The organism is Sphingomonas sp., assembly GCF_017304615.1.
Lineage (GTDB): Bacteria > Pseudomonadota > Alphaproteobacteria > Sphingomonadales > Sphingomonadaceae > Sphingomonas.
This window is the reverse complement of record NZ_JAFKLZ010000002.1, coordinates 560,552-616,132: the sequence shown is the minus strand read 5'-3', so window position 1 is coordinate 616,132 and position 55,581 is coordinate 560,552. Positions and strand designations below refer to the sequence as shown.

At 67.8% G+C, this 55,581-nt stretch carries 58 protein-coding genes (2 of these 58 only partly in view); 34 read left to right on the top strand and 24 right to left on the bottom strand.

Going from position 1 to position 55,581, the window contains the following annotated elements:
- The 3 genes in view from J0J06_RS11215 to J0J06_RS11205 are tightly spaced (at most 23 nt apart) and all read right to left on the bottom strand, a layout consistent with a single transcriptional unit that may run on beyond the window.
- Positions 1–525, bottom strand: the 5' portion of a protein-coding gene (locus J0J06_RS11215) for a TnsA endonuclease N-terminal domain-containing protein (protein ID WP_294041951.1). 138 nt of this gene lie to the left of the window's left edge; 525 of the gene's 663 nt are visible here — the first part of the coding sequence; the start codon lies at positions 523–525; its stop codon lies off the left edge, out of view.
- Between the two features lie 13 nt (positions 526–538).
- The gene (locus J0J06_RS11210) at positions 539–1,297 is read right to left on the bottom strand and encodes a hypothetical protein (protein WP_294041949.1); all 759 of its coding nucleotides are present in this window, start codon (positions 1,295–1,297) and stop codon (positions 539–541) included.
- Positions 1,298–1,320: 23 nt separating this feature from the next.
- Complete coding sequence (locus J0J06_RS11205) at positions 1,321–1,716, bottom strand: hypothetical protein (protein WP_294041947.1); 396 nt, start codon at positions 1,714–1,716, stop codon at positions 1,321–1,323.
- 174 nt (positions 1,717–1,890) lie between these two features.
- Here J0J06_RS11205 and J0J06_RS11200 point away from each other — a divergent pair, with 174 nt between their 5' ends.
- Together J0J06_RS11200 and J0J06_RS11195 are read left to right on the top strand one after the other, a co-directional pair.
- Positions 1,891–2,988, top strand: coding sequence for a hypothetical protein (locus J0J06_RS11200; protein ID WP_294041945.1), 1,098 nt, complete (start codon positions 1,891–1,893; stop codon positions 2,986–2,988).
- Between the two features lie 48 nt (positions 2,989–3,036).
- A complete protein-coding gene (locus J0J06_RS11195; protein WP_294041943.1) occupies positions 3,037–3,879 on the top strand; it encodes a hypothetical protein in 843 nt (280 codons plus the stop codon).
- Between the two features lie 15 nt (positions 3,880–3,894).
- Here the strand turns inward: J0J06_RS11195 and J0J06_RS11190 are convergent, their stop codons facing one another.
- The 3 genes from J0J06_RS11190 to cueR all read right to left on the bottom strand — a co-directional run bounded on the left by J0J06_RS11190 (position 3,895) and on the right by cueR (position 6,027).
- Entirely contained in the window at positions 3,895–4,797 is a 903-nt protein-coding gene (locus J0J06_RS11190; RefSeq protein ID WP_294041941.1) for a 3'-5' exonuclease, read from the bottom strand.
- A gap of 10 nt (positions 4,798–4,807) precedes the next feature.
- Positions 4,808–5,431: a hypothetical protein gene (locus J0J06_RS11185; RefSeq protein WP_294041940.1), complete on the bottom strand. Its 624-nt coding sequence runs from the start codon at positions 5,429–5,431 to the stop codon at positions 4,808–4,810.
- 206 nt (positions 5,432–5,637) lie between these two features.
- Entirely contained in the window at positions 5,638–6,027 is a 390-nt protein-coding gene (gene cueR, locus J0J06_RS11180) for a Cu(I)-responsive transcriptional regulator (RefSeq protein WP_294042492.1), read from the bottom strand.
- Positions 6,028–6,135: 108 nt separating this feature from the next.
- Here cueR and J0J06_RS11175 point away from each other — a divergent pair, with 108 nt between their 5' ends.
- The 4 genes from J0J06_RS11175 to J0J06_RS11160 all read left to right on the top strand — a co-directional run bounded on the left by J0J06_RS11175 (position 6,136) and on the right by J0J06_RS11160 (position 11,172).
- Positions 6,136–7,221 (top strand): hypothetical protein, encoded by a 1,086-nt coding sequence (locus J0J06_RS11175; protein WP_294041938.1) that lies wholly within the window; start codon positions 6,136–6,138, stop codon positions 7,219–7,221.
- Complete coding sequence (locus tag J0J06_RS11170; protein WP_294041937.1) at positions 7,211–9,535, top strand: hypothetical protein; 2,325 nt, start codon at positions 7,211–7,213, stop codon at positions 9,533–9,535. Before J0J06_RS11175 ends, J0J06_RS11170 begins: the two co-directional genes overlap by 11 nt.
- A 193-nt stretch (positions 9,536–9,728) precedes the next feature.
- A complete protein-coding gene (locus tag J0J06_RS11165; RefSeq protein WP_294041935.1) occupies positions 9,729–10,355 on the top strand; it encodes a hypothetical protein in 627 nt (208 codons plus the stop codon).
- A gap of 139 nt (positions 10,356–10,494) precedes the next feature.
- Positions 10,495–11,172: a hypothetical protein gene (locus J0J06_RS11160; protein WP_294041933.1), complete on the top strand. Its 678-nt coding sequence runs from the start codon at positions 10,495–10,497 to the stop codon at positions 11,170–11,172.
- On the opposite strand, the gene J0J06_RS11155 is transcribed toward J0J06_RS11160, so the two are convergent.
- The 5 genes from J0J06_RS11155 to J0J06_RS11135 all read right to left on the bottom strand — a co-directional run bounded on the left by J0J06_RS11155 (position 11,169) and on the right by J0J06_RS11135 (position 17,086).
- A complete protein-coding gene (locus tag J0J06_RS11155) occupies positions 11,169–12,323 on the bottom strand; it encodes a hypothetical protein (protein WP_294041931.1) in 1,155 nt (384 codons plus the stop codon). The genes J0J06_RS11160 and J0J06_RS11155 overlap by 4 nt on opposite strands.
- The gene (locus J0J06_RS11150) at positions 12,320–13,276 is read right to left on the bottom strand and encodes a hypothetical protein (RefSeq protein ID WP_294041929.1); all 957 of its coding nucleotides are present in this window, start codon (positions 13,274–13,276) and stop codon (positions 12,320–12,322) included. The genes J0J06_RS11155 and J0J06_RS11150 overlap by 4 nt, the downstream gene beginning before the upstream one ends.
- Positions 13,273–13,989: a hypothetical protein gene (locus tag J0J06_RS11145; protein WP_294041927.1), complete on the bottom strand. Its 717-nt coding sequence runs from the start codon at positions 13,987–13,989 to the stop codon at positions 13,273–13,275. Before J0J06_RS11145 ends, J0J06_RS11150 begins: the two co-directional genes overlap by 4 nt.
- Positions 13,990–14,240: 251 nt before the next feature.
- Positions 14,241–15,695 carry a hypothetical protein gene (locus J0J06_RS11140; protein ID WP_294041925.1) on the bottom strand — a complete coding sequence of 485 codons (1,455 nt, stop codon included), beginning with the start codon at positions 15,693–15,695 and terminating at the stop codon, positions 14,241–14,243.
- Positions 15,692–17,086, bottom strand: a complete 1,395-nt coding sequence (locus tag J0J06_RS11135) for a DUF4365 domain-containing protein (protein ID WP_294041923.1) — start codon at positions 17,084–17,086, stop codon at positions 15,692–15,694. The genes J0J06_RS11140 and J0J06_RS11135 overlap by 4 nt, the downstream gene beginning before the upstream one ends.
- Positions 17,087–17,420: 334 nt before the next feature.
- Here J0J06_RS11135 and J0J06_RS11130 point away from each other — a divergent pair, with 334 nt between their 5' ends.
- The 3 genes from J0J06_RS11130 to J0J06_RS11120 all read left to right on the top strand — a co-directional run bounded on the left by J0J06_RS11130 (position 17,421) and on the right by J0J06_RS11120 (position 19,901).
- Positions 17,421–18,185, top strand: coding sequence for a hypothetical protein (locus J0J06_RS11130; RefSeq protein WP_294041921.1), 765 nt, complete (start codon positions 17,421–17,423; stop codon positions 18,183–18,185).
- Between the two features lie 65 nt (positions 18,186–18,250).
- Positions 18,251–19,243 (top strand): ImmA/IrrE family metallo-endopeptidase, encoded by a 993-nt coding sequence (locus J0J06_RS11125; RefSeq protein ID WP_294041919.1) that lies wholly within the window; start codon positions 18,251–18,253, stop codon positions 19,241–19,243.
- Entirely contained in the window at positions 19,236–19,901 is a 666-nt protein-coding gene (locus tag J0J06_RS11120) for a hypothetical protein (protein ID WP_294041917.1), read from the top strand. The genes J0J06_RS11125 and J0J06_RS11120 overlap by 8 nt, the downstream gene beginning before the upstream one ends.
- 128 nt (positions 19,902–20,029) lie before the next feature.
- Here J0J06_RS11120 and J0J06_RS11115 read toward each other — a convergent pair whose 3' ends face one another.
- Positions 20,030–20,449, bottom strand: a complete 420-nt coding sequence (locus J0J06_RS11115) for a helix-turn-helix domain-containing protein (protein WP_294041916.1) — start codon at positions 20,447–20,449, stop codon at positions 20,030–20,032.
- A 90-nt stretch (positions 20,450–20,539) separates the two neighbouring features.
- Between J0J06_RS11115 and J0J06_RS11110 the strand changes: the two genes are divergently transcribed.
- Genes J0J06_RS11110 through J0J06_RS11095 form a run of 4 tightly spaced genes read left to right on the top strand, consistent with a single transcriptional unit; the run spans position 20,540 to position 22,875 of the window.
- Complete coding sequence (locus J0J06_RS11110; RefSeq protein ID WP_366931215.1) at positions 20,540–20,920, top strand: mercuric transporter MerT family protein; 381 nt, start codon at positions 20,540–20,542, stop codon at positions 20,918–20,920.
- 10 nt (positions 20,921–20,930) lie between these two features.
- Positions 20,931–21,251: a heavy metal-associated domain-containing protein gene (locus J0J06_RS11105; RefSeq protein WP_294041914.1), complete on the top strand. Its 321-nt coding sequence runs from the start codon at positions 20,931–20,933 to the stop codon at positions 21,249–21,251.
- Between the two features lie 38 nt (positions 21,252–21,289).
- Positions 21,290–21,523 carry a GDCCVxC domain-containing (seleno)protein gene (locus J0J06_RS11100; protein WP_366931214.1) on the top strand — a complete coding sequence of 78 codons (234 nt, stop codon included), beginning with the start codon at positions 21,290–21,292 and terminating at the stop codon, positions 21,521–21,523.
- Entirely contained in the window at positions 21,496–22,875 is a 1,380-nt protein-coding gene (locus J0J06_RS11095) for an NAD(P)/FAD-dependent oxidoreductase (RefSeq protein ID WP_294041912.1), read from the top strand. The genes J0J06_RS11100 and J0J06_RS11095 overlap by 28 nt, the downstream gene beginning before the upstream one ends.
- Before the next feature lie 48 nt (positions 22,876–22,923).
- On the opposite strand, the gene J0J06_RS11090 is transcribed toward J0J06_RS11095, so the two are convergent.
- The 5 genes from J0J06_RS11090 to J0J06_RS11070 form a co-directional block, all read right to left on the bottom strand.
- Positions 22,924–23,505 (bottom strand): hypothetical protein, encoded by a 582-nt coding sequence (locus tag J0J06_RS11090; RefSeq protein WP_294041910.1) that lies wholly within the window; start codon positions 23,503–23,505, stop codon positions 22,924–22,926.
- The gene (locus J0J06_RS11085) at positions 23,498–24,418 is read right to left on the bottom strand and encodes a bis-aminopropyl spermidine synthase family protein (protein ID WP_294041908.1); all 921 of its coding nucleotides are present in this window, start codon (positions 24,416–24,418) and stop codon (positions 23,498–23,500) included. The genes J0J06_RS11090 and J0J06_RS11085 overlap by 8 nt, the downstream gene beginning before the upstream one ends.
- Positions 24,415–24,993 (bottom strand): ATP-binding protein, encoded by a 579-nt coding sequence (locus J0J06_RS11080; RefSeq protein WP_294041906.1) that lies wholly within the window; start codon positions 24,991–24,993, stop codon positions 24,415–24,417. Before J0J06_RS11080 ends, J0J06_RS11085 begins: the two co-directional genes overlap by 4 nt.
- A 96-nt stretch (positions 24,994–25,089) precedes the next feature.
- Positions 25,090–25,701: a hypothetical protein gene (locus J0J06_RS11075; protein WP_294041904.1), complete on the bottom strand. Its 612-nt coding sequence runs from the start codon at positions 25,699–25,701 to the stop codon at positions 25,090–25,092.
- Positions 25,702–25,771: 70 nt separating this feature from the next.
- On the bottom strand, positions 25,772–28,132 hold the full coding sequence (locus J0J06_RS11070) for a heavy metal translocating P-type ATPase (RefSeq protein ID WP_294041902.1): 2,361 nt from the start codon (positions 28,130–28,132) through the stop codon (positions 25,772–25,774).
- 122 nt (positions 28,133–28,254) lie between these two features.
- Between J0J06_RS11070 and J0J06_RS11065 the strand changes: the two genes are divergently transcribed.
- The 3 genes from J0J06_RS11065 (at position 28,255) to J0J06_RS11055 (ending at position 31,085) form a co-directional block, all read left to right on the top strand.
- Positions 28,255–28,929, top strand: a complete 675-nt coding sequence (locus J0J06_RS11065; RefSeq protein WP_294041900.1) for a class I SAM-dependent methyltransferase — start codon at positions 28,255–28,257, stop codon at positions 28,927–28,929.
- Between the two features lie 75 nt (positions 28,930–29,004).
- On the top strand, positions 29,005–30,315 hold the full coding sequence (locus J0J06_RS11060; RefSeq protein WP_294041897.1) for a type II restriction endonuclease: 1,311 nt from the start codon (positions 29,005–29,007) through the stop codon (positions 30,313–30,315).
- Positions 30,312–31,085 carry a DUF2971 domain-containing protein gene (locus J0J06_RS11055; protein ID WP_294041894.1) on the top strand — a complete coding sequence of 258 codons (774 nt, stop codon included), beginning with the start codon at positions 30,312–30,314 and terminating at the stop codon, positions 31,083–31,085. The genes J0J06_RS11060 and J0J06_RS11055 overlap by 4 nt, the downstream gene beginning before the upstream one ends.
- Positions 31,086–31,139: 54 nt before the next feature.
- On the opposite strand, the gene J0J06_RS11050 is transcribed toward J0J06_RS11055, so the two are convergent.
- From J0J06_RS11050 to copC, 3 genes are read right to left on the bottom strand one after another with little or no spacing between them, the layout of a single operon-like run.
- Positions 31,140–31,409, bottom strand: a complete 270-nt coding sequence (locus J0J06_RS11050) for a flagellar biosynthetic protein FliQ (protein ID WP_294041892.1) — start codon at positions 31,407–31,409, stop codon at positions 31,140–31,142.
- Positions 31,410–31,461: 52 nt separating this feature from the next.
- Positions 31,462–32,379, bottom strand: a complete 918-nt coding sequence (gene copD, locus J0J06_RS11045) for a copper homeostasis membrane protein CopD (protein ID WP_294041891.1) — start codon at positions 32,377–32,379, stop codon at positions 31,462–31,464.
- A 2-nt stretch (positions 32,380–32,381) separates the two neighbouring features.
- Entirely contained in the window at positions 32,382–32,753 is a 372-nt protein-coding gene (copC, locus tag J0J06_RS11040) for a copper homeostasis periplasmic binding protein CopC (protein ID WP_294041889.1), read from the bottom strand.
- A 188-nt stretch (positions 32,754–32,941) separates the two neighbouring features.
- Here copC and J0J06_RS11035 point away from each other — a divergent pair, with 188 nt between their 5' ends.
- The 8 genes from J0J06_RS11035 (at position 32,942) to J0J06_RS11000 (ending at position 39,134) form a co-directional block, all read left to right on the top strand.
- Complete coding sequence (locus J0J06_RS11035) at positions 32,942–33,217, top strand: hypothetical protein (protein ID WP_294041887.1); 276 nt, start codon at positions 32,942–32,944, stop codon at positions 33,215–33,217.
- On the top strand, positions 33,214–33,654 hold the full coding sequence (locus J0J06_RS11030; protein ID WP_294041886.1) for a periplasmic heavy metal sensor: 441 nt from the start codon (positions 33,214–33,216) through the stop codon (positions 33,652–33,654). Before J0J06_RS11035 ends, J0J06_RS11030 begins: the two co-directional genes overlap by 4 nt.
- Positions 33,651–34,217 (top strand): RNA polymerase sigma factor, encoded by a 567-nt coding sequence (locus J0J06_RS11025; protein ID WP_294041884.1) that lies wholly within the window; start codon positions 33,651–33,653, stop codon positions 34,215–34,217. The genes J0J06_RS11030 and J0J06_RS11025 overlap by 4 nt, the downstream gene beginning before the upstream one ends.
- A 199-nt stretch (positions 34,218–34,416) precedes the next feature.
- Positions 34,417–36,387, top strand: a complete 1,971-nt coding sequence (locus J0J06_RS11020; RefSeq protein WP_294042489.1) for a copper resistance system multicopper oxidase — start codon at positions 34,417–34,419, stop codon at positions 36,385–36,387.
- Positions 36,384–37,577 (top strand): copper resistance protein B, encoded by a 1,194-nt coding sequence (locus tag J0J06_RS11015; protein WP_294041882.1) that lies wholly within the window; start codon positions 36,384–36,386, stop codon positions 37,575–37,577. The genes J0J06_RS11020 and J0J06_RS11015 overlap by 4 nt, the downstream gene beginning before the upstream one ends.
- 35 nt (positions 37,578–37,612) lie before the next feature.
- On the top strand, positions 37,613–38,188 hold the full coding sequence (locus J0J06_RS11010; RefSeq protein WP_294041880.1) for a cytochrome c: 576 nt from the start codon (positions 37,613–37,615) through the stop codon (positions 38,186–38,188).
- A gap of 39 nt (positions 38,189–38,227) precedes the next feature.
- Entirely contained in the window at positions 38,228–38,677 is a 450-nt protein-coding gene (locus tag J0J06_RS11005) for a DUF305 domain-containing protein (RefSeq protein ID WP_294042488.1), read from the top strand.
- Positions 38,678–38,756: 79 nt separating this feature from the next.
- Positions 38,757–39,134 carry a DUF305 domain-containing protein gene (locus J0J06_RS11000; RefSeq protein WP_294041879.1) on the top strand — a complete coding sequence of 126 codons (378 nt, stop codon included), beginning with the start codon at positions 38,757–38,759 and terminating at the stop codon, positions 39,132–39,134.
- A gap of 137 nt (positions 39,135–39,271) precedes the next feature.
- Here J0J06_RS11000 and J0J06_RS10995 read toward each other — a convergent pair whose 3' ends face one another.
- Positions 39,272–39,961: a PilZ domain-containing protein gene (locus J0J06_RS10995; RefSeq protein WP_294041877.1), complete on the bottom strand. Its 690-nt coding sequence runs from the start codon at positions 39,959–39,961 to the stop codon at positions 39,272–39,274.
- Between the two features lie 140 nt (positions 39,962–40,101).
- Positions 40,102–41,607: an HWE histidine kinase domain-containing protein gene (locus tag J0J06_RS10990; RefSeq protein WP_294041875.1), complete on the bottom strand. Its 1,506-nt coding sequence runs from the start codon at positions 41,605–41,607 to the stop codon at positions 40,102–40,104.
- Between the two features lie 98 nt (positions 41,608–41,705).
- Here J0J06_RS10990 and J0J06_RS10985 point away from each other — a divergent pair, with 98 nt between their 5' ends.
- From J0J06_RS10985 to J0J06_RS10970, 4 genes are all read left to right on the top strand, one after another.
- Positions 41,706–41,972, top strand: a complete 267-nt coding sequence (locus J0J06_RS10985; RefSeq protein ID WP_294041873.1) for a metal-sensing transcriptional repressor — start codon at positions 41,706–41,708, stop codon at positions 41,970–41,972.
- Positions 41,973–41,982: 10 nt separating this feature from the next.
- The gene (locus J0J06_RS10980) at positions 41,983–43,335 is read left to right on the top strand and encodes a cation diffusion facilitator family transporter (protein WP_294041871.1); all 1,353 of its coding nucleotides are present in this window, start codon (positions 41,983–41,985) and stop codon (positions 43,333–43,335) included.
- A 79-nt stretch (positions 43,336–43,414) separates the two neighbouring features.
- Complete coding sequence (locus tag J0J06_RS10975) at positions 43,415–43,855, top strand: helix-turn-helix domain-containing protein (RefSeq protein WP_294041869.1); 441 nt, start codon at positions 43,415–43,417, stop codon at positions 43,853–43,855.
- A 134-nt stretch (positions 43,856–43,989) separates the two neighbouring features.
- On the top strand, positions 43,990–45,891 hold the full coding sequence (locus J0J06_RS10970; RefSeq protein ID WP_294041867.1) for a cytochrome c/FTR1 family iron permease: 1,902 nt from the start codon (positions 43,990–43,992) through the stop codon (positions 45,889–45,891).
- 143 nt (positions 45,892–46,034) lie between these two features.
- Here the strand turns inward: J0J06_RS10970 and J0J06_RS10965 are convergent, their stop codons facing one another.
- Together J0J06_RS10965 and J0J06_RS10960 are read right to left on the bottom strand one after the other, a co-directional pair.
- The gene (locus J0J06_RS10965; RefSeq protein ID WP_294041865.1) at positions 46,035–46,352 is read right to left on the bottom strand and encodes a PepSY domain-containing protein; all 318 of its coding nucleotides are present in this window, start codon (positions 46,350–46,352) and stop codon (positions 46,035–46,037) included.
- Positions 46,353–46,459: 107 nt separating this feature from the next.
- Positions 46,460–47,533, bottom strand: a complete 1,074-nt coding sequence (locus J0J06_RS10960) for an ABC transporter substrate-binding protein (RefSeq protein ID WP_294041863.1) — start codon at positions 47,531–47,533, stop codon at positions 46,460–46,462.
- A 115-nt stretch (positions 47,534–47,648) separates the two neighbouring features.
- Between J0J06_RS10960 and J0J06_RS10955 the strand changes: the two genes are divergently transcribed.
- The 6 genes from J0J06_RS10955 to J0J06_RS10930 all read left to right on the top strand — a co-directional run.
- Complete coding sequence (locus J0J06_RS10955; protein ID WP_294042487.1) at positions 47,649–48,302, top strand: response regulator transcription factor; 654 nt, start codon at positions 47,649–47,651, stop codon at positions 48,300–48,302.
- 50 nt (positions 48,303–48,352) lie between these two features.
- Positions 48,353–49,726, top strand: coding sequence for a sensor histidine kinase (locus J0J06_RS10950; RefSeq protein ID WP_294041861.1), 1,374 nt, complete (start codon positions 48,353–48,355; stop codon positions 49,724–49,726).
- A 67-nt stretch (positions 49,727–49,793) separates the two neighbouring features.
- Entirely contained in the window at positions 49,794–50,822 is a 1,029-nt protein-coding gene (locus J0J06_RS10945) for a YncE family protein (protein ID WP_294041859.1), read from the top strand.
- Positions 50,823–50,826: 4 nt separating this feature from the next.
- On the top strand, positions 50,827–52,176 hold the full coding sequence (locus J0J06_RS10940; protein WP_294041857.1) for a citrate:proton symporter: 1,350 nt from the start codon (positions 50,827–50,829) through the stop codon (positions 52,174–52,176).
- Positions 52,177–52,181: 5 nt separating this feature from the next.
- Positions 52,182–53,228, top strand: a complete 1,047-nt coding sequence (locus J0J06_RS10935) for an AbrB family transcriptional regulator (protein ID WP_294041856.1) — start codon at positions 52,182–52,184, stop codon at positions 53,226–53,228.
- Between the two features lie 87 nt (positions 53,229–53,315).
- On the top strand, positions 53,316–55,581 hold the 5' portion of the coding sequence (locus J0J06_RS10930; RefSeq protein ID WP_294041854.1) for a TonB-dependent receptor. Its footprint extends 839 nt past the window's final position; only the first 2,266 of its 3,105 coding nucleotides appear in the window; its start codon is at positions 53,316–53,318; the stop codon falls past the right edge of the window.

Sequence of the window (55,581 nt, the reverse complement as noted above, 5' to 3'; positions counted from 1 at the left end):
CAAGGCGCCGCGGCGGCTCAGCAGGTCCGCTACGGCGGCGAGGTCATCCGCGCGGGAACGGCGGAACGCGTGGCGCAGGAGGTTGGCGTTCCTGAGACGGACGGGGTCGCTATACCAGCGGTCCGTCACGATCTCGAAGTCCGCACTGCGCTCGGCGCAGGCCCGCCGGATGGGATCGACCCTGCCGTCGAGGTCGGGCTTTTCGATCAGCTTCTCGTCGGGCTTGACCTCGCGGTAGGTGACGCGGCCATCCCTCCACCAGATCTGCACGTCGGGCGTATAGGTCCCGCCGTCGTCGAGATGCATCCGCTCGGGCTGCGTCCTGAAGCCGGCGACGTCGTGGCTCACGTCGAGAATGATGGCCGTCCGCATCTCCCCCAGGCTTTCGAAGACATGGCACACCGAATCCCGGACCGAGATAAGCTCACCGGTGATGGACCTGGCGTTGCGGCGCGTGCGCGGATCGCGGACGGGATCGTAGCGGACGCCGTAGGCCAGCTCGTCCAGACAGCTGTCGTCGGGCATGACGAAGGCGAGTTCAGAAGACATCGTCGGACGCCAGGTGGATCATGCTGTCGTCGCTGAACTCGTGCTCCTCGGGCGACCAGAGCTTGCCTTCGCGGATGAGGTGACGGACCGCCGCCTCGACCGCACACCGCGAGCCGAGCGCGGACACCAGGTATCCGAACGACAGGGCGGGGCCGCGCCTGTTGAAGATTCCCAGCACGGATTGCGCGTCATCCAGTAGCTGCGCGAGCCGGGCCCGCCGGCGGAAGGCAGGGCGGCCCGTTTCGGAACGGGCGGCGACAACCTGCCGCACCGGCGCCGCATCCCTGCCGCGGGCACGGACCCGCTTCGCCTCCGTCGCGCGCCATACGCCCATCGGCGTCGTCGATGCGGCGCACGGGAAGCTGACCTCGGCCCTCGCGTCGAGCCAGCCCTGATCCCCCTCAACCCGAACTGAACCCGAGAGCGTGATCAGCGGCCTGCCGAGCGGCGAGCCGTTCGCGTCCACCACGATCAGGTCGATGGGAACCTGTCGGTTGAACGTCCAGCGCACCTCACGGTGCCGGTCGAACCACCGCTGGATCGCTGCCATTCGCCGGCGCACTGCGTCATAGGACACATACGGCAGTCCTGCTTCGCGGAGCTCCCTGAGCGCCCGGTCATGCGCCCGCTTGGAGCATGCCCGCATCGGGGGGAGGAACTCGGTGCCGATCGCGTGCGCGAGCACCCTCTCGACCCGCTCGCCGAACCGGCCGCCGAGGAAAGTGCACCCGTCGAATCTCAACGCCATCCGTCGTCTCCCAAGCGCCGCGGCTACCGGCGGGCCTCGATGAGCGAAGCGTCGGTCAGGTAGCCGGGCGTCGCGACGCGGACCGCCCCGCGCCCGAGGAGCGCGAGCACCGCGAACCGCGCCGCGACGCGGGAACCGAGCGACGCCACGACCGCACCGAACGTCACCGGCCCCTCGGAACATGAAACGAGCGCGAGGACGACGACGGCGGCGACGGAGTCAACGGCGCTCATTATGGCGTGTGCCGCCAGCGGGTCGAGCACGTCCGATCCCGGCCTGGCCGCCGCCGCCGACATCGCCGTGCGTGCGAGCTCGAACGACAGCGGTCGGCCGATCCTTCTGACTTCGACCGGCCTCGATCCGTCCATCGTCGGTTTCGCGTCCCTCCGCCGGGTCGCCACCCGCTCCCTGACCATCATTCCAATTATACTCCTGGACTCGTTGCAAGCGAACGTGACAGTAACAAGAGAGGAAAAGTCATGCCTTGTCAATCCCATTCCGACCACGTTCCTTCGTGGCAGCGTGCATTGAGGCGCTTCTTGCTGCCACACGAACGATCGCCTATCGTCGCCCGCGATGATGCAGGGGCGTTCATGACGACCGACGGCGAGGACTGGCGGGGCGATCCGCGCTGGCTCGAGCTGACGCTGGAAAAGCGCGCCGCGGCGCTGAAGCGGATGGACGTCATTAAGCGCTACCTCGCGCTCGAGAGCCGTTCCGCGGCAAAGGCCGATGATTGCGCGGCCGAACTGGGCATCGGCCGCTCGCGGTTCTACGGCCTGTGCAAGCTGTGGGAGCGGACGGCATCGCCCGTCCCGCTGGCGCCCTACAGCGAACCGGTCGTGCCGAAGCGGCCCTCGGTCAAGGCCGAACGCGCCGCGGAGATCGAGACCAGGATCGGAAGCGCGCTCGGCTCGACCCGCGACCGGACCCCGAACGTCATCGTCGACGCGGTGGCCCGCGGCTGGGGCGACAAGACCAAGCCGCCGGCGCGCGAAACGCTGCGGCGCTTCGTGCTGCAGGCCATAGCCAAGGAGGAGGCCGGCGACGGCGAGCTGCTCCGCCGCGAGGCGAACGAGGTGGCCCGCGGCTTCGGCGAGGTCATCATCTTCGACCATTGCCTGGTCGATATATTCGCGGAGGACGGGCCCAACCCCACGCGTCCCACCCTTACTCTGGCGATCGACCTGTTCACCGGCGCGCCGATCGGCCACGCCGTCGCACTGGCACCGCCGAATGCGGAAATGATAGTCGCTGCCATCGCCGACGCGACGCTGCGGTCGGCGAACCTCTCCGGTGTGCCGGTCCGGCCGCGGATCGTTTTCGGATCCAGCTATTCGGCCGACTGGACACGGCTATTCAGGCGGTTCAAGTCGTCGGGCATCGTGGTGTCGGGACGCCGGTCGCCCGAGTTGCCCTTCGGCGCCCCCACTGCGCGGCTCGTCGGGCCGCGCCTCGGCAGGCTGCGCCTGCTCGCGCGTGCCGGGCACGAAGAGGATGGCTCCACGGCCGGCTTCGATCCGGCGACACACCCGGTGCTAACCCTCGAGCAGGCGCGGACCGTGATCGTCACCAACATCGCCACGGTGCTGACCGAACGTCTGGGCGATGCCGGCGGCTGCCCCCTACACTTCGACCTCGTCGACGAAGTCGAGGAAATGGCCGAGGGCCAGCACCAGAGCGGCAACTGACCGCGCCGCATTAACGCGATATTCGGCGATCACGACTAGCGTCTACGGATGCCGCAACATCCCGAAGTCGAATGGCTACTCGACCTGCTCCCTCCGCACAGGCGCGGAGAGGTGGCGGCGGCGATCGCCGGCGCCGGCATAACGAGGCTGCCGCCGATGATCTCGGGATGCGCGATCCATCAAGGATACCTGATCGACGTCGACCAGCGGCGTATCATCGTCCCCGATGCCTTCGGGCCCAAGCGTCGCGCCAGGCGCCTGCAGGAATTCGCCGATGCCCTGCGGGTGGGCCGCGGCGCCGAGATCCGTGAATGCCTTATAGCGATCGACGGCCGCGTCCAGTGGGACCCGCCCGCCTGGGCATGGCGCTGCTCGCGGGTGCTCCGCGATGCGCTGGCGATGGCAGGTATGCCGGCGGAGGACATGCTCGACCGCGCGCGCTGGGCACCGACGAACAGTAACGCGCTGCCGATAGACATCCACATCAAGGACCCGCCGACCGGTCGCCCCAAGAGGGTCGCGTCGCTCAGCGTCGAGCGCCCGCCGATCGGCGACCTGCTGCGCGCCACCATCGACCTGGGCGGTGGTGTCATCTACCGCGAGGGCGGCGACGACACGTTCCTGTCGACCCGGCACGAGATCGTGGCGCGCGGCCACCGGATCGCCGCCACGCTTTCGGTCGCGCTGAGCGGAAGGCAGGTTTCGTCGCTCATAGCCCACCCGCTGCTCGCCAGACCCGAATACGCCATACGTAAGGCATGGACGGGGCGGAACTACACGCGGGCCATCATCGACGTGCCCGAGTGCTCGCTGGCCCGCCTGCCGGGCAGGTTCGCGGCGATCCTACCCGAGCACGACCGATCGGATCTCGCCGCATCGCCATGGCGGTGAGGTCAGTCCGCAGCGTCATTGAAGACGGCGGTATCGGCTGCCGGCGTCGATCCGGTCGATGACCGGACCCGGCGCGCGGGGCCGATGGTCCGGCGAATACACCTGCAGCCGCAGCCACTCGCGCTCGTCGTCGAGCAGCTCGTCCACGACCTCGCGCATCCACTCGCCGGAAGCGCCGTTCCAGAAATATCCCCGACTGCGAAGGGCGTCCTTGCGGTCGTAGTGCGCGCCGTGCGCCCGGACGAGCCAGCCGCCACGCTCGGCCCCGGCGATGACGTGCGACAGCACCGTCGCGCCATCGCCCAGCCGGTGACGGAGCAACTCGATCAGCGCATCGACATCGTCACCCGCCCGGTGCGCGTCGTAGAACCAGCCCGCCTGATCCAATAACCAGCGCAACGCGCGACCCTCGTATCCCGCGGCGGCCCAGTCGACTTCCTCCATGCTGCACGACCAGCGCAGGCCGGCCGCGGCAGGCAGACGTTTCTCGACGAACGGCCTGTCGAACCGACTATTGTGCGCCACGACGAGCGAGGCGGACAGCATCAGCTCGACCGCCGCGCCGTCGTCGATGGTGCAACCGGCGAGGTCGGCGTCGGAAAGCCCGGTGAGGCGTGACACGACCGGATCCAGTGGCTGGCCCGGATCCTCCAGCCATGCGAACGGCGCGTCGAGCGCGACGATCTCGCCAGCGGATGTGTATCTGAAGCGCCGCAGCGCGAGCTCGACGATCGTGTCGGCGGACGGATCGAGACCGGTCGTCTCGGTGTCGAGACAGATGCCGATCCGCGATCCCGCCGTCGGGCCGAGCGACACGCGCCGATCGGGCAGCGCGACACGCTCCAGCACCCTGAAGCGGCCATCGGCCAGCAACAGCCGCTTGGCGCGCTCAACGTCGAGCTCGTCGGAACCGTCCACCGCGCTGAACTCAGTGAACCGTGTGGCTGGTCGCGGCGACCTGGTTGAGGAGCAGCAGCAGGACCCGGCGGAACCCGACCTCGCCGTCGTCGACGAGCAGGTCGCGGATCGAGCGTCCGCCGAAGGCCGCACGGGTGTCGTGCACCCAGGCCGCCGCGAGCGCGTCCTCAACCCCCACGATCAGGCGCAGCTGCTCCACGACGATGAGGCGGCGCGCGCGCTGCGCCACGACGGGCGGGATGGCGTCGCCGCCGTTCTCGGCCGCGTGGGCGATCCACCGGTCGAGGATCTGCTCGCCGACGCCGACCACCCTGGCCGCCTCGGCGCTGTCCCAGCGCCAGTGCCACATCAGGTAGACGAGGTCGGCGAGCAGCAGCGCCCGGCGGTCGGCGACGTCATTGGCGCGGATGTAGCCGGGCGTCGTCGGTCGGTGGTCGGCGTGGGTCGAGATCCACATGTCGCCGCGCTCGAGCGACAGCTCCCCCATCGGCCGGCCGTCGCGGCAGCCCGCGACGTAGAGGAAGACGTCGGAGTAGGAATCCGCCCCGACGGCGTCCAGCGTCACGACCACGTTGGTCAGCATGTCCATGAGCTGCGGCAGGCCTTGGGCCTCCCCGGTGGCATTCTCTTGCATCGTCTTCCCTTTCGTCAGGTCCCTTCGATCGCCGGCGCGCAACAGCGCCGCCGCACAGGATCGTCCTGCGCAAGCTAAACCCTGACATGATGTCAAGGTTATGTCAAGAACGGATCGAGAACGGCGGGACTTCAGGGTCCGGACCAGCAGTTTCGAGAAGGAAGTCGGGGGCAGATAGCGACTTCACGCCGGTCCGCGTTTGCGGGCTATTCCTCCGCCAACTCATCGATGATCGGGCAATCGGGCCGCCCGTCGCCGTGACATCTGCCGGCCAGGTCGACGAGCGCGGCGCGCATGCGCTCCAAGGCCACCGCCTTGCGCCCGAGATCCGCCGCCCGGGCGAGCGCGATCGCCTTCACGTCGGCGCTCGCCCGGTCGCGGTCGTGCCACAGCGACAGCAGGTCGGCGATCTCGGTGATCGGGAAACCAAGATCGCGCGCGTTGGCGATGAAGCGCAGCCGGTGCACATCCGAATCCGAATAGTCGCGGTAGCCGCTGTCGCGACGCGGCGGTGCCGGAATCAGGGCCAGCTTCTCGTAGTGGCGGATCATCCGCTGCGAGACCCCGCTCGCCTTCGATGCCTGGCCGATGTTCATCACCTCCACTTGTATGATGGCGCCGTTCGAACGAGAAGCAGAAAACCCGGGATGGCGCGGCATGGCCCGCGACGATGCAACCGGGACGAATTGGGGGCGTGCCTTAGGATGGGGATCGGCTGGGGCCCGGGCGGCCCGACCGACAGCGTGAACAGGTTCGTGGCGCACGAGGTCCGCCGGCAGCTCGCCGGCAACCCTGTCGCGCGCCGCGCGCGCTATGCCGCCGGCCACCGCCTGCTGCGCAGCCTCATGGGCGCGCCGTTCAGCATCTTCCTCGCCCGCTACCTGATCGTCGACCTCGCCGTGCTGAATGTCGAGGCGTGGTCGCGGATCGTCGCCCCCGGCACCGCGGCGATGTCGGCGGCACGGGCGGCCCAGGTCGTCGACGTGCTCAAGACCGTGCCGAGCTACCTGCTCGGCGCGCAGATCGGCCTGCTTGGCGTGATCTCGCTGGCGTTGGCGCTCGTCACGCTGATCGCCCAGCGCGACGACGCGACCACCGACGTGAAGGTGTATTATCACGAATCGATGTTCTTCGGGATCACGGCAAGCGGGATCGCGCTGGCGGCCGTCCTGTCCATCCAGTTCCTCTGGCCGCTGCAGACCGCCCTCCACCGGCTGGGCGGCGGTTCGGCCTCGCCGGTCTTCAAGCTCGCGCTGGTGTCGGCGCACACCGCATGGTTCGTCGTCAACCTGTGGGCCGTCGCTCACTTCGTCTCGGTGACGTTCCGGTTCGTGCAGCGTTCGGCCCGTGAACGCCTGCGGGAGCGATACACCGCGAACGTGGTCGTGCCGCGGCAGCTCACCGACCGCCTCCGCCAGCAGGTCTACGGCGCGGCGGGCGGCCGGGTCGAGCCGGGAACGCCGGGCGCCTTCTTCGGCTACTCCTTCGGCACCGGCAGCGAGATAGAGATCGAGCGCGAGTTCGCGCCCAACACGATGCTTGTCGACGTGCACATGGGCGTCGTGCGGTGGGTGCTGGCCAGATGGGCGAAGCGCTGCTCGGCCGAACCGGCACCGGCTGCGGGCGCAGCGCGCTCCGGTCCGCGGATCTGGTTCACCCCCGCGCTCGACCGCTCCATGCGGGGACGGGTCGCGTGGTGCCGGCGTAACGGCGGCGTGCCGCTGACCGCGTTCGAGCGATGGGCGCTCAGCCGCGCGTTCCGTTTCGAGGAGCGCCGCGATGAGGGATGACCTGCCGACCCCCGAGCAGATCATGGAGGAGCTGGCGGACCGCGCCATCGCCCAGATCGATCGCCGCGCGCCTGTCGCCTTCGAGGGCGCGCTCGACGAGCTCGTCCGCTACCACCGCTTCCTCCTCGGTCTGCACGCGACCGAGACGGAGGAGGGGCGACCCTTCAGCTACGCCGAGGTGAGCGGGGCGGCGTGGCACGCCCCCCACATCGACTGGATCCGCCAATACCGCCGTCTGTTCGACCGCGCGGCCGAAAGGATCCCGGACGAGCAGCGATTCCTCGATGCGCTCGCCTACGTGCCCTATCGCCTGCTCGATGCCGAACCGGGCGTCCGCCTGTCCAGATCGGTCGCCGAGGGCATCCTGGACCTGCAGCCGATACTGATGCACGCGATCGAGGCGTGGGTGACCCGCCGGTCGATCCTAGAGGGCGACGCCAACGCCGTGGGCGAACGCGTCGGCCTCAGCGGTTCGGACGCGCGCGCCCTCGCCAAGGTGATGCCGGGTATGATCGGAGGGTGGGAGGCGAACCTCAACACCGCTTCGCCCGTCTACGGGTGGCAGGTCGAGGCCGACACGCCGGACGAGGAGGTGTGGTCGCGCTACGTCTCGGCCTGGCCCTTCCTGCGCCAGCACCTCGCCAACACGGCTTACTGCCTCGCGGTCGCCGTGTGGAACGGGGACAAGACCGGCGCCCGCCTGTTCCGCGAGGCGCTCGTCCGCTGGCCGGGATCGGCGCTGCTCGACGTGCAGCGCGACGGCCTCGACCGCTTCCCCTGGCTTCTGATGCCCGAACTGCTCGACGGCGGCTGGGCCGCGGCGGCCGGCCGATCGGCGAGGATGGACCACCCGTTCCTGCCGCAACCCGCGCCCGGCGGCATCTTCGCCGAGATCGTCGACGGGGCGCGGCAGGACGTGCTGCTCGTCACCGCCTCGCTGATGCTGGTCTGGTCGATCGGCGGCGGCGCCGTCGGCGACCTGGCCGCCGTCACGGCGCGCGAGCTGGTCGGCGGCGCGGGCTCGGATCCAACAGAGCCGAACGCTGGCGGCCTCGACTTCAAGACGGTCGTGGAGGGGTTGATCCGTCTCCAGCTCGTCGGCGAACGCTATCAGGACGGCACCCACGGACACTGGCTAGACAGGCTGGTCTCAAGCATGGACAACATGCGCGAGGGCGCCGTCGTGCCGGGCCGCGTCTACACGCCGACCACGATGCACGACCGCGAGCAGTTGGTCATGGGCGACATGGCGCTGATCGCCGCGCTCGCGCCCGCCGAGGGCTCGGGGGGTGTCGCCGACGACCTGGACGCAATCGCGGCGGACGAGGCCCTGCCACCGCTCGGCGACCGGTCGCTGCGCGACATGTTGATGGAGTTCGACCGCTACCGGCACATCCTCACCACCCAACCGCCGGGTCTGTCGCGCGCCGTCCTGGCGTTGGCGCCGGACGCCGACCCGGCCGCCGCCACCGCGAACCTCGTGCGCGTGATGGACGACGCCACCACGGCGATCGCCCGCCGCCGCCGCGAACGGCTGCTGGCCAAGGAGATCGACGCGCCCGCGATGGAGGAGCTGCGGACGGCCATCGAGGCCGACGTGCTCGCAGAACCCGCGATGGTGCCGGTGTTCGACGAGGTGGGCGTTTTCCTCGCCGACGAGGGGCAGGGCGACGAGCGGCGAACGCTGTTCAACGGGATCGGGAAGGGTAGGCTGGTCCGTCCGGAGATGGAGCAGGCGAGCTCCAACTGGACCGAATTCATCGCCAAGCACGCGCGCGAGGCCGCGGGCGGCTACGCGTTCGCCGTGTTCGCAAGGATGCCGAAGGAATTGGTCGAGGCGGACGGCGAACTCGACGATCCGGCGTTCTGGCGCGCGATGACTGACCTCGTGCGCCGCGTCGGCGGCAGGCCGGTCCTCATCGTCGCGCACCAGGACTCGATCGACCGGCTCGGACGGCTGCGCTTCGGGCGCGACGACCCGCTCGCGGGGTTCTCGGTCTCCTACCAGCGGACGCCTCGCGAGCGCGGGCGCCATGTCGTGACGATCGAGGGTGTCGAGGTGTTCGCGGCGGACATCCCGCGCGGCACCGCGTGGCTGACCTCGGCGCGGCACCTGCGGCGCATCGGCTACGCACCCGTCACCGGCGGTCGTGTCAGCTTGGCCTACCAACCGGACGATGGTGACGAGCCGACCGTCGGCAGTCTCGTCGTCGGCTTCCGCCAGGTGCTGGAATGGGGCGACGGACCAGTGCTTGAACTACGCCTCGGGCCGATCGAGCGCGAAGCCGACACGGCGGCGCCAGAAGAGGCATGATGGAGCGGTCGCGCGGGGATCTCACCCCCAGCGCGGCCTCGCCGGCGGCATTGCTTCGCGCGCACCATCGCGCGACCAACCGACGGGCGCGCCGGTTCCAGGGATATTGGATTGCAGTGGTTGCCAGCGGCAACAGGAGGAAAAAAGGCTTCTGAACGTCGATGGCCAGACATGACCATCGAGGAACAGGAAAATGCTTCAGGACCGCATCGACAACGACGAACAGTATCGCATCTTGATCGACCACCGGAACCCGCTGCGCATCGTGCTCGCCAGTCAGGCGATGCTCGAGACCGACGGACCCGTGGAACCGCTCTGGCACCGCGAGGCCGGCGACGCGCGCTCGATGGACGCGCTGCTGCGCTGGGTGGCGATCCGCCGCGACCGCTGGCGGGAATGGGGGCAGCTAGCCGAGAGCCTGGGCCGACCCGCATTCTACGCGCACATGCGCGAGCGCATGGAGATTGAGCCCCCGGCCGAGTGCATCGGCACGATGGTGACCCGCATGGACGATGAACACGAGATCGCGATCTCGGAATCCATGCATGGTCCGCAGGGACTGTTCTATCAGCCCCTATACGTGCACCGCTTCAAATCGGCGGACGCGCGCGACCGCTTCTACGAATGGCTCTATTCCGACGACAACATCCATGCCGTCGATGCGCTCGCCCGGCTCGGCTACGCCGACGGCGCGATAGCGCTCGGCAAGGCGCTCGACCGTCTCGCGGAACCCCGCCCCGCCGGAAACCGCGCCGAGCGGCGGCGTCGCGCCAAGGCAGAGGCGAAGGCCGGACGCCGGCAGCCATCCACCGTGGCGTGAGGCAAAAGGCGCGGTCGCTCGACGGTGACCGCGCCGCCACCTGCACATCCTAAGGCCAGCGCATATCCCCCTTTCTGGGAATAGCGGGGCCGAAAGGGATGTGCCTCTTCTCGCCGCGGCAAGCGTGAAAGGACCAATCATGAAGCATGCTCCAACGACCCGGTCGGTCGCTTCACACAACCACGCGCCGACCTGCGACACGGAACATCCCACCGACCCGTGCGGTCGTCCGACCGCGCTGACCCGCAGGTCGATATTGGTCGGCTTGGCATCGGCGCCTGCCGTGGCGGCGATCGCGGCTCCCGCCGCTGGCAGCCTTGTCGGCCAAGCAACGGCCAATGGCGATGGTATCCCCAGGTTGGCGCGAAACCGAGAACAGCGCGCGCTCAGCCGGTTCCGCTACCACAACGCCGAAGGCTTCTTCCTCGGCCTGGACCCGGCGGTCAGCATGCGACCGAGCGACCGGCTGTATCGCGCCGGGATCGTGTTCCAGCTCGCGCTCAGCTCGCATCTGCTCGATGTGGGTTTCGATGACGAGTGGTGCCGCGGGAACATCGGGCTCGACGTCGGCAAGGCGCTTCGCCTGGCGAATGCCACGGGACTTGGAGCAACGGACGAGCAGATCGACCGCCTGGCGACCGCGATGTCGCCATACTCTAAGTGGCGCGACCCGGCTTCAACGAATCCGAACGCTGACGAGACCACGATGGCGGCGATCGCGCGCATGACGTCGCGACGGTTGCTTGACCACGTAAGAGAGGCGACCGGCCATCCTCGTCGCGCCCTTCGCGGGCGTCGCTCGGCGTCGAGCGGCTAGGCGACGCGAAAAGGGTCCTCAAGAGGCGGCCGTCCAGCCACCAGGTCGTCGTAACGGCTTGCCTTGGCGACCCGGCCGAACAGCCGGGCGAGCTCGGGCTCCTTCTGGATCACGCGACGAAAGTCCTCATGGGTTCGCTTATCGACATAGAGTTCGTCCGTGTAGGCGGCGAGCACCGCCAGGTGCTCGTCGTGCATGTCGCTGCCAAGGCGCAGCGCCCGCTTCTGGCCGTGCCTGCGCAGCGCCTGCCCGATCCGCCAGCTCGGCAGCGCCTCCATGCGCACCCGCTTCAACCGCTCGAACGGGAGATTGGTCTTCTCGGCGACGACGCGCAGGTGAGACCGGAACGTGCCGAGTCGGGAAAGCTCGGCGATCGTGCATTCGTCGCGCACCTCGTCGGCATCGACGCCCTGTCCGGCGTAGGTCGCGACGATCATGTCGCGCACCGGCATGTCGTCGGCCGGCGCCAGTTCGAGCACCCGCGCCATGAAGTCGTCGGCCATCGCCCGCGCCTCCTCGACGCTGCGCCTGGGATCGGCCTCCACCGCCTCGCGCACCGCCTTCGCGTGGATCCCGGCCATCGCGGCCCGCCACTCCTCCGGCGGCCGGCGGCTCTTCCTGGCGAGTTCGCCGACGGTCTGGCTCTCGTCCATCGTGCGCATGCCACTCAACGCCGTCACCATGCCCAGGTGCGGCCGCCGCTGCAGCATCACCGGCCGCGCCACGCCCCATACCCAGCCTTCGCTGCCCACCGCCTCGACCGCGGGGCCGGTGCGCATCATCATCGACCGCACATGGTCGCGGACCGCCACGACATCGGCGCATCCGGCATCGGACGCGATCGCCTCGGCCGCGATTATGTCGGTGATCGCGCCGATCCCGTCACGCTCATCCGGTAAGCGCATCCATGCGATCATCGGAACGGCCTGGAGGTATGTCACGCGTGCTCGCGCATTCGCCGTGCTGTCGACGCACAGCAGTTCCTCGAGATGGTGCCACGACAGGAAGGGCACCTTCCCCGCGTCCAGCAGCCGCTCATGGAAGTGTCGCGCCGCGTATCGCTTCGCCGGATCGGAACCCAATGCGGCGTCGATCCAGTTCGCCCAGTGCGACGTGTCGGGTGCGACGACGCGGGGGCGGATCAGGCTCATCGCTCGTTGTTGTCCTCCTCGTAACCGTCCCACTCGTCCTGCGACTGGGTGTAATATTCCGCGGCGTCATACACCTGGGTGCTGGTGTAACGGTCCGCCAGGCCGACCACGGCGAGCCGCGACAAGCCACCGATCTTCAAGCCGCAAGCGATGCACTCGAAATGGCCCGGCAGGTATTCCTGCCTCTCGACGATCTCGTCGTCGTTGAGCTTGCGCACCGGTGCCGACACCGGGGCGCCGACCACCAACGCCGGCGATCCGCAGGCCGGACACTGGACCCGATGGCCCGACTGGCGGGTGGCCCACAGCTCGGCCTGCGCGAGCAGCAGGGCGCGTTCGTCGGCCCCCTTGGCCTGCCAGACCTTGCTGTGCGCCTCGACGTCGCCCTTCACCGCTTTGGCGCTCTCGTCCGCGGCGGCAGCCATCAACGACTCCGCCACCTTCGCCTCGTCGGCGCCGACGAACTCCTCGAGCGTAAGGCCCATCGACGAGAGCAGCGCAGCACACGTCTGATAGAACCGCGGCTGCCAGGACGAGCCCTTCCAGCCGTCGAACGCCGTCTCGCCGGAGTGCAGCTCGGCGTTCCGGCGACCGGTGAACTGGAGTCCAAATCCCTCGTGCTCCGCGGAGAAGTCGGGCAGCATGGCCGCCAGGCGCCGGAAGACCTCGGCAACGGCGATGGACCGGGGCGAGAACTTCTTCTCGATCGGTTCGAAGCCCAATGCGCTGACGAGATTCGACCCGGCCTTGTCCGGCTCGGCGAGCAATGCGGGGTGGATGTTTGCGAGCGCCGCGCGCGCCAGCAGCTCAAGCGCCAAGCTCGACCATAGCGCATGATCCCATTCGTCGCTGTCGAGGCCATGCACCTGCTGAATGTAGCGCTCGGCCTTGTCGTAGAGCGCCTGGGGGTCCCACGTGGCCGCAAGGGCGCTCGGCTCAACCGTCTGCTTCAATGCAACCTCCCAAGGTAGACCCGATCCAGGCACCGGTCCTCGCGACCCGCGGCCACCGGGGGACGCGAATGCAGCATCCGCCAGTTGTCGATGACCAGCGTGTCGCCGGCGTCGACCATCGCCACTTCCATCGGCATCGCCGATTCCAGCTCCTCGCCAACCTTCCCGAACGCGAAAGCGCCGATCCGGCTCGCCGGCTTCAGGAACACCTCGTCCCAGCGAAGGAGGTCGCAATCGCCGGTCACAGGCTGCCATAACCGCAGCAAGCGCATCTCCCCCGAACGGGGCCGGCGCGGCCGGACGACAGAGCGGCGTAGGATGTCGAGGGACACCGCGTCGATGATAGAGCGCCCGTCAAGCAGCAGGGTCGGGACATCGGCGTAACCCTTCACGCAGCGGAGCACGAGATATCGCGGTGGAAGTCGCCAATGCGCGAGATCGGTGTGGAAGGGGAAGCGGCCCAGACCAAACAGGCCACTATAGGTGTTGGGCGTCGACGCCTCGCGCGGCACAAGCCGCTGCACGACCGTCCCGCCCCAAGGTGCGATCGGCTCGCCAAGGGCGGCGGCCACCGACGTGACGTCGTCATCCCCTGCGTGTCGCGGCAGGAACACGTAGCCATTCGCCTCGAGTGTCGAGATCAATGCCACCCGCGCCGGTCTAGCGTCGGCGCTGCGCCATCCAGTCAGCCCCTCGGCCTCACCAGTCATCATGTTCGGTCGGGTCGAATCGGGGCGCAGATGACCTCGGTCACGAACGCCTTCGGGATGAAGCGCGCATCGATAGTCCTAGACGCTCCGCAGCTAGGGCATGACATGATGGCGACGATAGACTCAGGCGATGTCACGGCAAGGCCCACGGCGCGCGTATTAAGTGCCAGATCGGATGTATCGCAGCCCGCCGCCGGGCTGCGATACGGCCGGACGCTCACTGTCGATGTATATCGGGCACGATCCCGCGGCCATCACATGTAATAGCGATAATCGGACTGATCGCGATCACCATAACTCACATGCCTGAGCACCTTCCCGACCTCGCGCGCCGCCCGGATCGGGATCGGCAGCCCCTGGTCGAACTGGGTGCTGTTCCAGTTCATCTTGGTGAGGGCGAGGAACTCGGCAGCGAGGCTAGCCAGCGGCGTCTCGCACTCGTGCGGCCTCAGGTGCAGCGGCCGTGGAACGCGGGCACCGGGATAGGTGCCGTAATACGGGACGCTGCCGCGGGTGTAGAGCACCCCCGTCCTGCCAAGCTCGACGAAGCTGCCGCGCAGCGGCGGATAATCGCCCTCGCGCAGCAGCATCGTGTGACCGCCTTCCGACACCCATACCATGTCGGTCATCGCGACCCTCATCTCCTCGATCGCTGCCGCGAACCCCTCGGCCTCGCCCTTATCGAAGCGGCTCGTCTTCATGATGACCAGCCGGGCTGGCATCTGCAGATGCGTGCGGTGGTATTGCTCGAGCGAGCGCTTCACCAGCTCGAACGCGTCCTCGCGCGCGAGATAAGGGTGCTTGCCAGGTCGATCGGTGCGGGCTCGGGCGCCCCGCAGGATCAGACCCTTGCCACGTTCGTCGAACATCTGCGCCGTGCTCGTCCACAGGCGATGCCCGTCGAGATCGCGATAGAAGCCGATCCCGAGATAGCTGGTGGCGTATCCGTCGTCAGGCTTCGGCAGACGCCACGGCGCCTTACCCGCCTTGTAGAAGATCGCGTTCAGGATGTTCCAGGCACGGGTCGCGGGGTCCTGCACCCGCCGGTCGGTGTTCTTCATCTTGTGCGACAGCTTGAAGGTGTCGTCCCACACCGACGGCCAGGCGATCTGCGTCGGGACGTTGAGGGCGAGCGCACGGGCCTTGAACAGGTCGCGGAAATTGAGCTCGACCGGTCCGGCCTCGTCGTCATCCGCGTCGTCCGCGTCGTCCGCGGCGAACGACGTCGCGTTGACCACCTTCTCGATCAGCGGCTTGGGCAAGGCGACCACGATGACCTCGGGACGGGACGAACCCTCTAGCAGCGACCGCGCCTGGTCGATCAGCAGGTCGACCGCGGCGCGCACCGCCTCGTCATGCTTCCGGATACCGACGATCTCCTTCACGTCGCGGGCGAGGATCGGCTTGCAGGCATCCTGCGGGACGTCGAACCTGCATCGGAACGGGTTGCTGTTCCCCATCCCCGGAAAGCCGGGATGGAGGTTGCCGAGGTGCTGGTTGTCGCCCTCGATGCCGGTCATCGCCCGATCCATGTAGCCAGCGAACCCGTCGACGGTCTCGGTCGTGCCGATCACGCCGATGCGGATCTGGTCGCCGGGCTTCGGCTGCAGCGGCCCGTGCGCCATCAACCCGTAGCGGGGGTCGAGGTGGCGTCCGCCGTCGCCGAATTCGAGATCCGGTTCGGCGAGGCAGTGCGTGTCGAACCTCATGCAGTCATCCTCAGGCTGTGCTGTGCGGGCGGCTCGGTCGGTTCCGGCTCGGCCTTCATGCGGGCGGCGTTGGGGTCGACCTTCACCCAGGCGTCCTCGGGCACCGAGACCTCCATGGACACAGGCTCGAGCGACTCGAAGCGGAGGACCGGCTGCGGCCCCTCCCCGACGTCTACATCGGGCACCTCCGCGGGCGTGAAGAACATGTCGACAGGCGCGTCGTCGGGAATGCTCTCGCGAGACAGCAGGAAGCGATACATGAAGAACTGGCCGCGAACGGTGCCGTTGCGGTCGAACCGCTTCTTGCCGGCGACGAGATCGGGCGCGAAGCGGTGCGGCCTGAAGCCGTCCTCAGTGAAGAAATAGGTCGGCGAGATCGACAGGAACCAGTCGTCGCCGATCCGCTCGAAGCGCGGCGAGAAGGCCTGGTGCCGCACGCTGTGAACCTGTTCGGGCCGCTTCTTGTTCATGTAGACCTGGACGACCATCGCCGCAGTCATCTCGCGGAGCGAACGGTAGCGGTATTGGCGCGTCTGATACCGGTCGGCCACCCGGAAGTAGAACACGCGGCCCGCCTTGTCGTAGGCGAGGTCGGCCGAGAACTCCTCCTGCATTGTCCGACGCAGCAACTCGATCATGACCAGCTCGTCGTCGGGGTCGTCGCTCATCGCGACGAGTTCAGTGTCGATCGCCTCGACCGTGTCGGGATCGACGATGGCCTCGAGCGGCCCACCGCGCGGATCGCGGAACGACACGAACCTGCGGCCCCGGATCACCCAGTCGAAGTGCTGCCCTTCGGCCTGGATCAGCGTGGGCACCGCGTCCCGACCGCTGGCGAACGGCGAGTCGGCGACGAACAGCTCGTCGGGAAGAACCACCCGCATCAGGTTGAGGTGCGCCGGCTCGCCCGTGCGCATCGGGGGCACGAAGGAGCCGAGCCGGCCGCGCTCGACCGCTAGCATCGCGATGCGGTCCATCGCCGCCTCGTCCAGCCGGTCCGTCGCCTTGTCGAAGACGAGACGCCGCTCGTCACCCGCGATCCCGTCCGTGACGCTCTTCCAGAAGAAGGTGTTGTCGGAAAGCCGGTGCAGCACGATCACCACGGGAAGGTTGGTGTTCCGCCAATACGAAAGGTCCGCGGGCTTCAGCAGATACTCGAATCCGGCCGGAGTCTCGGTGGCATAGACGCCTTCGGCGGTGGTCTTCACCTGGACGGCGACCATCTTACCCGTCATCGTCCTGTTCACGGGGTTGCGGAACTCGATTGTGCCGTCGACGCCGGTCTCGAGCCGCCCACGACCCTCGAACACATGCCCGAGCTGGTGCACACGTGCCTTGACGTTGGTCTCGCCAAGCTCGCCATTCAGCTGATTATCCGTGACCTTCTTCATCACGCCTCCTCGAACAGATGACGATCATAGCGGAAACACCTGTTCCTGGGAATGAGGGGCGGGGTCCATCTCCACAAGATTCTGCTTTCGTGGCCAAGACCAACGCGATCCTTGTGCAAGCCCGTCGCGCATCGTAGGAACATAGCGAGAACGATTGATGGAATCGCGTCGAGATGAATCGATTGCCAGTCGAAAGGTGCAACCGGGAAAGCTGCCCGAAGGTTCGTCCACAACGTGGTCCACAGCTCCTTCCACCGCTAATTTCCCGGAGGGCATCACGGTCGTTGAGCAGCGCGCGCCGGAATGCGACAGGGACCATCATGAGGATTGGACGATGACCCTGACGATGGAAGCCGCACCGAGCGCTGCGGTCCGGCCCCAAGCCGAGACGCCCCATCGTGAGGAATACGTCTGCTGGTCGCGGATGCAGGCCGAGGCCGGCCAGGGGCTCGATGCGATCGTGGAACGCAAGGAGCGCGAGCGCCAGGCGGGCGGCGGCTCGTTCCTCTGGGGCGTGGGCAATGCGCCCGCCCAAGTGACGAACGTGCTGGCGCGGGCGGGCATACCGGTCCGCGCGGTTTTCTCGGTGATGAAGACGCGGCCGAAGGCCATCGACGTCTCGCCGTCGCGCACCGTCATCTGGCGCCGCTACGTAGACGCGCAGGGTGTCGAGCGGTCGCTGCCGCCACATGCTCTGGTCACGAGCCGCGGCGACAGCGCGGGTGGCGCCAAGCGCATCCACCACGCGCTCATGTGCAGGTCGGACAAACCCCTCACCATCAGGCGCGGCGACGCGTTCGACCCGGCGGCGTTCCGGAACGCTGGCGGCACTGGGGCGCCTGTCGGCTTCTCGCAGGTGACCGCACTCCTGCGACGCGTGCAGTTCGACCACGACCGTTCGGACTACGAGGCGAACCTCACCGCTTGGCTAGCCGACAGCTACTGGGTCCGCCTGTCCGATCCCGTCGAACTAGATGCCGGCCGGCTGGCCATCCTCGCCGACATTTCGCGCCAGCCCCTCGACAGCTGGTGCGACCTCGTCTCCCAGATCCGCGGGGCGCCTGCGACAGAGACCGCCGCGCCGGGCAGGCTGATCTGAGACGCGTCCTTCGCGATGGACTCGCGGTGTGCTAGCCGGAACGCGTAAACGCTGCAGGGGGGACGGTGGCGGGCGACGATGAAAACCTGATCGAACGGCTGAGGAAGGCCGGATTCAGCCGCGCCGCGATCCGCGCGGCGTGGCCTTCGTGGTGGAGCGAGGAGGCTGGCGAGACTCCATCGGGCCGCGCCGAACTGCGGTTCGCGCTCGCGCGCCGGCTCGGCCTCGAGCCCAAGCCACTCCTTGGCGAACGCGTCGAGTTCGTCTGGAACGACGAGGCGCGCTTCAAGCACCTGTCCACTCACGACGACGCCCAGAAGGCCGCGCTGACGTCGTTCGGGATGTCGGTCGGTCGGCTGCTGCTGCGCGCCACGCCATCCGGGCCGATCGACCCGATCGCGGCGGAAGCGCTTCGCGACGCCATCATGGCCGGGTCGCCGTTCGTCGATCTCGGGTCGCTGCTCGGCACCTGCTGGGCCCTGCGCATCCCGGTCATCCACCTGCGCGTCTTCCCACTCGAGGCGAAGTCGATGCACGCCATGGTCGTGGGCATCGACGGGCGGTTCGCGATCCTGCTCGGACGCGACGCCGCCTACCCGGCACCGGTGGCGTTCACGCTGGCGCACGAACTGGGCCACGTCATGCTCAACCATCTCGCCGACGCGCCGGCACTGATCGACCTGGAGGACCCAGCCCTCGCGCGCGACGGCGACGAGCAGGAGGACGAGGCGGACAGGTTCGCGCTGACGTTGCTGACCGGCTCGCCCGAACCCGACATCCAGACCAACATCGACCACTTCAACGCCCCCACGCTCGCCGCGGCGGTGCTGCGAGCGACGGGCGAATACGGGGTCGAGCCGGGCACGCTGGCACTGTGCCTTGCGCATGGCCGCAGCCTGTGGCCGGTCGCGATGTCCGCGCTCGGTTTCATCTACGGCGAGCGCAAACCAGCCTGGCGGGAGGTGAACGGGATCGCCGACGGTGAACTGGATTGGGACCTGCTGGGGGACGAAGCCGCCCACTATCTCCGAAACGTCATGATCGGCGACAATGTCTGAGCGCGTCCTGCTGGACAACGACGTCATTCTGAAGACCGCGTCCTATGCGCTTGCCGACGAGACGCTAGCGGTGACGACCGTCGACGAGATCCCGCCAGCGATGCTAGGCGTCGGGCGCTTCGTCGTCCGCAGCAGGCTCGCCCGTGCTTCGAACATCGCCGATCCCGCACGCGCGACCGCAGCGTTCGAGCGCATGCTGACGGCGATGACGCTGGTCGAGCCCGACGATGCCGAGATGGCCGCCGCCGCCGACCTGGAGGCCGAGGCCATCCGCCGCGACCTCGAGCTTGACGGGGGCGAGAGCCAACTGCTGGCGATGCTCGCGAACCGCGCGTGCAGCCTGCTTGTCACCGGTGACAAGCGCGCCATCGCGGCAATGGCCATCGTCGCCGCGGCTCAGGCAGGCTCGCGTGTCGCCTGCCTTGAGCAGCTGATCGCGCATGTCGTCGCGGTAAACGGAACGGCCGCCGTCCAACCGCGCATCTGCGCCGAGCCGAACGTGGACCGCGCGATTACCAGCTGCTTCGCCTGCTCCTCACCCAACCCGCCAGGGGATGCCGACGTGCTGGCCGGACTGGCCAGCTACACTAGCCACCTCAACCGATCGGCACCCGGCGTGCTGTTGGCGGGCGACGACCTGCGATCGGCGCACGCCTAATCGACGTGGCCGATCGGACCCGAATTGCGTCAACGGAGCGGCTCGGTCGCCAGTCAATCCCGAAGGCCCGCCGCTTCGACTGATCCAGAACCGACGCGCCGGAACGGAGCGGCAGGCGCGAGCGTCCGTCACACGGCCGCGACGAGCGCATCCATGATCGGGCATTCCGGCACGTCGCCGCCGGCGCACCGGGCCGACATGTCGGCGAGCGTGCGCTGAAGCCGCCGCAGATCCGATATCTTCCTGCCTATGTCGTCGAGATGGCGCTCGGTGACGGCCAGCACCTCGCCGCACGTGTATACGCGCGAATCGGACAGACTGAGCAGGCTGCGGAGCTCGTCGACGGAGAAGCCCAGTTCCCGCGCCCGCAGGATGAACCCCAGACGCGCCTGGTCCCCTTGCGAATAGACCCGGTGCCCGCCCGAGGTGCGTTCCGGCGCAGCCAGCAACGCGATGTTCTCATAGTATCGGATCGTCTCGATGTTGCACCCGAATCGCCGAGCCAGGGCGCCCCGCTTGAGGGGGTGATCGGCTGCGGCGAATGACATCGCAAATAACCCCTTGAACCTGTAGCCACTACAGACCTTACATGGAGCACAGGCCGGAATCGAGAGCAAGGCGTGATGACAGGAGCAGAAGTGGAAAACGGGCGTTCGAAGGCGCCGCGCGACGTAAAGAACCGCAGCCACTGGTTCGCCGCGGGCGGCGTCATCGGTGCCGTGCTGGCGTCCTCATGCTGCATCGTCCCGCTCATTCTCGTCACGCTCGGCATGTCCGGCGCGTGGATCGGCAGCCTAACCGCGCTTGAACCCTACAAGCCCTATTTCGTCGTCGTGACGCTGGCCTTCCTCGCAGGCGGATTCTGGCACGTCTATCTTCGCCGGAAGCCCGACTGTGTCGATGGCAGCTACTGCGCCCGCCCCGAATCCTCGCTCATCACCAAGACGGCATTGTGGGTGGCGACAATCATCGTCGTGCTCGCCATGACGCTGCAGTGGTGGGCACCACTGTTCTACTAGGAGAGACAACATGAAACGCCACCTGACCATCGCCCTTGCCGGATTCGCCGGCGCTGCCGGATTCGCCGCCATCGCCGCCCCGGCCAGAGTCGCGGTCGCCGCACCGGCGAGCGAGCAAACGAGGACGTTCGCGATCAAGAACATGACCTGCCCGACCTGCCCCATCACCGTGAAGACCGCGATGAGCCGCGTCGCGGGCGTCAAGCTGGTCAAGATCGACTTCGATGCGAAGACTGCGACGGTCACCTACGACGCCTCGGTTGCGACGCCCGCGAAGATCGCCGCCGCTTCGACCGACGTCGGCTATCCGGCTCAGCTGCGCGGCGGTTGACCACCCGACCACCTTGGCAGGGAGACGAAGGGACGATCATGGAACTGCAATCCACTCTAACGTGCCCGAATTGCGGGCACGTCGAGACCGAAACGATGCCGACCAACGCCTGCCAGTTCTTCTACGACTGCAGGGGCTGCGCGGTGGTGCTCCGTCCGAACACGGGCGACTGCTGCGTGTTCTGCTCGTTCGGAACGGTTCCCTGCCCCCCCATTCAAGAGTCCCGTGCCACGGGGACGGCCGCGTGCTGTCAGGTCGATGCTTCACCGTGATCCGGTCGTTCGACCTCGTCGTGCTCGGCGTCGGCATGGCGGCGGTGAGCGCGGCCGAGAAATGCGCGGCGGCGGGCTGGTCGGTCGCGGTCGTCGACGAACTCCCCTACGGCGGGACGTGCGCGCTACGGGGCTGCGACCCCAAGAAGCTGCTCCGCCGCGGCGCCGAGATCATCAACGACGCGCAGCTGATGCGCGGCAAGGGCATCGAGGACGGCGGCCTCAGGATCAACTGGCCCGAACTGGTCGCGTTCAAGCGCAGCTTCACCGACCGGATGCCGGACCGAATCGAGGACGGCCTCGAGAGCAAGGGCGTCGCGACCTTCCACGGCCAGGCACGCTTCCTGAACGAGAACACGGTCGAGATCGGCGGTCACACGCGGCTTCAGGGCCGCAACGTGCTGATCGCGACCGGCGCGGAGCCACGTCCCCTTGCGATGCTGGGCGCCGAGCACGTAATCGACAACGCGGCGTTCATGGAACTCGACGACCTTCCACCCCGCATCCTGTTCGTCGGCGGCGGCTACATCTCGTTCGAATTCGCCCACATCGCGGCCAGGGCGGGCAGCCGCGTCTGCGTCGTCGAACACGGTGGCCGGCCACTGAAGGGGTTCGACCCCGACCTCGTCGACCGTCTCGTCGCGCACGGCCGCCGTCTGGGCGTCGAGGTCCGCCTCTACACCGCGCTCGAGTCGATCGAGCGCCTGGAGGGCGGGCTCCGGGTTCGCGCGAAGTCGAACGGGCTGATCGAGGAGCTCACCGTCGACCTCGTCGTGCATGGTGCCGGCCGGATTCCAGCGATCGACCGCCTCGATCTCGCCGCCGCCGCTATCGAGCGGACGGATGAGGGAATCCTCGTGGATGCGCATCTCCGAAGCGTCTCGAACCCGGCCGTCTACGCCGCGGGCGACGCGGCAGACACGCCTGGTGCGGCCCTCACTCCCGTCGCGGTGTTCGAAGGCAAGGTCGCGGCATCGAACATGTTAAAAGGCGATCACGCCGAGCCCGACTACCGAGGCGTCCCGAGCGTCGTTTTCACGATCCCCGAGCTGGCGCGGGTCGGCATGATGGAAGCGGAAGCGCGCGCCGCCGGCCACGAGGTCCGCGTCATCTCCAACGACACGAGCGAGTGGTTCTCCAACTTCCGTGTCGGTGAGACGTGCGGCCACACGAAGATTATCGTGGATGCGCGAACGGACGAGATCCTCGGTGCGCACCTTCTCGGGCCGGGCTACGCCGAGATCGTCAACCACTTCGGCCTCGCCATCCGGCTCGGGCTGATGGCCGGCGACCTCAAGAAGATGGTGTCGGCATATCCCACGATCGGATCGGATCTCGGCTCGATGCTGTGAAGCCGTCGGGGCCGGCTTGCCGCCGACGCGGGAACGCGGTCGGACCGATCAGCGCTGGCCGCGAAGAAACACCGCGTAGGGCGCCTGGAGCGTGGCGACCAGGTTGATCTCGATCTCGCGCGGATCCGCGTCATTGGTCAGCTCGGGAGCGTCGAGCACCTCGAGGCAAGCCTTGTCGACCCGGCCCTTGATGTAACGGCTGCCCAGCCGGCCGGTGCTCGGCCCGACCGGCACCCGTGTCTGATCGAGCGGCAGCATGAAGCGCTCCTCGTGCAACCGGTCTATGACCAGCGCGTAGCGCGAGCCCCTGACCTGGATTGTCTCCGGTATTTCCTTCCATGTCACGCCGTCGGGCGAATATTCGGCCGCGCACAGTGGCTCGGCGAAATGGTTCGACTCCATCTGCTCCATGCACAGATGGATGGTGCGGTCGCGCGAGGCGAAGGACTTGGCAAAGGGCTGGACCATCGAGGAGGGATGGCACGTGTTGCCGCCATAGCCCCACATGCCGAACCCGGTCTGCCGGATCTCCTCGGTCTTGCGCGCGATGATCGCGGCGAGATCCTCTCGCGCGTGCGTCCCGATCTTCATGAAGAGCAGCCCCGCACCAGGCACAACGATGTCATTCACGGTCGCTCTCCAACAGTTCCAGCTCGTATTCGTCCTCGTGCGCCACCCCGTAGTCGAGACGACGGCGAGCCCGAACGTAGCGGACGCGCGGCTCCTGCGACAGCCCGTAGAAGTTCTCGAGTCGGCGCGGATCGCTGATCGCCTCGCTCGTCGGCCGCGTCAGGTTGCCGGGAACCGCGGCGAGATAGAGATTGCAGGACTTGAGCTCCGGCGCGTCGTCCAGATGGTATTCGTGCAGCTTGCGCTGCATCTTCGACACGTAGAAGCCCTCCAGGGCGGCGAACCGCTGGACGCTGGCCAGCACGTGCTTCGGCCAAGGAAGCTCGTCGTCGTCGGCGATCACGACGACGCCCTCGCCGACGTGACCGGTCGCCTCCATCCCGCGCTCGACGAACACGTTCACGCTCTCACCGTTGTTCGAGGCACCCCAAGGGGGATTGGTGTAGAAGCAGTCGAACAGCTCGCCCGGCTCCATAGCGTCGAGCACGTTGTAGAGCCGGGCGTCGAGGTTCGCGATGCGCTCACGGTCGGCGAAGTTCATCACCGCCTCGACAGTCCGCTCGTCGAAGTCGAACACGGTAATGTGCGACGGTCCGAAGTTCAGCACGTCGCGCGCGCGCAGGTAGGCGACGCACACGCTGATCGCGTCGCCGTCGCCGATGAAGGCCAGGCGCTTCCCGTCGGCCCAGTCGGCGATCATCTCGCTCTGCAGCACCATGTCGCCGGTCTTCATGTGGATCTGGTCGAACACGCGCAGCGGCCGGGGCCGGTTCTGCACGACGTCCGACACCGCGTTGATGGCCTTGCGCAGATCGACGCGCCTCCGCTCCTGCGGCGCGGGGCGCGCCACCTGCTCCGGCGGCTGGGCACCACCGCGGACGATCCCGCCGATCCATCCCAGCACCCCGGTCATGCGAACCTCGCCGCCAGGCGATCGACCAGCGCGCCACGTTCCGCCGCCGTGTCGAAGAGATAGACGGGCCGGCCTAGGGACATGCCGTAGGTCGCGGCCACCGACGACTGGAGCAAGGTGTGCGTCCTGGCCTCCTCCACCGTCACCATCGGTCGCCCGCCTCCGTCGGCCTCGATGCGCCGCCGCGTTTCCTCCGGGCTGGCGTAGAGAACCCAGATCTCATCGGGCGCGAGCTGGGCGAAGCGCGCCAGCGAGAAGGGCGTGATCCGGTATCCGTATTCCTCCTTGGTGACCGCATGGCTGTCGATCAGGACGTTGCTGCGCTCCCGATGCTCACCGACGAATGCGATCAGGGCGTCGTCGACCTCGTCCACGTCCGCTGGCGTGACGATGCCTGACGAACGCGTCCGCAACTCGTCCTGGCTGGCGACCCCATCGACCCGCGTCCGCACGTGCTCGGTCAGACGCGCGCCATATTCCCAGACCTGCAGCCCGGGCACGCGCTCGGCCAGCATCCTCGTGGTCGAACTCTTCCCCGACGCCGGCGCGCCGGTCAGGTATATGACCTTAGTCATGAAAATCCCCCCGATGCTCGGATCGTCGCGGATCGCCGCCGCGAGTCAAGGGGGCCGGTCCAGGATGGTTCGATCTGGTCGAGCCGCCGCCCAAGGCTAGGCTTGGAAAATCACGTCATCCCGCGGCAGCGCGAGCACGCCCTCGACAGCGGTCGACAGCGCCAGGCACGCCGCGTCGAACGCCGCCCACGCCTGCGCGTCGTCGCGGCCATATCCCAGCGCGTTGGTGTGCATCTCGAAGCACCCCGCATGCCCGAACAAGGCGCGCAGCGGCGTGATCGTGATCTCGAAGGTGTAGTGGTGCGCTTCGCTGCCGGCGGTCCGGCCCAACACGGCGCGCGCGAGCTCGTAGATGCGCGCGGCGGTGTTCATTCCGGCCACGCGGAAGGCGATCGCGACATAGGATCCGATGTAGCGGTCCGGCGCTTGTTCGGACTCGGGTTCCCGCAGAAAGACCCCACACTCGCAGCCGAGCGTCATCAGCGGCGACCCGACCCCGTTCACCGTCTCCAGAAGCGTGCGCAGCCCCGCCGAACGTCCCGCCTCGGGAATGTCCGCCGCTAGCTCGGGCCGGTCGGCGAGATCGACGAAGCCGTGGTTGCGGTCGCCGTTCTCCCGGTCGACGGCGGCATAGGGTATCGAGGAGTGCGCCTCGTCGTCCTGCGCAACCGTGTAGCCCGGCCCCTGCGCCAGGATCGTGTAGGCCATGACTTCCTCCAATGCCGCCGGATATGGACGCGGCGGGCGCCATGGCCAAGGCCGCAGGCTGGACCGCCCTTCAGAGCCTCGCCGCGTTCAGCCGCAGCGCGTTCGTCACCACGGTGAAGCTCGACAGCGCCATCGCGGCGCCGGCGATCATCGGCGACAACAGGATGCCGGCGACCGGATACAGGACGCCCGCGGCGACCGGCACGCCGATCCCGTTGAACAGGAACGAGAAGAACAGGTTCTGGCGGATGTTGCGCATCGTCGCCTTGGCCAGACGCCGCGCGCGCACCATCGCCGCGAGATCGCCCTTGGTGAGCGTCACGCCCGCGCTCTCGATCGCGACGTCGGTCCCGGTGCCCATCGCGACGCCGACATCGGCGGCGGCGAGCGCGGGGGCGTCGTTGATGCCGTCACCCGCCATGGCGACCACGGCACCCTTCGCGCGCAGCTCGGCGACGATGCGCGCCTTGTCCTCGGGTCGGAGTCCCGCGTGGACCTCGTCGATGCCCCCGATCGTGCTGGCGACCGCCCTCGCGGTGGCCTCGGCATCGCCCGTCAGCATCACGATCCGCAGACCCTCCTCTCGAAGCGCCGCTATCGCGGGGCCGGCGGACTCCTTGACCGGATCGGTCACGACCAGCAGACCCGCCAGCCTACCACCGATCGCCACGAACATGACGCCCGCGCCGGTGCCACGATGGCGCTCGGCCGCGAAGGCGAGCGGGGCGGCGTCCGCGCCGACGCGCTCCATCTGTTCGGCATTGCCGACCGCCACCGTCCGGCCGCCCACCACGCCACTGACGCCAAGTCCGGTCTGGGATTCGAAGTCGATGGCCTCGGCCGTCTCGATGCCCTGGTCGCGCGCCGCGTCGACGATGGCGCGCGCGAGCGGATGCTCCGACCGCGCCTCGACGGCGGCCGCCGCCGAAAGGACGTCCGCCGGGAAGAAGCCCGATGTGACCTCAACGTCGACGAGCCTCGGACGGCCCTCGGTCAGTGTGCCCGTCTTGTCGATGACCAGCGTGTCGACGCGCTCGAGCAGCTGCAGCGCCTCGGCGTCCTTCACGAGCACGCCGGCGTGCGCGCCGCGTCCCGTGCCGACCATGATCGACATCGGCGTCGCGAGACCGAGCGCGCACGGACAGGCGATGATCAGCACGGCGATCGCGTTCAGCAGGGCGTGGCCGAAGCGCGGTTCCGGACCGACGAGGTTCCAGACTATGAACGTCACGACGGCGATCAGGACGACGAGCGGCACGAACCAGCCGGACACGCGGTCCGCCACCGCCTGGATCGGCGCGCGGCTGCGCTGCGCCTGCGCGACCATCTTGACGATGCGCGCCAGAACGGTGTCCGCGCCAACCGCCCGTGCCTCGATCGTCAGCGATCCCGTGCCGTTGACGGTGCCGCCGGTGACCTCGGCGCCGGCGGCCTTCAGGACCGGCGCGGGCTCGCCGGTCAACATCGCCTCGTCGACCGACGAGCGCCCCTCGACGACGATCCCGTCCACCGGCACCGCCTCGCCCGGACGGACCCTCAGCCGATCGCCCGCCGCGACGTCCCCTAGCGATACCTCCTGCTCGGTGCCGTCCGCGTCGATCCTGATCGCCGTCTTGGGCGCAAGGTCGAGCAGCGCCCGGATGGCGCGGCCCGTCGCGGCGCGGGCGCGCAGCTCGAGCACCTGGCCGAGCAGCACCAGCGTCACCACCACGGCGGCGGCCTCGTAGTAGACCGGCACCATGCCGTGCATGCGGAAGGTGTCGGGGAAAACTCGCGGCGCAACCGTGGCGACGACGCTGTAGGCGAACGCCGCGCCGACGCCGATCGACACCAGCGTGAACATGTTGAGACGCCACGTGACGATCGACGTCCAGCCGCGCTGGAAGAAGGGAAGGCCCGCCCACAGCACGACCGGTGCAGCGAGCAGCAGCTGGACCCAGGGGTTCCACGCGGCCGGCACCAGCGCCAAGCCAAGCGCCTCCGCGACCATCGACACCGCCAGCAGCGGCAGGGTCAGCGCGCCCGCCACCCAGACGCGGCGGGTGAAGTCGACCAGCTCGGGGTTGGGCGCGTCGTCGAGCGACGGCTCCTCCGGCTCGAGCGCCATGCCGCAGATCGGGCAGGTGCCCGGGCCGTTCCGGCGGATCTCGGGGTGCATCGGGCACGTCCACATAGCGCCGGGCGACGCCTGTGGCGCGACACGCGGCGCATCGTCGAGATACCGCGCGGGGTCGGCGACGAACTTCGCGCGGCAGCCGGCGGAGCAGAAGTGGTGCTCGACGCCGGCGTGCTCGGCGTGATGCGCCGTCGCCGCCGGATCGACGTCCATGCCGCAGACCGGATCCTTGACCGTTTTTCCGCCATCGGTCAGATGATGCCCACCGCAGCAGCCTTGCCCCATGTCCTTTGAGGCGTGTCCGTGATCGTGCATGTCGGTCCTCCGGCACCCTAGATGGTGTTTGACATCATGTCAGGGTCAAGAGCTTTTTCCGCGCTGCCGCCCATGAGGGTTTACGCATCGCGGCGCGTATCCCCTCCCGACAGGAGGGGCCGGTGCCGAAAACAGATCAGACGACGCGTGGATTCACTCCCGCGCTAGGGCGGGGGCCGACCGTTCTCTATGACGCCGCACTGCGCGTATTCACCCGCGAACAGCGATGGCGCCGGGCAGTCGTCGATGCGGTCGCCGACGCGGAACCGACAACCGTGCTGGACGTGGGTTGCGGCACCGGGACGCTCGCCGTCGCCTTGGCCTGGCGGCTGCCAGGGGCGGTCATCACTGGCCTCGATCCCGACCCGGATGCGCTCGAGATAGCACAACGCAAGGCGAAGGATGGCCACCATTCGATCGCATGGCGGAGTGGCTTCGCCTCTGACGCCGCGCGCGATGGACGTGCGGGCACGCTGGACCTCGTCACTTGCACGCTGGTCCTCCACCAAGTTGGACTCGAGGGCAAGGCGAGTGGTCTTGCGGCCATGCTCGCGGTTCTACGCCCCGGCGGGCAGCTAGTGCTCGCCGACTATTCCGAGCAGCGCTCGCCGCTGATGCGCGCGCTGTTCCGAATGACCGTCCAGCGGATCGACGGCCGGCGCGACACGCAGCCGAACGCCGACGGCGCGCTGCCCGGCCTGATCGCCGGGGCGGGCTTCACCGACGTTACCGAATCGATGGTCATCACCACGCCGTCGGGATCGATTAGCGTCTTCACCGCCAACAAGGCCGGCTGAAGCCGGTCCGCCGGCGCGATCGCGCTCGAAACGGCGCGCCGGACACGCTAGTTCCGACCACCAGACGGAGGAAAGATGGCCACTACCGCCCTGCAGATCGCCGGAAACGGCCGGGTTCCCCGCATTCGGGAAATGATCCAGCGCTGGCGCGACGACCCCGGCGCCACATACCGCTCCTGGTTCCTTTGGGATGAGCGCCTGAAGAACTTCCGCTCGATCCGGCGCGGCCTGCAGCAGGTCGTGGGCGAGATCGGCGGCGGCACGTTCGGCGTCACGTATCGCGGGTCGTCGCTGGAGACAGTCGTCCACTCGGTCGCCGAGCAGCGCCAGATCTTCAAGGGCGCGGACCACGCCTTTCTGTGGAAGCCGAAGCTGCGCATCCCGGACATCTACGAGAGTCCCGAGAACCAGCGCGCGTTCGGTCGCCTGCTCGACAACTGCTCGTGCTGCGACACCGCCGAGGAGATCATCGACCACATCCACGCGATCGACCGACTGAAGATCAAGGGGCTCGGTCCGGCGGTCGCCAACCTGCTCTACTTCCTGCACCCGACGCTGGTGCCGCCGTTCAACACCGCGATCGTCAACGGCTACAACGCGCTGACCGGCGCCAAGGTGAAGCTCGGCAGCTGGGACCAGTTCCTCGCGATGCGCACCGGCGTCCTCGATCTCAACGACCAGTGTCGCGACCTTCTGTCCAACGACCTCGGCGCTATCGGCGGCCTGCTGTTCGACATCGGCTCCGGCCGCTATCCGGCACCGCCGCTCGACGACGATCTGGAGTCGGCGGCAGACTGGACGTCGCGGCTCGAGCGCGCACGCGCCGAGGCCCAGACGCTCGGCAAGGCCGCCGCGGCGCAGCAGGAGGGCGATCGCACCCACGCCGAGGTGCAGGCATGGCTGCGCGACCTCGGCATCGCGCTCGGACATGACGTCTGGATCGCCGCGAACGATCGGGGGCGGCTGCATGCCGGGATGCCACTCGGCGAGGGCTGCCTCGATCGCCTGCCTGACGCAATCGCGACCGCCAGCGGCGCGGACTCGATCCGCCTCATCGACGTGCTCTGGCTCGAGAAGGGAGCCGGCCACGTCACCGCCGCGTTCGAGGTCGAGCACTCCACCTCGATATACTCGGGGATCGTTCGCATGCTCGACCTCGCTCTGTCCGGCGGCGACCTGCACAAGGCCGCGGGGCTGTTCCTGGTCGCGCCGGACGCGCGCGAGGCGGACGTCCGCGCGCAACTGCGCCGTCCCGCGTTCAGCCGGATCGCCGACCTCGACTTCTCCTACCTTCCCTACGGCGAGCTCGAGCGTCACCGCGAGGCGATCGCGCGCTTCGGCAGCGGGCTGAAGGCAATCAAGTCCATATCGAGGAGCCTCGCATGACATCCCAGGCAACCACCACGCCGAGCGGCGCGACGCTGATCAACCTCGAGCCCGGCGACCTGGACATCCTCGTCCATCGCACGTTCTCGTTCGACCGCTTCGTCGATCTGCTCCGCAGCCGCGAGAACGGGCTGGTCAGCCCGGGCCTGTGGGACGATCCGTTCGAGAATTTCCTGCTCGCCCACACGCTCGTTCGCACGCCCGACGGCGAGCTCGGCACGCTAGAGCCGCTCGCGGCCGACTGGTATGGGCAATGCTGGACCGGGACCGCCGACAGCGACGCCATGTGGCGAATTTACAGTGCGACGCACACGGGCATCAAGGCGACCGCGCGGCTCGGCGATCTTCTCGACGGCCTTGCCGTCTCGGCCCGCCTGGCTCCGAGCTTGCAGGCATTCGCCGGCAGGGTGGAGTATCACGACCAGCAGGCCATCGCCGCCCACATGTCCTCGCTCACCTTCACCGATCTCGCGCTTGGCGGCACGAACGACCGCTTCGCCGAACTGCTCTGCGTTAAGCGCGAGGCGTTCGCGCACGAGGACGAGATCCGCCTGCTCTATTGCGACGTCGAGCCGAAGCAGGCCGACGGCACGGTATTCCGATACGGCTTCGACCCGAATTCGGTGCTCAAATCGATCGAGGTCGATCCTCGCATGTCGCACCAGGAAGCGGCCACCGTCATCGGCAAGTTGCGGGCGGAGGGCCTGACCGTGCCTGCGGCCAGATCGACGCTATACGATGCGCCGTCGTTCACGATCCCACTGGAATAGATCGCCGGGGCCACGGCTCGCCTCGACCGCACCCTTGGCCGAGGTGCCGCGCCGCTACCGCCCGATGCGTCCGATGACGCCGAACAGCTCGGCGGTGAACGAGGTGAGCAGTTCGACCACCGCCGCCCCGAACACCACGAGGCACAGCACCAGGGCGAGCAGCTTCGGGACGAAGCTCAGCGACTGCTCGCTTACCGATGTCGCGGCCTGGATCATGCCGACGATGAGGCCGACGATCATCATCGGAACGAGCAGGACCGCGCAGATCAGCCCCGCGACCACGAGCATCCTGCCCGTCTCGTCGAGGAGCAGCGACCCGTCCATCAGGGTGTCACGCAGCGACGGGCCGTGAATACGCTCGCTCCCCCCACGCGCGTCACATCGCAGACACGGTCGGCTGAAGCGTCCCCAGCCACGCGACCAGCGCGAGCACGAGCGCCGCGCATCCGGTCTCCAACGCGACGCTGACCCTGAGCGCGACGACGGCACCACGATGGTCCCGCGCATCGATCCGCGCGGCGAAGGCTGGGGTCAGGCGGTAGCGGTTGACCGCCGCGAAGCCGAGCATCACCGCGAAGAGCAGCAGCTTGGCGATGAGGAGCTGGCCGTAGAGCGTGCCCGGCAGCGAGAAAATGTTGGCTGCGCCGACGAGCAGCCACGCGTTCACCACGCCGGTGACCACGATGACGGCCACCACCACCGTCCCGACGAGCGAGAACCCGTCGAGCGCGCGGTGGGTCGCCCACAAATGCGCCGGATCGGTGCGGGCCGACGGCCGGGCGACGAGCAGCAGGAGGAATGCGAGGGCGCCGACCCAGATCCCGGCCGCCAGAAGGTGCGCGATGTCGGCGGCGAGGTGCAGCCAGCCAATCGCGCCTTTGCCCATCGCGCCGTGACCCGCCCAGGGGAGACCACCGACCGCGACCGCGCCGCCGAAGCTGGCGGCCCACAGCGCGGTAGTTGGTCGTCGCGGGACCAGGCGGGCCGCGGCGACGACTAGCGCCAGGCCCCCGATCCGGACCATCCAGGCCGTGCCGAGCGACATGCCGGTCAGGACCATGGATACGCTCTCCGCATCGACTTGGGCGAGGGGGACGCCCGCCATCGATGCGGAGAGGACCGCCAGACCCAGGATCGAAAGAACTATCCCGGTGAGTCCGGCGGATGCGAGCAGGCGCGGAAGCGGGAGCGAGTCGCGAACCTGCGGCGCGCAGAGCGCGAAGAAGGCCATGCCGAACGCCAGCGCCAGATCCAGATAGAGCGCGAACCGGACGACGACGTCGAGCGTGGCCAAGCTCACTTCACCTTGAAGGCGTAGCTGCCCTGCACGCGGTGCGTGTCGGTGGACACGACGTGCCAGTCGAGCTTGTATCCGCCGCGTGCCAACGCTTTCGCCAGGGTCACGACCACGGACTTGCCGTCGGGAGCGAGGGCGGTCGACACGGTCATCCGCATCGGCGACGACATCTTCATGCCCGGCATGTCGGTCATCACCAGCTCCACTCCGGAGAAGTTGGAGACGAGGGTTTCGGAAAAGGTCAGCTGCAGCCGGACCGGCGAAGCGACGACCGAGTTCGGAGCCGGGGTGGCGGAAAGCAGCTTGGGGTGGGCGACGGCAGGCGCCGCCGCGAAAAGGGCGGCGGTCGCCGCAACAAGGCCGAAACGCATCGATCCATTCTCCGTGAACCGGCCAATCGCCGGCACGATGGATACGCGGCCCGAGGCATCTCCCCTCGATCCATGTTAGTCCGGCCTGAGGCTGGAACCGGCCTCGGCATGGAAGTGCAGGAAGTAGGATAATCCGAGGGTGTGCGCGCTCAGGTGCGTATCGCCATTCGAAGGAACTGGAGCACACGATGATGCAGACCGACATCGACATGGCGTTGCGCCGGCTATCGGCGACCGACCACCCCGGGCTGGAAGGCATCGAGGATGCAGTGATGGCCGGGGTGCGCTCGCGACGCGAGACACGCACGGGGATCAGGATGGCGGCGTTCGCAGGCGTCGGCGCGGTAGCGCTGGGTGCGATGGCGGCCGGCCCCGGCGCGCCGCCCGCGTCCGCCGCCCCGCTCGCCCCCTTCGGCCTGTCCGCGCCACTCGCCCCCTCAACCCTGCTCGCAGCCGACCGGTGAGGACGGCCAAGCTCGCCGCGTTGGTCGCGGTCATAGCCTTCATCGCGGCCGTCGCCGGCGTGTGGGTCGGCCGCACGTTGATCGCCACGGACCACCGGCAGGGGTCGGAACTGCACGACGTCCTGCACCACCAGCTCAACCTGGACGATCGCCAGAAGGCGCAGATCGAGGCATTGGAACAGCGGTTCGCCCTGCGGCGCCGCGCGCTGGAGCTCGAGCTCAGGTCCGACAACGCCCGACTGGCCGACGCCATCGAGGCCGAGCACGGCATCGGCCCGCGCGTGACGGCCGCGGTCGACGCATCGCACGGAGCGATGGGCGAGCTGCAGAAGGAGACGCTCGCCCACATCTTCGCGATGCGCGGCATCCTGCGGCCGGACCAAGCGGCCGCGTTCGACCGCGCAGTGGTCAAGTCGCTCACCGCCGACGCTCAGTGAGGCCCGACTACGGCTCGCTCCCCGACGGGGAGCTCGCCACGCTCGCCGTGGCGGGAGGCGATGCCGCCTTTTCCGAGATCCTGCGCCGCCACCGCAGCCACGTCTACCGCCTGATCGTCGGGAACGTGGCCGACGCCGACGAGGCGCTCGACCTCACGCAGGAGACCTTCGTGTCCGCGCACCAGGCGCTGCGCCGCTACGACGCCGGACGGCCGATGCGCGCCTGGCTGGCAACAATCGCGATCAACAAGTGCCGCGACTGGGGGCGGCGGCGGGCGGTCAGGCGCTTCCTCACCTTCGCCCGCCCGATCGACGAGGCCGCCGAGGCGGTGCCCGCTGCCGGCCCGGGACACGACGTCGTCGCCGCCGACCGGCAGGAGCTGGAACGCCTGCGGCGGGAGATCGCCGAGCTTCCCGCTTCGCTGCGCGAGCCGCTGGTGCTGCACACGGTCGAGGGCATGAGCCAGGCCGAGACCGCCGCGGTGCTCTCCATCACCGAGAAGGCGGTCGAGACGCGCCTGCGGCGCGCCCGCATCAAGCTCGCCGAGCGGATCGGGCGCTAGCTCCGCGCGATGCTACCGCGATCACTCGGTCGCTCCGATCATCGCGGCGATATCCCCGCGCCCCAGGGCAGCATCCCGCCGACTTGACCCTGCCATTGTGTCAAGGCGCAGACCCAATCCGAGCAAGAGATTTCTTGAGGGGTCGCCCTGGGCGCCGCGTAGTCGATTGAAAGGAAGCTGTTCCATGCCAGGGGCCAAGATGAACGAGATGATCGACCGACGCGCGTTGCTACGGGGCGCAGGATACGGCGTGGGCAGCCTCGCGCTCGCCGCCTGGATGCCCGCCTGGGCGCAGAGCGTCTCGGCCGGAGTCCCGTCCGACCTGCCGACCGTATCGGGCGACGACATCACGCTCAGGATCGCGCGGCAGACGATGATGATCGATGGCCGGCCGTCGAACGCTGTCGGCATCAACGGCACCGTGCCCGCGCCGCTAATCCGGCTCCGCGAGGGGCAGAACGTGCGACTGAAGGTGATCAACGACCTGGACGAGGACAGCTCGATCCACTGGCATGGGCTTCTCGTGCCGACCCAGTTCGACGGTGTGCCGGGAGTCTCGTTCCCCGGCATCAAGCCGCGCTCGACGTTCACCTACGAGTTCCCGATCCGGCAGAATGGCACCTATTGGTATCATAGCCATTCCGGAGGGCAGGAGCAGCTCGGCCTCTACGGACCGATCGTCATCGATCCCGCTGCCGCCGATCCGGTCAAGTTCGACCGCGAGCACGTGATCGTGCTGTCGGACCACAGCCAGCTGTCGCCCGAGTCGATCTTCCGGCGGATGAAGGTCGATCCCGGCCACTTCAACCGCCAGCGCCAGACGCTCGCAGGACTGCTCGCGGGTCGTGACCAGCCGCTCAAGGATCGCATCGACTGGGGCAAGATGCGGATGGACCCGACCGACATCTCCGATGCGACCGGGGCCGCCTACACCTACCTCGTCAACGGTCACGGACCGTTCGACAACTGGACGGCCCTGTTCACCCCCGGCGATCGGGTGCGCCTGCGCTTCATCAACGCGTCGTCGATGACCACCTTCAACGTGCGCATCCCCGGACTGCGCCTGACCATCGTCCAGGCCGACGGGCAGAACGTGATGCCGGTCGAGGTCGACGAGTTCCAGATCGGAGTCGCCGAGACCTACGACGCGATCGTCACGCCGGCCGAGGACAAGGCGTTTACCCTGGTCGGTGAAGCCGTGGACCGCTCGGGCATGGCGCGCGCCACGCTCGCGCCTCGCGCCGGAATGGCGGCCGCGGTGCCGCCGCTGCGCCCGCGCCCGATCGCCACGATGAAGGACATGGGCATGGACATGTCGAACATGTCCGGCACCGGCGGCGACAAGCCGAGCGGCATGGCGGGCATGGACATGTCGAAGGGCGCCATGCCCGGCATGGACATGTCCGGCGGCCAAATGGACGGCGCAATGGCGATGGAGCCAGGCATGGCGATGCCGCAGGCGCGCGGCGTCGATCCGACCGCCGAGCAGAACCGCTCGGGCAAGCTCGGCGGCGCGCTTTCGACCATGCCAGCGATGCCCGGCATGTCGAAAGACGGGGCGATGACGGGCATGGCAGGCGGATCGGGCGGCATGGCCGAAATGGACATGGGCGCAATGAAGATGCGCGACTTCTCCTATGCGCCAGATGTCAGGAAGGGACCGGGCGTGCAGACCATCTCGCCAATGCCGAAGGATCGCACGGGCGAGCCTGGCCAAGGCCTGGAGGACGTCGGCCACCGCGTGCTCGTCTACAAAGATCTGATGGCGCTGGAGCGAAACCCCGACGTGCGGGCACCGTCGCGCAGCCTAGACATCCATCTCACCGGCAACATGGAGCGCTTCATGTGGGCGTTCGACGGCGTGAAGATGTCGGACACGATGGAGCCGTTTCCATTCACGCTAGGCGAGCGCGTCCGCATCAATCTCATCAACGACACGATGATGGGGCACCCGATCCACATCCATGGCCACTTCTTCGAACTGGTCACAGGCCACGGCGACCACGCTCCGCGCAAGCACACCGTGGTCGTCCAGCCGGGCGGCAAGGTGACCTGGGACTTTACCGCCGATGCGGTCGGCGACTGGGCGTTCCACTGCCATCTGCTCTACCACATGATGGCAGGGATGATGCGGACGATCAGCGTGCGGCCGAAGGGAGAGGCGGCATGAGCCGGCTTCTGGTGGCGCTGGCGACCGGCGCCGCGCTCGGTCTGGCGGCGCCCGCTCTCGCGCAGAGCATGGGCGGCATGAGCATGCCCGGCATGAAGATGCCGAAGCCCGCGACGAAGCCAGCGACCAAGAAGCCCGCCGCGCGCAAGCAGCAAGCCCGCAAGCCGGCTGCGAAGGCGCAGCCGAGAAGGCCGGCGAAGAAGCCGGCCGGCAAGCCCGCGCATCCCAAGGCCGACGCGATGCAAGGCATGGACATGGCGCCACCCGCCAAGGGGGAGAAGCCTTCCGGCGCGATGCCCGGGATGGACATGGGCGCCGGCAAGGCGGGCGGAACGAACGCGATGCCGGGCATGGACATGTCTGGCAACGGGTCGTCGCCTGGACCGATGCCCGGCATGAAGATGCCCGGCGCAATGGCTGGGATGGAGATGACCGGCACGGCCCTTCCTGCCGGCGACGCGCCACCGCCGTCACCGCCGGGCGACCACTATGCCGACCGCTTCTTCCCGGCGACCGACATATCGCGAGCGCGGGCCAACATGATGCGCGAATCGGGTGGACAGTCATTTGGCCAGATCATGTTCAACCTCGCCGAATACCAGGTCCGCAACGGTCGTGACGGATACCGCTGGGATGGCGAGGGCTGGTTCGGCGGCGACATCAACCGCCTGACCATCAAGACCGAGGGCGAGGGCAACTTCCGCGAGGGCGTCGACGGCGCGGAGGTGCAGGCGCTCTACAGCCGCGCGATCGGACCCTACTTCAACCTGCAGGCGGGCGTCCGACACGACTTCCAGCCCACTCCGAACCGCACCTACGCGACCATCGGATTCGAGGGCCTCGCACCCTACATGTTCGAGGTATCGGGCGCGGCCTTCATCTCGCCGCAAGGCGAGGTGCTGGGCAGGCTCGAGGGATATTACGACCAACGCCTCACGCAGCGCCTCGTCCTCCAACCGCGCGTCGAACTCAACCTGTCGGCGCAGGACATGCCGGCCCAGCGCCTCGGCGCGGGACTGACCGACGCCGAGTTGGGTCTGCGGCTGCGCTACGAGGTCACGCGCCAGTTCGCGCCCTATGTCGGCGTCTCCTATCAGGCGAAGACGGGCCGCACGGCCGACTATGCCCGCGCGGACGGGATGAAGCCGACGTCGACGAGCCTCGTCGCCGGCGTGCGGCTCTGGTTCTGAAGAACAGCGGCTGACAAGAGAAGGGGAGAACGAAAATGACGCGGATCAACTGGAGGCACCATCTGCCGAGCCTCAGGTTCCTCGGCGCGAGCGTCGTCATGCTGGTCATCGCGACGGCGGCGTTCCTCTATTTCGGCTTCTACAACATCGCCGCCGACGATCCCCATACGCGACCGGTCTATGCGCTGCTGGAAAGTTTGCGCGATCGGTCGATCGCCGTGCGCGCACGGGGCATCCAGCCCCCCGCCGACCTGACCTCTCCTCAGCGGGTGGCGGTCGGGGCGGGCCTCTACAACGAGATGTGCTCCGGCTGCCACCTCGGCCCGGGCGTCGAGGCCTCCGAGATGAGCAAGGGCCTCTACCCGCAGGCGCCCCTCCTGTCCGAAATCCAGGACCTGACCGCCGGCCAGCAGTTCTGGGTGATCAAGCACGGCGTCAAGCTGAGCGCCATGCCGGCCTGGGGGAAGACGCATCCGGACCCGCTGATCTGGGACATGGTCGCGTTCGTCCGCAAGCTGCCCGGCATGACGCCCGAGGAATACAAGCGGCTCGTCGCGACCGCGCCGGCCGACCACGACGAGATGATGAAGGATATGCCGAACATGAAGTGAGGCGCGGGGGCGGCCAACGGGAGAAGCAACATGGAAGACATGAAGGGCATGAAGAACGGCTACGTCAGCCTGGCGGTGCAGACCGCGGCCAGCGGCGTGATAATGTATCTGGTTATGTTCGTCATGATCGATGGGCTCGGCAGCTTCTACAACAACCTCAACATGGTCTACATGACGCTGATGATGGCAGCGCCTATGACCATGATGGTCATCGCGATGAAGAGCATGTTTCCGTCCAAGCGGGCGAGCGCAGCGATCGTCGCGGTTTCGGTGGTTGTGTTCTTCGGAGCGTTCGCACTCATTCGCACCCAGACCACGATCGGCGACACGGCCTTCCTGCGCTCGATGATCCCGCACCATTCCGGCGCCATCCTGATGTGCCAGCAGGCGAAGCTCCACGACCCCGAGGTCAAACGTCTGTGCGACGGGATCATCAAGTCGCAGCGAGGCGAGATCGATGAGATGAAGGCGATCCTCCGGCGCTTGTGACTCGGGCATCGAGAAACATGCGAGGGGTGAGCACCCTGGCTGCGTTGCCCAGTTGGGCGGGTGTAACAGGAGATCACATGTGAAGACTTTCAAGATCGCCAGCCTAGCCGTGGCCGCCCTACTCGCCACCCCGGCGCTCGCCCAGTCGAGCGGCATGCAGAGCATGGGCGGTATAGACACGTCCATGATGAAGCCGACGCCGGCGAATCCCTATCCGCCAGCCGAGATGGACATGCACAAGAAGATGATGTCGGCGATCGGCGCCGATGCCACCGAGACCTGGGTCCGCAAAATGGTCGAGCACCACCGGGGCGCCATCGCAATGTCCCGTATCGTGCTCAGGGACACAAAGGATGCCAAGATCCGGGCGATGGCGACCAAAGTGATCGCCGAGCAGACCCGCGAGGTCGGCGAGTTGGACGCCTGGCTTCGCTCGCACAGCAAGCGCCCGCAATAGCCCGGATCCATCGCGGCCGGGTGCGTCGGGATGACAGCGGAGCTCAACGAAACCGCTCGAAAGCTCAGTGCGGGCCTGTTCTGAATCGGATCCTTACCGGTTGTGGTCGATGTGACCGCTCACCGGCCTGCTAGACATCAGAAGATCGATTTCCGAAGCAACCGAGTCCGCAGCTCCTCCATCGTCACGGCCTCGACTGCTGCCGACCGGTCGGCGGCGGCGAGGATCGCGCCGACATGAGCGAGGATCTGGCAGGCGATGTCTAGATTCTGAAGGGCCTGCGCGTGGCGCTGGAGGACGATCGCGTCATCGGAGAGCTCGTCGCCGACGTGGTCCAGGATACGTCGAGCGTAGGCGATTTCCTCAGCGAGACGGGTTTCGAGTTCGGCGGCCGCTAGCGCGGTTTGGGTTTCCGGCGTGTCGTCGGACACGGGAGGGTCGCCGCGGCGAACGGCGGCCTGGATCGCATCGACGCGGGCTTGGCTCCGCTCCTGGCCGTGTTCAGGAAGTCGCCCGCCCGCGACCCAATCCTCGACCGAAGCGGCGCCTTCGAACTTCACCCCACAACGCCCAGCCCTGCGCCAGACGACGGTGGCGGCGATCTCCATCTGCAACCGTCGCAGGACGAACGAGTCGCCGACATTAGGGAGGACCGCAGCATCGAGCATGGCGCCGCCTTCCGACAGATTTCGGATTCGAGCGGGGGTCGAAAGACCCTGTCTTTCAATGCTGGCGGAAAGCAGCAGGTTCTTGCGGATCCCGCGGGCGCGCTCGCTCGGGGTCGAGGTGCAGTCTGGTGGCGGGTCGTCCTCGTCGGCGTTGGTCACTGCGATCTCGGTCGGTAATCGTCACTGGCGCTGATGGCGCGGCACATGTTAGCACGCGATTGGGAAGTGGTGAACGTGCAATGCCATACGGCGCGATTGCCCACCGGAGCATTCAGCCGGCCAGCTGGGCCCGCACCTGGTCAGTTCGTTGCTTGACCGCTGGTCGTGAAGCGACAGACAAGCCCTTCCGGCGCGTAGTCTATCTCCGCCCTGCCGCCGAGTTCCCGGGCGATCCCGCGCTGGATCAGGCTGGAGCCGAACCCCTTGCGGGTAGGCGGCAACACCGGTGGTCCGCCGCTCTCGCGCCATTCGAAGAAGAACGCGCCATCCTTGTGTTCGTCCTCGCGACCCCAGGTGATCCGCACGTGGCCACCGTCGACGGAAAGGGCACCGTATTTGAACGCGTTCGTGCAGAGTTCATGGACCGCCAGGGAAATCGAGACGGCGCTCGACGCCGGCACCTCGATGTCGGGTCCGGACACCGTGACCCGTCGGTCGTCGGAGCCGCATCCGGTCATCGCCATGTCCACGATCTCCCGCAGCGACGCCCCCGACCAATCCTGCGCGACGAGCAGGTCCTGCGCGCCCGACAGTGCCATCAACCGGCTCATGAACGCTTCATACCCCTGTTGCGGATCGGCCGCCCCCGCCAGGGACCGGTGCGCGACCGCCTGCACCACCGCCAGGATGTTCTTCACGCGGTGGTTCAGCTCGTTCATCAGAAGCTGCTGCCGGTCCTGCGTTCGCTTGCGCTCGAAGACCCGGCCGACCTGCTCGCCCAGCGTCCTCACGGTCAGGAGCAGGGCGGAGTCGGGGGAAATCGGCGATTCGGTGAAGAATTCCAGGACCGCGATCACGGTCCCCTCGTTCTTGAGAGGGAAACCAAACGCTCCGCGGAAGCCCGTGCCCTTGCGCGGCAAGTCGGATGCGTGGTCCATGTCCGATACCCACAAGGGCTCGCCATCTGCGAGTATCTTTCCCGGCAGCCCGACCCCGGAGAAGAACTGGGTTTCCGCGGTCGCCCGCTTGAGGTCAGACGCGGCCCCCTCTCTAGTCTCCACCCATATCGGGGTTGATACGAGAAGGCGGCTGTCGCCCGCCGAGACAACCAGAGCATGGCCTACAGGCCAGCCGGTGATCTCGCAGATCGCGGACAGGGCGCTTTCCAAGGCAACCTCGAACGAGTCGGACTCGGCGGCCATCTGCGTGATCTCGAAGGTGAGGCGTGCCTCCAACGCCTGATTGCGGAGCCGCTCCTCGGTTTCACGTCGCTCGGTGATGTCGCGCAGGAAGCCAACGAAGCATCGTCCATGGTCGCCGGCCGTGGTCGTGATCGAGAGCTCGATGGGGACTTCCCTCCCATCCTTGCATAGCGCGAAGATCTCAATCCGGCGGTTCAGCACGCGGGCCTCTCCACCTGCGACCAGGCGACGCAGCCCTTCGTCATGGGCTTCGCGATAACGTTCCGGGATCAGGCTTTCCGCCAAGGGTCTGCCCACGGTGTCTTCCGCGGTCCACCCGAACGTCGCCTCGGCGACGGCATTCCAGGCCAGGACAAGGCCAGCCTCGCTCATCACCACCACCGCGTCGAGAACGGTCTCCAGGATGGGTGTCAGGTCCGGAGAGAGGAGGCGTGGGATTTCCATGATTAGGCGCTGACTACGTCGAAAGTGAAGTGTTCGTCCATGACTGCTCGTCCTCACCGACCGGTTGACCCCCTCCCCCCTAGGGGGTAGGGGGCAGCATGTCACATGCTTCCGATCCCGAGGTCCGGCGCGGACTGACCCAAGCGCAAGGGCACCTCGCATCCATTCTAACCATGCTTACCGACGGCCGATCCTGCCTCGACCTCGCGCAGCAACTTCAGGCGGTCGAGAGCACCGTGCGCACCGTCAAGCGCGCGCTCATCCACGACCACATGGAGCACTGCATCGCCGACGCGGTCGCCGACGGCGGCATCAGCCCGGAACAGGCGCTGCGCGAGTTCAAATCGCTCACTAAGTATCTTTGAGGAACACCGCATGACGAGCATCCGCGAATGGCTGGGCTTCGGGGGCCAGGCGTCGATCGGCCATGCCGGGCACGGCCATGATCATGGCAGCGGTGGCGGGCATGGCCACACTCACGGCGTCATCGATCCGTCGCTCACCACCACCGACCGCGGCATCTGGTCGATCAAGTGGTCATTCTTCATCCTCGCCATCACCGCGGCGCTGCAGTTCGTCGTGGTGATCCTGTCGGGTTCGGTCGCGCTGCTGGCGGATATGATCCACAACGTCGGGGACGCGACCACGGCAATTCCGCTGTGGTTCGCGTTCGTCCTCGCCCGCCGCAAGCCGTCCAAGACGTTCACATACGGCCTCGGCCGGGTGGAGGATCTCGCCGGCATCCTCATCGTTTTGATCATCCTCTTCAGCGCGGTAGTCGCGGGCTATCAGGCGATCAGCCGCCTGATCCATCCGCAGGCCGTCACGCATCTCGGATGGCTGGCCGCCGCCGGCGTGATCGGCTTCGCCGGCAACGAGATCGTCGCGGTGTTCCGCATCCGCGTCGGGCGGCAGATGAACAGTGCGGCGCTGATCGCCGACGGATACCACGCCCGCACCGATGGGCTGACTTCCCTCGCGGTCGTGCTGGGCGCGGTCGGCGTCTGGTTCGGCTATCCGCTCGCCGATCCGATCATCGGGCTGCTCATCACCATCGCGATCCTGGGCATCGTCTGGCAGTCGGCACGCGCGGTCATCACCCGCACGCTCGATGGCGTGGAACCGGGCGTCACCGAGGAGATCCGCCATGCCGCCGAGCACGTGCCGGGCATCGTCAGGGTGCTTGACGCGCGCGCTCGCTGGATGGGGCACCGGCTCCATGCGGACGTCGCCATCGTGGTCGACGAGGCGGCGCCGATGGCGGAAGGCGTCGCGATCTCGCGCAGGCTGAAGGCCGAACTGCTCGGGCACATCCCAGCGCTCCGCAGCGCGAACGTCACGTTCGACCCCTCGGACCTGCCCGTGCCCACGGCGCAACCGGCTGGCGACTCGGGCCACCACCACGCGCCCGACCCGTTCCGGTTCAGTGGAGATCTGGCCCAGGGGGTTCTGGAAATCGTGGACACGCCGGACGGTGAGCGGATGCGGGCGACGTTCACCCGGGCGCAGGGCGACATGGTCGCAGAGGTCGTCATCGACCGCCTTGGTGGCGAATGCGAGACGCTCCATCTCGTCCCAACCGACCAGCGAAACGTGTTCGAGAGCACGGTCGCTCCGCAGGAGCCGCACGAGTTCAAGGCAGTGCTGGAACTGGCTGAGGGCGGCCGAGCGGAGGCGCTGCCCTTCGCGATGACCGAGCCCGCCGGCCACGACGGGCATCCGCATTGAATTGGGCGATCGGGCACGGGAACTCGTGCCGCGTGGCACGCCGTGACCCGCCCGACACTTCTCACGATCGGACGAAAGAATGGCCTCCGCATCACTGAGCATCGGCAAGCTCGCAGCAGCCACTGGCACCAGGGTCGAGACGATCCGCTACTACGAGTCGATCGGCCTGCTGGCCGCGCCCGGGCGGACGGCGGCGAACTACCGGACCTATTTGCCCGACCACCTCGCCCGGCTCGCCTTCATACGCCGCGCGCGTTCGCTCGGCTTCTCCCTCGACCTGGTAAAGGCGCTGGTCGGGCTGTCCGACCAGCGGGACGAGCCTTGCGAGGCCGTCGACCTGATCGCGCGCGAGCATCTCGCGGACATCGACCGCAAGCTCGCCGATCTGACCACGCTGCGCGCGGAGCTGGATAGGCTCATCGTGCAATGCGTCCACGGGACGATATCCGAGTGCCGCATCATCGGCTCGCTCGGCCCGGATCCTGACCCGTGCGGCGGAATGAGGGGCGTGGATCGCTAATGCAAATAACTCGCAAAACTGCTTGACCCTCTAGCGGCTAGAGCCTTTATCAGACGCGGATGCCGACATCCGACCATCCCCGACCCCGTTTCCCGACGATGCCTGGGCAGCACGCGTTGCGGCGCCTTGTGGCCATGCTGGCCGCCATGCTCTGCGTTCTCGGCTGTGGCGCCGCGATCGCGCAGGCTGCTGACGTGCCGACGGCCTGGCGCCTGCTCGACTACGTGGCGGTCGACTATGCAGGCGCGGTCGACCGGGGCCAGGTCAAGAGTCCGACCGAATATGCCGAGATGACCGAATTCGCCGCCTCCATCACTGAACGGTTGACCAGGCTGCCGGCCTCGCCGGCCAAGGCGGCGCTCGTTGCCGGTGCGGCGCGGCTCCGATCGCTCATCGCCGCGAAGGGGGCGCCCGATGAGGTCGCACGGCTCGCCCACGGTCTGGCGGCCGACCTGCTGAAGGCCTATCCGATCCCGCTCGCGCCAGGCCGCGCGCCCAACCTGGCGCGGGGCGCGGCCCTGTTCGCTCAGAACTGCACGAGCTGCCACGGCATGAACGGCGATGGACGCGGTCCCGACGCCGCCAAGCTCGCAACGCCCCCCATCGCGTTCGCCGACATCGCACGGGCGCGGCAGCGCAGCGCCTTCGCGCTCTATCAGGTGATCGACCAGGGCATCGACGGCACGGCCATGCAGAGCTTCGAGTCGCTGCCGTCGGACGACCGCTGGGCGCTGGCCTTCTACGCCGGACGCTTCGCCTTCACGGACGCCATGGCCGCCGAGGGCGAGCGGTTCTGGAAGAACGACGCTTCCCTCCGCCGACGTATCCCCGACCTCGCCACGCTTGCGGGACTGACGCCGCAGGCGCTCGCCGTCGAGATCGGGCAGGCCAAGGCCGACGCGGTGATGGCCTATCTCCGCCGGCATCCGGGCGCCGTAATGCAGTCCGCGGCCGGTTCACTCACCGTCGCCCGAACCAAGCTCGCGCAGAGCCTTGCGGCCTACCGAGCCGGCGACCGGCGGACGGCGCGCGAACTCGCGCTGTCCGCCTATCTCGACGGGTTCGAGCCGGTCGAGCCGACGCTCACCGCGCGAGACGCGACGCTGATGGGTCATATCGAGGGGGCGATGGAGGAGTTCCGCGCGGCGCTCCAGGACGGCCGGCCTGTCGACGAGATCGCGACGCGCGTGCAGGTCCTGGACGGGCTTTTCGACGATGCCGAAACCGCGCTGTCGCCCGATGCCGCGAGCAGCGCCTCCACGTTCATCGGCGCGTTCACGATCCTGCTGCGCGAGGGCCTCGAGGCGCTGCTGATCGTCGTCGCGATGATCGCGTTCCTGCGCAAGGCGGACCGCGCCGAGGTCCTGCCATACGTCCACGGCGGCTGGATCGGCGCCCTGCTGGCCGGCGCCCTCACCTGGGCCGCCGCGACCTACGCCATCGGGATCAGCGGCGCGAGCCGCGAGCTGACCGAGGGATTCGGATCGCTGTTCGCGGCCGTGGTCCTGCTCTCCGTCGGCATCTGGATGCACGGCAAGGCGCAGGCAGACCAGTGGCAGCGCTACATCCGCGAGCGGATGTCGCGCGCCCTGTCGCGGCAGTCCGCCTGGTTCCTGTTCGGGCTGGCGTTCGTCGTCGTCTACCGCGAGGTCTTCGAGACGATCCTGTTCTACGCTGCGCTCTGGACGCAGGGGAATGGCGGGATGCTGCTGGCCGGTGCCGGGTCGGCCGTCGCTCTGCTGGGCCTGATCGCGTGGGCGATGCTGAGCTACAGCCGCGATCTGCCGATCGCCAAGTTCTTCTCCTACAGCGCCTGGCTAATGGCCGCGCTGACCGTCGTGCTGGCGGGGAAGGGCGTGGCCGCGCTCCAGGAAGCGGGGATCATCGACATCGCACCGCTCGCCGGCGCACCGCGCGTCACCATGCTCGGCCTGTTCCCCACCTGGCAGTCGGTCTCCGCCCAGCTGGCCATGATCCTGGCGGTGGCGGCTGGATTTCTACTCAACCGGCGCCGCGCGTCGGGACCGTTCCGTTGAACGCCATGCAGCGAGGTTCGCGCTACCGCACGGCCTCCACTCGACTTCTCGTGGCATCTGCGCAGGTTCCGGCAGAGCCTCCATACATTTCAGCGTCCACGAAAATGCACGGCGCGGGCCTCCCCTGACCCGCGCCGCGACGATCAGTCGGGGTTCTTGCCTTCAGCGGCATTCTCCAGCACCGCCCCGGTCTTCGCGTCGACGCCGACCTCGTAGGTCCTGCCGGCCGACTTGACGTCGAACGAGTAGCGCAGTCCGCTTCCGCCCTTCTCCCTTTCGAGCTCCTGATCGGTGATGGTGCCGCCGCGTGCCTTGAGCGCGGTCGCCCGCGCCTGGGCCAACGTGACCTTCGCCTGGCCCATATACTGGCCGCCCTTCAGCTTGCCCGCCGGCATGGCAAGTGCGCCGGTGGCGAGGCCGGACGTCAGCAATGCAAGGGCGGCGATCTTCAACGTGTTCATGTGTCATCTCCTGAGCGGGGGTGCTCATTGAGAACCCTACGACAGCGCGGGTTGGGTAGAGGTGGCCGCGACGTTGAAAAGTCCCAACCCGCCCGGCGCCGCCCATTCTACTGCGGCGCGATCGCCTTGGCCCACAGCGCCAGGAAGTGCTGGCGGGTGAGCTGGTCGTTCGACACCAGCAAGGCGGGCCCGACGCGGATCGCGCGCAGCGGCGTGGTGTAGGTGCCAAGTGGTGGCGGAAGGTCGATGTCGCCGCGCGCAGGCGTGATGCGTCGCTCGGCCAACCGCCTCTGTCCCTGACGCGACAGCAGGAAGTCGAGGAACAGCTTCGCCGCGGCGGGGTGGCGCGCACGGCTTGGGATCATCGCGATCCGCGACATGACGAGCGTGTAATCCTGCGGCAGGACGACGCCTATGTTGGGGTTCTTGGACATCTCGTCGAGGGCATAGGATCCGACGATGTTGTAGCCGATCGCCACCCTTCCGGCCGACACATCGCGCAGGACCTCCTCCGCCGACGTGTATAGCCGGACGTTGTTGCGCGCCATCGCCCGCACCAGGCGCCAGATGTCGTTCGACGCCTGCTCGTCCTGGGACAGATAGAGATAGCCCACCGCGGAGCGCACGGGATCATACGTCGCGACCTCGCGGCGATCATTCGGACCCGTCGCCTCGAGCCACTTGCGCAGCGCGACATGGCTGCGCGGAACCTGGTCCTCGGCCACCAGCTTCTTGTTGTAGACGATGACGATCGGCTCAGCGGTGATCCCCCAGGCCTGGTCCTTCCACTTCGCCCAGTCGGGCAGGTTGGGCGCCTCGGGTGAGCGGTAGGTCATCGCATAGCCATCGTTGAGCAGCTTGACCTGCAGGTCCATGGCCGAGCTCCACAACAGATCGGCGGTGCCGTTCTTCTCCTTGGCCGCACGCAGGAAGGCGGACTGCATGTCGCTCCCGTGCAGGTCCGAATAGACGACCTCGATGCCAGGATGGAGCCTGCGGAAGTCGGCGAGCAGTTCCCTGACCCGGTCGCTGTCGGTCGTCGACCAGATTTCGAGGACGCCCTCGCGTTTGGCCGCAGTGGGGAGATCCTCGCGCGTCGCCAGCGTCACGATCCACCAGACGAGCGCACCGAGCACGGCCAAGCCGGTGATCGCGAACAGCAACAGGACCGGTCTCGGCATCCTCCCCGTCACCTTGCTGTTCCCTCCCCGGGCCATCGAGCTTCCGTTTAGCCAGGAAAGTCGCTTTATAGCCGACACGAGTCAACGACTGGGGGTGACGGTGGCGAGGATCCTACTGGTGGAGGACGACCCCTCGCTCGCACGTGGGCTCTCGGCGACGCTGCGCGCCTCGGGCTACGCCACGGATATCGCAAGCGACGGCGAGGCCGCCTGGCAGATGGCGTCGGACGAGCCCTATGCGCTCATCACGCTCGACCTGGGCCTGCCCGAGATGTCGGGGCTCGAGGTCCTCCGAAAGATCCGCGCTGCTGGCAACAAGGTGCCGGTGCTGATCCTCACCGCGCGCGACGCCCTGGAGGATCGATTGGCCGGGCTCGACTCGGGCGCCGACGACTACATGCTCAAGCCGTTCGAGCCGAGCGAGCTGGAGGCGCGGATCCGCGCCTTGTTGCGCCGGGCGAGCGGGGAGGCCGACCCGGTGCAGACGATCGGGCGGCTGACAATCGACACGGCGCGCGCCACGGTGGCGATCGACGGCCGCGCGATCGACCTGCGACGCCGCGAGTGGGCCGTGCTCGAACGGCTCGCGGCGCGCGTCGGCAAGGTCGTCGACAAGGATCGCCTGTCGGCGGAAGTGTTCGGCTACGACGAGGCGGTCGCGCCCAACGCGATCGAGGTCTACGTGGCCCGGCTCCGGCGCAAGCTCGAGCCCGACGGGCCACGAATCCGCACGATCCGCGGGCTGGGCTACGTGCTGGATGCCCAATGACGTCGGACGTGGCGCCAGGAAGCGGTCAAGCGCACTCGCTCGCTTCGCGCATGCTGCGCGGCATGGTGATCCCGGTGATGCTGCTGGCGCTGATCCTCGGGTTCGGCGGCGCATGGGTGATCAACCAGTCTGTCCAGGCGGTCAACGACCGCATCCTGAGCGCCGCGTCGCGGGCGATCGTCGACTCGCTGACGGTGGAGGACGGCAATGTCGGGCTCAACCTGTCACCAGCGGTGTTCGGCATGCTCGAGGACGCCGCACGCGACAATGTCTACTACAGCGTGCGGCACCGGGGCCGTAACCTGACGGGCTATGCGGACCTACCCAACATCGCGCCAACCGATCTGGGCGACACGAACGTGGCGTTCGGCGACGCCGTCTACGCGGGTCGCCCGGTGCGCGTCGTGGCGGAGGCTCGCCGGCTTCCGCAGGTCGATGGGCTGGTGATCGTCGAGGTCGCCGAGACACTCGACGCGCGCCAGCGGATCGCAAACCGTCTCCTTGCCGGGCTCGTCCTTCTCGAGCTCGTGCTGATCGGCGCCACGCTCGCCCTGCTGCCGCTGGCGATCCGCTGGGGCCTGCGTCCCTTGCACCGGGTTCGCGCGGAGATGGATCGCCGCTCGGCGGCCGACCTCACCCCGTTGGCGCTCCATCAGGTGCCGGGCGAGCTGCGGGAACTTGTCGGAGCGTTCAACGCGATGCTCGCGCGGCTCGAGGCTGCGGTAGCGGGCATACGCCGCTTCACCGCCGACGCTTCGCACCAGATGCGCACGCCGCTGACGATCCTTCGCACGCACATCGCTTTACTCCGAGGGGCAAAGCCGGGAAGCGACGTCGCGCGCGAGTCGATAGAGGACATCGACCTGGCGACCGACCGTTTGCAGCATCTGATCGTCCAGCTGCTCGCATTGGCGCGCGCGGACGGGGCGGACCAGTCCCGAGTCGAACTGCTGGCGGTCGACGCGAACGAGATCGCCACTGCAGCCGCGTCCGAATACGCCTTGTCCGCTGTCCGCGCCGGCATCGACTTCGCGGTGGAGCGCATGCCCGGCGCGCCGGCCGTCGTGACCAACGACATGTTTGCGGTCGAACTGGTAGGCAACCTCATCGACAACGCGATCAAGCACAACGTGCGGGGCGGGAGCGTTCGCGTCGCGATTGAGCGCGAAGGCGACCGACTTAGCGTGGTTGTGGAGGACGACGGTCCCGGCATCCCGCCCGAGCAGCGCGGCACGGTCTTCCACCGGTTCGCGCGCGGGCACCGGGACCCTGCGCGCGGCACCGGCCTGGGCCTCTCAATCGCGGAGGCGCTGGCGCGCGCGATCGGCGCCGACATAGCGCTCGAGACGGCGCTGTCTGGCAGAGGCCTGCGCGCCGTCGTGACCTTCGACATCGCCACCGGGTCGCCTGCGACAGCGTCGTGACAGGTTGAGGCGGCACAAGGATCAGCAGCGGATCGGCGTGCGCCGGATTCGAGGACGGGAGAGGGTGATGCTGAAGGGTCTGGGCGCCGCGGCTTGTTTGGCGGCGGTTGCGGCGGTTGCGGCGGGAGCGGCGGTCGCGCGCGTGGCTCCGTCCTATCGCCTGAGCGCGGTGCCGCTGCCGGGTGACGGGCGGGGAGACTACATCACCGTCGATCGCGACGGCGGACGGCTATACGTTACGCACACCGCGTCAGTGCACATCCTCGATCTCGCCACCCTGAAGCCGCTCGCGACACTGACCGGACTGAAGAAGGCGCACGGCGTCGCCGTGGACCGCGCATCCGGTCACGGCTTCGCCAGCGACGGGGGTGCCAACGCGGTGATCATGTTCGACCTGGCGAACGGCGCGCGGATCAAGGACATCGCGGTCGGCAAGAACCCCGACAGCATCCTGCGCGACCCGGCCTCGGGCAAGATATTCGTGTTCAACGGCGCGACCAGGGACACGTCGGTGATCGACCCGGCCAGCGGCCAGGTGCTCGCAAGCATCCCGCTGGGCGACAAGCCGGAATTCTCGCAAGCCGACGGCAAGGGCATGGTGTGGGTCGCGCTCGACGAGAGCGGATCGATAGCCGCGATCGACAGTCGGACGATGGCCGTGGTCCACGTCTTCAAGCTCGCCGGATGCGAAGGGGCGGCCCCGCTGGCATTCGACGCCGCGCACCGCCGGCTGTTCACCGCGTGCGGCGACAAGCGCGCATACGTGATCGACGCCGATAGCGGGAGGGTCGTCGCCCACGTGCCGGTCGGCGAGGATCCCGACGGCATCGTCTACGATCCGAGGCGGGCGAAGCTGTTCGTCGCCAACCGGGACGGAACGATGACGATCATCCGCCAGAACGGCGCGAACGCCTATGCGGTCGAGCGCAGCCTGCGCACGCCGACCTATGCCAAGACGGTCGGGATCGACCCGGCCACGCGTCGCGTCTTCTCGAGCACCGCCGAGCTGATCTGGCCGAAGGCCAGGCCGGGCGGGGAGGTGCTGCCCGACGCGCGTCCCGGCACGTTCCGCCTCGTCGTGATCACCGGACGCTAGGCGCATGCCGCCGCTCGACGGGAATGTCGGCATGCTGTCGCTGATCGCCTTCGCGATGGTCGCGACGTTCATGGCGCTGATCATGACCAAGCGCGTGTCCGCCCTGGTCGCCCTGATCCTCGTGCCCACCGTGTTCGCCCTGCTCGCGGGCTTCCATCTCGGTCTGGGCGATATGATGATGAAGGGGGTCAAGGAGCTCGCCCCGACTGGTGTGATGCTGGTGTTCGCGATCCTCTACTTCGGCCTGATGATCGACGTCGGGCTGTTCGATCCGCTGATCAAGCTGATCGTCCGGCTGGTGCACGGCGACCCGGTGCGCATCCTGGTCGGCACCGCGATCCTCGCGCTCGCGGTGTCGCTCGATGGCGATGGCGCGACGACATACATGATTACCACCGCGGCCATGCTGCCGTTGTATCGCCATCTCAGGATGGACGTGCGGATGCTCGCCTGCATCGTCATCATGAGCGGCGGGGTGATGAACATCCTGCCCTGGGGCGGGCCGACCGCGCGCGTGATCAGCGTGCTCAAGCTCGACGCAGGGACGATCTTCGTGCCGCTGATCCTGCCGATGGTCGCGACCGCCCTGTGGGTGCTGTTCGTCGCCTATCGCTTCGGACTGCAGGAGCGCGCGCGCCTGGCGACTTTGCCGGTCGAGGCCATCGACGAGGACGCCAGCGCCGCGACGATACTCACGCAGGACAACGAATCGCATGTGGAGGCGCGCCGGCCGCGGCTGATCTGGGTAAACTTCGCGCTGACCGCTGGCCTGATGGTTGCCCTGGTGATGGGCCTGTTGCCGCTGGCCGTGCTGTTCATGCTGGCGTTCGCGGTCGCGATGACGATCAACTTTCCCTCGCTCACTGCGCAGCGCGAGCGGCTTTCTGCGCACGCCGGCAACGCGCTGGCGGTAGGCGGGCTAATCTTCGCGGCGGGCATCTTCACCGGCATACTGTCGGGAACCAAGATGGTCGATGCGATGGCGGCGACGGTCACGGCGAACATCCCACCGGTGCTCGGACCCTACCTAGCGCCGATCACCGCCCTGCTCAGTGCGGTCTTCACCTTCTTCATCTCGAACGACGCCTTCTATTTCGGGATGCTGCCGATCCTTTCGGAAAGCGGCGCGCATTATGGCATCACCCCCGCGCAGATGGGCCGCGCCGCCTTGATGGGGCAGCAGATCCACCTGCTCAGCCCGCTGGTGGCGTCGACCTATCTGCTCGTCGGCTTCGTCGGGATCGAACTCGGCGAGCATCAGCGCTTCACGCTCAAATGGGCGTTCGGATCGTTCGTCGTGTTCTTCCTGGCGTCGCTGCTGCTCGGTGTCTTCCCCTTCTACTCGACAACGTGACGCCCGTGCGCGACTGGCGCGCATGGCTGGGACTGACCGCCACGTCGATCGCCGGCGCGCTGCTGCTGGACGCGGTCGGGCTCCCCGCCGCGTGGCTGCTGGCGCCCATGGCGGCGGCGATCGTCGCCGCTGTGTTCGCCGGGGTCGAGCTGAGCATGCCGGGGCGGCTGTCGGTGGCGGCGCAGGCGCTGATCGGGTGCCTCATCGCGCACGCCATCACGCCAGGCATCTTCGCGACCCTGCTGCGCGACTGGCCGTTGTTCCTCGCGACGACCACGGCGACGATCGTCGTCAGCGCGTTGCTTGGCTATCTGCTCGCCCGGTGGCGCGTGGTGCCCGGAACGGTCGCAATCTGGGGGTCGACGCCGGGCGGCGCGACGGCGATGGTAATCATGGCGCAGGCGTGGGGCGCCGATGCGCGACTGGTCGCGGTGATGGTCTATCTGCGCGTGGTGATGGTCGCGGCGCTTGCGTCGTGCGTCGCGTTGCTGTTCGGTCGCCACGCGGTGCCGCTGACCCACGTCTCGCCGCTCGCCGTCGATCCAGCGGCGCTGCCGCTGACGATCGCCATCGCGGGTGCGGGAGTCGCCGGGGGACATCTCCTGAAGCTGCCCGCCGGCGCCTTGCTGTGCGCGATGGCGATCGGCGCGGCGCTAAACCTTGCCGGTATTGCCCAGGTCAGCCCACCGCGGCTGTTGCTATTGCCGGCCTATGTCGTGATCGGCTGGCGCATCGGGCTGGGGTTCACACGCGAGACGCTGGAGGCCTCGGCGCGGGCGCTGCCACGGTTGATGCTCGCCGCCGGCTTGCTCCTCGCGTTCGGCGGCGTGATGGCAGGGCTGCTCGTCCGATTCGCCGACATCGACCCGCTCACCGCCTACCTGGCGACGAGCCCGGGCGGCATGGATGCCGTCGCAGTCATCGCCTCGACCAGTGGGGCCGACGTGCCGTTCGTCATGGCGTTGCAGGTGGTCCGCTTCCTGATGGTGATGATCGCCGGGCCGACGCTCGCTCGCCACCTCGCGCGCCGGGCAAATGCTGATGGACCATGACAGGTTCGTGACAGCAATGCCGACTAGTAACGACCAAGCCGGCCATCAGGATCGGCGAATAATAAACAGGCATGGAGGGGACCAGAAATGGGCTATCGGGGGCTATCCGATCACGAGCAAGGCCTTGGGGGCAAGCGTCGCCGCGTCCTTGGCACCGGTTCGCAACTGGCGATGGCCACGGGGTTCCTGACCCTGATGCTGGCAGGCACAGCCACCGCCGCCCAGGCCCAGACCACTCCGCCCAGCCAGCCCGATGCCGTTACCGCCGGGTCCGAGAGCCAAGCGCCGACGGAGGAAACCAAGGGTGCGGACATCGTTGTGACCGGATCGCGCATCACGCGCCGCGACTCCACCTCCTCCAGCCCGATCTCTACCGTCAATAGCGACGTCCTGGCCGCGAGCGGTCAGCCTTCGCTGGACAAGGCGATCGGGCAACTTCCGCAATTCTCCGGCGCACAGGGCGCGGCCGAGGTCGGCGACGCGCAGGGCACGATCGGGTTCGCGGGCGGCCAGTCTTATAGCGATCTGCGCGGGCTTGGCCCCAACCGGTCGCTAGTGCTGCTCGACGGGCGGCGGCTGATGCCGTCGAGCCCCGACGGCGCGATCGACCTCAACACCATACCGTCCTCGCTGATCGGATCGGTCGAGATCATCACAGGTGGCGCGTCTGCGACCTACGGCTCGGACGCGGTCGCCGGCGTGGTCAACTTCAAGCTGCGGACCAATCTCAACGGCCTCGAGCTGTCCGGAAAGAAGGGCATCACCGGCCAGGGCGACGGTGCGACCACGAGCCTCAGCGCGGCGTTCGGCGCCAAGTTCGCCGACGACCGCGGGCGCTTCCTGTTTGCTTTCGAATACGCGGACCGCTCAGCCGTCGAGGGCAAGAACCGTCCGTTCTTCGCCAACATCCGGCAATTGGCCCGCCCGCCGGAGGGCATCATCGCCGCGGGCAACTATGGCGGCGGCGCGCCGACGATCGCAGCGGTCAACGCCGTCCTGGCCACGTATCCCGGCACCACGCCCATCGCCGGAACCGGCGCCTACCCGGGAGCCATCGGCCTGAACCGCGACGGCACGGTGTTCACAGATCTCGCCGGCAGCAACTGCGTCCAGAACTACCGTGGCCTCGACGGTAGCACGCTGGGGCTCAACATCAGCCCCAACTGCCGCCAGGTGCAGGTGGCGCTGGGTCAGTATTTCGCGGTCCAGGTCCCGCTCACGCGCTACAACGCCTTCGCCAAGGTCGAATACGACCTGAGCGAAGACATATCCTTCTACGCGCAGTTCAACTTCCTGAACTCCAAGGCGCTGAGTCAGACCAGTCCTGGATCAACCAAGCCGTCGATCCCGCTCCTAGTCCCCCAGAACAACCCGTTCATCACGGGGAACGCGGCGCTGCAGCAGATCCTCAACTCGATCACGCCACGGCCGACGGGCAACATAATCGTGACCAAGCTGATGAGCACGCTCGGCAACCGGATCGAACCCTTCAAGTATAACGTCTGGCAGGCGACCATCGGGCTGAATGGGAAGATTCCGGGAACCGGCCTCAAGTGGGACGTCTACGGCACCTATGGCAAGTCGCAATACATCAACGACATGTATGGGGACGGAAGCCTCGCCGCGATAACCACGATCCTGAACGGAACGGCCAACTACACCGGCGCCGGCGGGACGTGCAAAGGCTATGCCTGGAACCCGCTCGGCCTCACGCCGCTGACCCCGGCATGCCTGGACTATGTCAGCCGCACCAACCACAGCACCAACGACCAGTCGCAGAAGATGGTCGAGGCCACCATCGAGGGGCCGCTGTTCAAGCTGCCCGGCGGTGACCTGAGCTTCGCGGTCGGTGCCGATTACCGCGAGACGTCGTTCGACTACATTCCCGACTCCACGCTCAGGACCAACGACTCTATCGCCTACGGACTGGTCAGCGCGGCATCGGGGAAGCAGACGGTCAAGGAGGCATATGCCGAGCTTCTCATCCCGATCCTGAAGGACACGCCGTTCTTCCAGGACCTCACGGCTGACCTAGGCTACCGCTATTCGTCCTACAGCCTCTTCGGCAGCCAGCACACCTACAAGGCCGACCTGACCTGGCGCCCGGTCAAGCCGCTGCTGATCCGCGGCAGCTATTCGGTGGCGATCCGCGCACCGAGCCTGGGCAACCTGTTCGGACCGACCTCCGTCGCGCAGCTGCCGATCGGGACCGGGCCGAACGCCGGCGATCCCTGCGCGGTCGGCAGCGTCTACCGCACCGGGTCGAACGCCACCCAGGTCCAGGCGCTCTGCCTGGCGCAGGGCGTGCCCTCGAGCCTCTATCCGACGTATTCCTACGGCATTTCGACGGTGC

Excerpts from the sequence above, each read along its gene's own strand:
- J0J06_RS11210 (WP_294041949.1), bottom strand. The coding sequence starts at position 1,297 with ATGGCGTTGAGATTCGACGGGTGCACTTTCCTCGGCGGCCGGTTCGGC.
- J0J06_RS11205 (WP_294041947.1), bottom strand. The coding sequence starts at position 1,716 with ATGATGGTCAGGGAGCGGGTGGCGACCCGGCGGAGGGACGCGAAACCG.
- J0J06_RS11200 (WP_294041945.1), top strand. The coding sequence starts at position 1,891 with ATGACGACCGACGGCGAGGACTGGCGGGGCGATCCGCGCTGGCTCGAG.
- J0J06_RS11195 (WP_294041943.1), top strand. The coding sequence starts at position 3,037 with ATGCCGCAACATCCCGAAGTCGAATGGCTACTCGACCTGCTCCCTCCG.
- J0J06_RS11185 (WP_294041940.1), bottom strand. The coding sequence starts at position 5,431 with ATGCAAGAGAATGCCACCGGGGAGGCCCAAGGCCTGCCGCAGCTCATG.
- cueR (WP_294042492.1), bottom strand. The coding sequence starts at position 6,027 with ATGAACATCGGCCAGGCATCGAAGGCGAGCGGGGTCTCGCAGCGGATG.
- J0J06_RS11175 (WP_294041938.1), top strand. The coding sequence starts at position 6,136 with ATGGGGATCGGCTGGGGCCCGGGCGGCCCGACCGACAGCGTGAACAGG.
- J0J06_RS11170 (WP_294041937.1), top strand. The coding sequence starts at position 7,211 with ATGAGGGATGACCTGCCGACCCCCGAGCAGATCATGGAGGAGCTGGCG.
- J0J06_RS11165 (WP_294041935.1), top strand. The coding sequence starts at position 9,729 with ATGCTTCAGGACCGCATCGACAACGACGAACAGTATCGCATCTTGATC.
- J0J06_RS11160 (WP_294041933.1), top strand. The coding sequence starts at position 10,495 with ATGAAGCATGCTCCAACGACCCGGTCGGTCGCTTCACACAACCACGCG.
- J0J06_RS11155 (WP_294041931.1), bottom strand. The coding sequence starts at position 12,323 with ATGAGCCTGATCCGCCCCCGCGTCGTCGCACCCGACACGTCGCACTGG.
- J0J06_RS11145 (WP_294041927.1), bottom strand. The coding sequence starts at position 13,989 with ATGATGACTGGTGAGGCCGAGGGGCTGACTGGATGGCGCAGCGCCGAC.
- J0J06_RS11140 (WP_294041925.1), bottom strand. The coding sequence starts at position 15,695 with ATGAGGTTCGACACGCACTGCCTCGCCGAACCGGATCTCGAATTCGGC.
- J0J06_RS11135 (WP_294041923.1), bottom strand. The coding sequence starts at position 17,086 with ATGAAGAAGGTCACGGATAATCAGCTGAATGGCGAGCTTGGCGAGACC.
- J0J06_RS11130 (WP_294041921.1), top strand. The coding sequence starts at position 17,421 with ATGACCCTGACGATGGAAGCCGCACCGAGCGCTGCGGTCCGGCCCCAA.
- J0J06_RS11120 (WP_294041917.1), top strand. The coding sequence starts at position 19,236 with ATGTCTGAGCGCGTCCTGCTGGACAACGACGTCATTCTGAAGACCGCG.
- J0J06_RS11115 (WP_294041916.1), bottom strand. The coding sequence starts at position 20,449 with ATGTCATTCGCCGCAGCCGATCACCCCCTCAAGCGGGGCGCCCTGGCT.
- J0J06_RS11105 (WP_294041914.1), top strand. The coding sequence starts at position 20,931 with ATGAAACGCCACCTGACCATCGCCCTTGCCGGATTCGCCGGCGCTGCC.
- J0J06_RS11100 (WP_366931214.1), top strand. The coding sequence starts at position 21,290 with ATGGAACTGCAATCCACTCTAACGTGCCCGAATTGCGGGCACGTCGAG.
- J0J06_RS11085 (WP_294041908.1), bottom strand. The coding sequence starts at position 24,418 with ATGACCGGGGTGCTGGGATGGATCGGCGGGATCGTCCGCGGTGGTGCC.
- J0J06_RS11080 (WP_294041906.1), bottom strand. The coding sequence starts at position 24,993 with ATGACTAAGGTCATATACCTGACCGGCGCGCCGGCGTCGGGGAAGAGT.
- J0J06_RS11075 (WP_294041904.1), bottom strand. The coding sequence starts at position 25,701 with ATGGCCTACACGATCCTGGCGCAGGGGCCGGGCTACACGGTTGCGCAG.
- J0J06_RS11070 (WP_294041902.1), bottom strand. The coding sequence starts at position 28,132 with ATGCACGATCACGGACACGCCTCAAAGGACATGGGGCAAGGCTGCTGC.
- J0J06_RS11060 (WP_294041897.1), top strand. The coding sequence starts at position 29,005 with ATGGCCACTACCGCCCTGCAGATCGCCGGAAACGGCCGGGTTCCCCGC.
- J0J06_RS11055 (WP_294041894.1), top strand. The coding sequence starts at position 30,312 with ATGACATCCCAGGCAACCACCACGCCGAGCGGCGCGACGCTGATCAAC.
- J0J06_RS11050 (WP_294041892.1), bottom strand. The coding sequence starts at position 31,409 with ATGGACGGGTCGCTGCTCCTCGACGAGACGGGCAGGATGCTCGTGGTC.
- copC (WP_294041889.1), bottom strand. The coding sequence starts at position 32,753 with ATGCGTTTCGGCCTTGTTGCGGCGACCGCCGCCCTTTTCGCGGCGGCG.
- J0J06_RS11035 (WP_294041887.1), top strand. The coding sequence starts at position 32,942 with ATGATGCAGACCGACATCGACATGGCGTTGCGCCGGCTATCGGCGACC.
- J0J06_RS11020 (WP_294042489.1), top strand. The coding sequence starts at position 34,417 with ATGAACGAGATGATCGACCGACGCGCGTTGCTACGGGGCGCAGGATAC.
- J0J06_RS11015 (WP_294041882.1), top strand. The coding sequence starts at position 36,384 with ATGAGCCGGCTTCTGGTGGCGCTGGCGACCGGCGCCGCGCTCGGTCTG.
- J0J06_RS11010 (WP_294041880.1), top strand. The coding sequence starts at position 37,613 with ATGACGCGGATCAACTGGAGGCACCATCTGCCGAGCCTCAGGTTCCTC.
- J0J06_RS11005 (WP_294042488.1), top strand. The coding sequence starts at position 38,228 with ATGAAGGGCATGAAGAACGGCTACGTCAGCCTGGCGGTGCAGACCGCG.
- J0J06_RS10990 (WP_294041875.1), bottom strand. The coding sequence starts at position 41,607 with ATGGAAATCCCACGCCTCCTCTCTCCGGACCTGACACCCATCCTGGAG.
- J0J06_RS10985 (WP_294041873.1), top strand. The coding sequence starts at position 41,706 with ATGTCACATGCTTCCGATCCCGAGGTCCGGCGCGGACTGACCCAAGCG.
- J0J06_RS10980 (WP_294041871.1), top strand. The coding sequence starts at position 41,983 with ATGACGAGCATCCGCGAATGGCTGGGCTTCGGGGGCCAGGCGTCGATC.
- J0J06_RS10975 (WP_294041869.1), top strand. The coding sequence starts at position 43,415 with ATGGCCTCCGCATCACTGAGCATCGGCAAGCTCGCAGCAGCCACTGGC.
- J0J06_RS10970 (WP_294041867.1), top strand. The coding sequence starts at position 43,990 with ATGCTGGCCGCCATGCTCTGCGTTCTCGGCTGTGGCGCCGCGATCGCG.
- J0J06_RS10965 (WP_294041865.1), bottom strand. The coding sequence starts at position 46,352 with ATGAACACGTTGAAGATCGCCGCCCTTGCATTGCTGACGTCCGGCCTC.
- J0J06_RS10960 (WP_294041863.1), bottom strand. The coding sequence starts at position 47,533 with ATGCCGAGACCGGTCCTGTTGCTGTTCGCGATCACCGGCTTGGCCGTG.
- J0J06_RS10950 (WP_294041861.1), top strand. The coding sequence starts at position 48,353 with ATGCTGCGCGGCATGGTGATCCCGGTGATGCTGCTGGCGCTGATCCTC.
- J0J06_RS10945 (WP_294041859.1), top strand. The coding sequence starts at position 49,794 with ATGCTGAAGGGTCTGGGCGCCGCGGCTTGTTTGGCGGCGGTTGCGGCG.
- J0J06_RS10940 (WP_294041857.1), top strand. The coding sequence starts at position 50,827 with ATGCCGCCGCTCGACGGGAATGTCGGCATGCTGTCGCTGATCGCCTTC.